At 55.5% G+C, this 57,671-nt stretch carries 45 protein-coding genes and 2 tRNA genes (2 of these 47 cut by a window edge); 14 read left to right on the plus strand and 33 right to left on the minus strand.

What is annotated here, in order from left to right; genetic code table 11:
- On the plus strand, positions 1-1,822 hold the 3' portion of the coding sequence (gene barA / locus L579_RS12200; RefSeq protein ID WP_021184539.1) for a two-component sensor histidine kinase BarA. Its footprint begins 905 nt before the window's first position; the window shows 1,822 of its 2,727 coding nt (coding positions 906-2,727); the start codon falls outside the window, past its left edge; it ends in the stop codon at positions 1,820-1,822.
- A gap of 62 nt (positions 1,823-1,884) precedes the next feature.
- On the opposite strand, the gene L579_RS12205 is transcribed toward barA, so the two are convergent.
- The 6 genes from L579_RS12205 to L579_RS12230 all read right to left on the minus strand — a co-directional run bounded on the left by L579_RS12205 (position 1,885) and on the right by L579_RS12230 (position 8,855).
- Positions 1,885-3,024 (minus strand): glycerate kinase, encoded by a 1,140-nt coding sequence (locus L579_RS12205; RefSeq protein ID WP_021184540.1) that lies wholly within the window; start codon positions 3,022-3,024, stop codon positions 1,885-1,887.
- An 85-nt stretch (positions 3,025-3,109) separates the two neighbouring features.
- Positions 3,110-3,994, minus strand: a complete 885-nt coding sequence (garR, locus tag L579_RS12210) for a 2-hydroxy-3-oxopropionate reductase (RefSeq protein WP_021184541.1) — start codon at positions 3,992-3,994, stop codon at positions 3,110-3,112.
- Positions 3,995-4,013: 19 nt separating this feature from the next.
- Positions 4,014-4,784: a 2-dehydro-3-deoxyglucarate aldolase gene (gene garL / locus L579_RS12215; RefSeq protein WP_021184542.1), complete on the minus strand. Its 771-nt coding sequence runs from the start codon at positions 4,782-4,784 to the stop codon at positions 4,014-4,016.
- 26 nt (positions 4,785-4,810) lie between these two features.
- Positions 4,811-6,142 carry a glucarate dehydratase gene (gene gudD / locus L579_RS12220; protein ID WP_021184543.1) on the minus strand — a complete coding sequence of 444 codons (1,332 nt, stop codon included), beginning with the start codon at positions 6,140-6,142 and terminating at the stop codon, positions 4,811-4,813.
- A gap of 10 nt (positions 6,143-6,152) precedes the next feature.
- Positions 6,153-7,499 (minus strand): enolase C-terminal domain-like protein, encoded by a 1,347-nt coding sequence (locus tag L579_RS12225; RefSeq protein ID WP_021184544.1) that lies wholly within the window; start codon positions 7,497-7,499, stop codon positions 6,153-6,155.
- 9 nt (positions 7,500-7,508) lie between these two features.
- The gene (locus L579_RS12230) at positions 7,509-8,855 is read right to left on the minus strand and encodes an MFS transporter (RefSeq protein ID WP_021184545.1); all 1,347 of its coding nucleotides are present in this window, start codon (positions 8,853-8,855) and stop codon (positions 7,509-7,511) included.
- Between the two features lie 511 nt (positions 8,856-9,366).
- Between L579_RS12230 and garD the strand changes: the two genes are divergently transcribed.
- Entirely contained in the window at positions 9,367-10,926 is a 1,560-nt protein-coding gene (garD, locus tag L579_RS12235; protein ID WP_021184547.1) for a galactarate dehydratase, read from the plus strand.
- Between the two features lie 78 nt (positions 10,927-11,004).
- On the opposite strand, the gene L579_RS12240 is transcribed toward garD, so the two are convergent.
- The 4 genes from L579_RS12240 to syd form a co-directional block, all read right to left on the minus strand.
- Complete coding sequence (locus L579_RS12240) at positions 11,005-11,451, minus strand: flavodoxin (RefSeq protein ID WP_021184548.1); 447 nt, start codon at positions 11,449-11,451, stop codon at positions 11,005-11,007.
- Between the two features lie 11 nt (positions 11,452-11,462).
- The gene (gene truC, locus L579_RS12245) at positions 11,463-12,242 is read right to left on the minus strand and encodes a tRNA pseudouridine(65) synthase TruC (protein ID WP_021184549.1); all 780 of its coding nucleotides are present in this window, start codon (positions 12,240-12,242) and stop codon (positions 11,463-11,465) included.
- Positions 12,242-12,571 carry a YqcC family protein gene (locus L579_RS12250; protein WP_021184550.1) on the minus strand — a complete coding sequence of 110 codons (330 nt, stop codon included), beginning with the start codon at positions 12,569-12,571 and terminating at the stop codon, positions 12,242-12,244. Before L579_RS12250 ends, truC begins: the two co-directional genes overlap by 1 nt.
- Positions 12,572-13,160: 589 nt before the next feature.
- Entirely contained in the window at positions 13,161-13,709 is a 549-nt protein-coding gene (gene syd / locus L579_RS12255) for a SecY-interacting protein (RefSeq protein WP_036626560.1), read from the minus strand.
- 62 nt (positions 13,710-13,771) lie between these two features.
- On the opposite strand from syd, the gene queF reads away from it, so the two are divergent.
- The 3 genes from queF (at position 13,772) to xni (ending at position 16,980) form a co-directional block, all read left to right on the plus strand.
- Entirely contained in the window at positions 13,772-14,617 is an 846-nt protein-coding gene (gene queF, locus L579_RS12260) for an NADPH-dependent 7-cyano-7-deazaguanine reductase QueF (protein ID WP_021184551.1), read from the plus strand.
- Positions 14,618-14,803: 186 nt separating this feature from the next.
- Positions 14,804-16,168 (plus strand): nucleotide 5'-monophosphate nucleosidase PpnN, encoded by a 1,365-nt coding sequence (gene ppnN / locus L579_RS12265; RefSeq protein ID WP_021184552.1) that lies wholly within the window; start codon positions 14,804-14,806, stop codon positions 16,166-16,168.
- Between the two features lie 35 nt (positions 16,169-16,203).
- Positions 16,204-16,980 carry a flap endonuclease Xni gene (gene xni / locus L579_RS12270; RefSeq protein ID WP_021184553.1) on the plus strand — a complete coding sequence of 259 codons (777 nt, stop codon included), beginning with the start codon at positions 16,204-16,206 and terminating at the stop codon, positions 16,978-16,980.
- A gap of 75 nt (positions 16,981-17,055) precedes the next feature.
- Here the strand turns inward: xni and rlmM are convergent, their stop codons facing one another.
- The 4 genes from rlmM to L579_RS12290 form a co-directional block, all read right to left on the minus strand.
- Entirely contained in the window at positions 17,056-18,156 is a 1,101-nt protein-coding gene (gene rlmM, locus L579_RS12275) for a 23S rRNA (cytidine(2498)-2'-O)-methyltransferase RlmM (protein ID WP_021184554.1), read from the minus strand.
- Positions 18,149-18,544, minus strand: coding sequence for a DUF423 domain-containing protein (locus tag L579_RS12280; protein WP_021184555.1), 396 nt, complete (start codon positions 18,542-18,544; stop codon positions 18,149-18,151). The genes rlmM and L579_RS12280 overlap by 8 nt, the downstream gene beginning before the upstream one ends.
- 50 nt (positions 18,545-18,594) lie before the next feature.
- On the minus strand, positions 18,595-19,512 hold the full coding sequence (locus L579_RS12285; RefSeq protein ID WP_013510265.1) for a transcriptional regulator GcvA: 918 nt from the start codon (positions 19,510-19,512) through the stop codon (positions 18,595-18,597).
- Positions 19,513-19,847: 335 nt separating this feature from the next.
- The gene (locus tag L579_RS12290) at positions 19,848-20,072 is read right to left on the minus strand and encodes a YgdI/YgdR family lipoprotein (protein WP_013510266.1); all 225 of its coding nucleotides are present in this window, start codon (positions 20,070-20,072) and stop codon (positions 19,848-19,850) included.
- 212 nt (positions 20,073-20,284) lie between these two features.
- Between L579_RS12290 and csdA the strand changes: the two genes are divergently transcribed.
- Positions 20,285-21,490, plus strand: coding sequence for a cysteine desulfurase CsdA (gene csdA / locus L579_RS12295; RefSeq protein ID WP_021184556.1), 1,206 nt, complete (start codon positions 20,285-20,287; stop codon positions 21,488-21,490).
- Between the two features lie 4 nt (positions 21,491-21,494).
- Positions 21,495-21,941: a cysteine desulfurase sulfur acceptor subunit CsdE gene (gene csdE, locus L579_RS12300; RefSeq protein WP_021184557.1), complete on the plus strand. Its 447-nt coding sequence runs from the start codon at positions 21,495-21,497 to the stop codon at positions 21,939-21,941.
- Here the strand turns inward: csdE and tcdA are convergent.
- Positions 21,938-22,741: a tRNA cyclic N6-threonylcarbamoyladenosine(37) synthase TcdA gene (gene tcdA, locus L579_RS12305; RefSeq protein WP_021184558.1), complete on the minus strand. Its 804-nt coding sequence runs from the start codon at positions 22,739-22,741 to the stop codon at positions 21,938-21,940. The genes csdE and tcdA overlap by 4 nt on opposite strands.
- A gap of 47 nt (positions 22,742-22,788) precedes the next feature.
- Positions 22,789-23,937, minus strand: coding sequence for a murein transglycosylase A (gene mltA, locus L579_RS12310; protein WP_021184559.1), 1,149 nt, complete (start codon positions 23,935-23,937; stop codon positions 22,789-22,791).
- Between the two features lie 204 nt (positions 23,938-24,141).
- Between mltA and L579_RS12315 the strand changes: the two genes are divergently transcribed.
- Positions 24,142-24,218, plus strand: a tRNA-Met gene (locus L579_RS12315).
- A gap of 53 nt (positions 24,219-24,271) precedes the next feature.
- Positions 24,272-24,348 (plus strand) — tRNA-Met (locus L579_RS12320).
- Between the two features lie 74 nt (positions 24,349-24,422).
- Here the strand turns inward: L579_RS12320 and amiC are convergent.
- The gene (amiC, locus tag L579_RS12325; RefSeq protein WP_021184560.1) at positions 24,423-25,667 is read right to left on the minus strand and encodes an N-acetylmuramoyl-L-alanine amidase AmiC; all 1,245 of its coding nucleotides are present in this window, start codon (positions 25,665-25,667) and stop codon (positions 24,423-24,425) included.
- A 232-nt stretch (positions 25,668-25,899) separates the two neighbouring features.
- Between amiC and argA the strand changes: the two genes are divergently transcribed.
- Entirely contained in the window at positions 25,900-27,228 is a 1,329-nt protein-coding gene (gene argA, locus L579_RS12330; protein WP_021184562.1) for an amino-acid N-acetyltransferase, read from the plus strand.
- 71 nt (positions 27,229-27,299) lie between these two features.
- Here the strand turns inward: argA and recD are convergent, their stop codons facing one another.
- The 12 genes from recD to rppH form a co-directional block, all read right to left on the minus strand.
- On the minus strand, positions 27,300-29,135 hold the full coding sequence (gene recD, locus L579_RS12335; protein WP_021184563.1) for an exodeoxyribonuclease V subunit alpha: 1,836 nt from the start codon (positions 29,133-29,135) through the stop codon (positions 27,300-27,302).
- Positions 29,132-32,671 carry an exodeoxyribonuclease V subunit beta gene (gene recB / locus L579_RS12340; protein WP_021184564.1) on the minus strand — a complete coding sequence of 1,180 codons (3,540 nt, stop codon included), beginning with the start codon at positions 32,669-32,671 and terminating at the stop codon, positions 29,132-29,134. Before recB ends, recD begins: the two co-directional genes overlap by 4 nt.
- On the minus strand, positions 32,668-35,565 hold the full coding sequence (gene ptrA, locus L579_RS12345) for a pitrilysin (protein ID WP_021184565.1): 2,898 nt from the start codon (positions 35,563-35,565) through the stop codon (positions 32,668-32,670). The genes recB and ptrA overlap by 4 nt, the downstream gene beginning before the upstream one ends.
- Positions 35,566-35,671: 106 nt before the next feature.
- The gene (gene recC, locus L579_RS12350; protein ID WP_021184566.1) at positions 35,672-39,052 is read right to left on the minus strand and encodes an exodeoxyribonuclease V subunit gamma; all 3,381 of its coding nucleotides are present in this window, start codon (positions 39,050-39,052) and stop codon (positions 35,672-35,674) included.
- 81 nt (positions 39,053-39,133) lie between these two features.
- On the minus strand, positions 39,134-39,469 hold the full coding sequence (locus L579_RS23600) for a prepilin-type N-terminal cleavage/methylation domain-containing protein (protein ID WP_235056592.1): 336 nt from the start codon (positions 39,467-39,469) through the stop codon (positions 39,134-39,136).
- Positions 39,414-39,833, minus strand: coding sequence for a DUF2509 family protein (locus L579_RS12360; protein ID WP_021184568.1), 420 nt, complete (start codon positions 39,831-39,833; stop codon positions 39,414-39,416). The genes L579_RS23600 and L579_RS12360 overlap by 56 nt, the downstream gene beginning before the upstream one ends.
- Positions 39,830-40,369 (minus strand): prepilin peptidase-dependent protein, encoded by a 540-nt coding sequence (locus L579_RS12365; RefSeq protein WP_021184569.1) that lies wholly within the window; start codon positions 40,367-40,369, stop codon positions 39,830-39,832. Before L579_RS12365 ends, L579_RS12360 begins: the two co-directional genes overlap by 4 nt.
- The gene (locus L579_RS12370; RefSeq protein WP_036626563.1) at positions 40,360-40,830 is read right to left on the minus strand and encodes a prepilin-type N-terminal cleavage/methylation domain-containing protein; all 471 of its coding nucleotides are present in this window, start codon (positions 40,828-40,830) and stop codon (positions 40,360-40,362) included. The genes L579_RS12365 and L579_RS12370 overlap by 10 nt, the downstream gene beginning before the upstream one ends.
- Before the next feature lie 174 nt (positions 40,831-41,004).
- Entirely contained in the window at positions 41,005-41,799 is a 795-nt protein-coding gene (thyA, locus tag L579_RS12375) for a thymidylate synthase (RefSeq protein ID WP_021184571.1), read from the minus strand.
- On the minus strand, positions 41,796-42,677 hold the full coding sequence (gene lgt / locus L579_RS12380) for a prolipoprotein diacylglyceryl transferase (RefSeq protein WP_021184572.1): 882 nt from the start codon (positions 42,675-42,677) through the stop codon (positions 41,796-41,798). Before lgt ends, thyA begins: the two co-directional genes overlap by 4 nt.
- A gap of 113 nt (positions 42,678-42,790) precedes the next feature.
- The gene (gene ptsP / locus L579_RS12385) at positions 42,791-45,037 is read right to left on the minus strand and encodes a phosphoenolpyruvate--protein phosphotransferase (protein WP_021184573.1); all 2,247 of its coding nucleotides are present in this window, start codon (positions 45,035-45,037) and stop codon (positions 42,791-42,793) included.
- A 12-nt stretch (positions 45,038-45,049) separates the two neighbouring features.
- Positions 45,050-45,580, minus strand: a complete 531-nt coding sequence (gene rppH / locus L579_RS12390) for an RNA pyrophosphohydrolase (RefSeq protein WP_021184574.1) — start codon at positions 45,578-45,580, stop codon at positions 45,050-45,052.
- 684 nt (positions 45,581-46,264) lie between these two features.
- Between rppH and mutH the strand changes: the two genes are divergently transcribed.
- The 4 genes from mutH to L579_RS12410 all read left to right on the plus strand — a co-directional run bounded on the left by mutH (position 46,265) and on the right by L579_RS12410 (position 49,247).
- Positions 46,265-46,954, plus strand: a complete 690-nt coding sequence (gene mutH / locus L579_RS12395; protein ID WP_021184576.1) for a DNA mismatch repair endonuclease MutH — start codon at positions 46,265-46,267, stop codon at positions 46,952-46,954.
- Positions 46,955-47,017: 63 nt separating this feature from the next.
- Positions 47,018-47,728, plus strand: a complete 711-nt coding sequence (locus L579_RS12400; protein WP_021184577.1) for a TerC family protein — start codon at positions 47,018-47,020, stop codon at positions 47,726-47,728.
- Between the two features lie 116 nt (positions 47,729-47,844).
- Positions 47,845-48,063, plus strand: a complete 219-nt coding sequence (locus L579_RS12405; protein ID WP_021184578.1) for a YgdI/YgdR family lipoprotein — start codon at positions 47,845-47,847, stop codon at positions 48,061-48,063.
- Between the two features lie 143 nt (positions 48,064-48,206).
- Positions 48,207-49,247, plus strand: a complete 1,041-nt coding sequence (locus tag L579_RS12410) for an NADP(H)-dependent aldo-keto reductase (RefSeq protein WP_021184579.1) — start codon at positions 48,207-48,209, stop codon at positions 49,245-49,247.
- An 80-nt stretch (positions 49,248-49,327) separates the two neighbouring features.
- On the opposite strand, the gene lplT is transcribed toward L579_RS12410, so the two are convergent.
- The 4 genes from lplT to L579_RS12430 all read right to left on the minus strand — a co-directional run.
- Positions 49,328-50,518, minus strand: a complete 1,191-nt coding sequence (gene lplT, locus L579_RS12415) for a lysophospholipid transporter LplT (RefSeq protein ID WP_021184580.1) — start codon at positions 50,516-50,518, stop codon at positions 49,328-49,330.
- Complete coding sequence (gene aas / locus L579_RS12420; RefSeq protein WP_021184581.1) at positions 50,515-52,665, minus strand: bifunctional acyl-ACP--phospholipid O-acyltransferase/long-chain-fatty-acid--ACP ligase; 2,151 nt, start codon at positions 52,663-52,665, stop codon at positions 50,515-50,517. Before aas ends, lplT begins: the two co-directional genes overlap by 4 nt.
- A 585-nt stretch (positions 52,666-53,250) precedes the next feature.
- Positions 53,251-54,657, minus strand: a complete 1,407-nt coding sequence (locus L579_RS12425) for an efflux transporter outer membrane subunit (protein WP_021184583.1) — start codon at positions 54,655-54,657, stop codon at positions 53,251-53,253.
- A 3-nt stretch (positions 54,658-54,660) separates the two neighbouring features.
- A protein-coding gene (locus tag L579_RS12430) for an efflux RND transporter permease subunit (protein ID WP_021184584.1) crosses the window boundary here: on the minus strand, positions 54,661-57,671 show its 3' portion. It continues 91 nt past the right edge of the window; 3,011 of the gene's 3,102 nt are visible here — the last part of the coding sequence; its start codon lies off the right edge, out of view; its stop codon occupies positions 54,661-54,663.

Below are 57,671 nucleotides of genomic sequence, written 5' to 3' on the forward strand. Positions count from 1 at the left end.
TGAACTCCGCACGCCGTTGAACGGGGTGATTGGCTTCACCCGCCAGATGCTGAAAACCGGCCTTAGCACCAACCAGCGCGATTATATGAGCACCATTGAGCGCTCCGCCGCCAACCTGTTGAGCATCATCAATGACGTTCTTGATTTCTCCAAGCTGGAAGCGGGCAAACTGGTGCTGGAGTCGATCCCCTTCCCCCTGCGCGCCACGCTGGATGAAACCCTGGTGTTGCTGGCGCCTTCTGCCCATGAGAAAGGGCTGGAAATCACCGTTTGCCTGGAACAACAGGTGCCGGACAATGTCATTGGCGATCCCCTGCGCCTGCAACAGATTCTGATTAACCTGATCGGCAACGCCATCAAGTTTACCGAACAAGGGCATATCGATCTGCGCGTTGAACTGCGCAATACCAACACCACGCGTGTCGCGCTGGAAATTCAGGTGCACGACACCGGCATTGGTATTTCCGATCAACAACAAACGCAGCTATTCCAGGCATTCCGTCAGGCGGATGCCAGCATCTCGCGCCGTCATGGCGGCACCGGACTGGGTCTGGTGATCACCCAGAAGTTGGTACATGAAATGGGTGGCGAAATCGCTTTCCACAGCCGCCAGGGCGAAGGGTCGACCTTTTGGGTTCATATCCAACTGGATCTCAATCCGAATGCGCCCCCGCATCCGCGTGCGCTGGAGGATTTGCGTCCCTCCCTGTTGGCCTACATCGAGCCACATCCGGCGGTGGCAAAAGCGGTGCTGGAGATGCTGAGCGGCACCCCGTTGCAGGTACATCATGCCGCCACGCTGGAAGAATTGGGCGATGCCCACTTCCCGCTCTTGTTGATGGGGCTTCCGGTTGACGGCAAAACCACATCGGCCTTACCGGATGACCTGATCACGCATCTGTTAAACCGCGCCGATTCGGTGTTGCTGGCGCTCCCCAGTGAAATGATGTTGCATGCCGATGAACTGCGTGCCCGCGGCATTGCCGGTTGCCTGACCAAACCGGTATCGCTGACACGCCTGTTACCGATGCTGCTCGACTTCCACAGCCGACAACGCGAAGCCCTGCCGCGTGGGGCACGCCAACCGTTGACGGTGATGGCGGTAGATGACAATCCGGCCAACCTGAAGTTGATCGGTGCCCTGCTGGAGGAACAGGTCGAACACATCATTCTGTGCGACAACGCCGAACAGGCGATTCGCCAGGCACGTCTGCGCCCGCTGGATGTGATTCTGATGGACATTCAAATGCCGGAGATTGACGGTATCCGCGCCAGTGAGATTATCCGCAGCCTGCCGTTGCATGCAGCAACGCCGATTGTGGCGGTCACTGCCCATGCGCTGGATGGCGAACGCGAGCAGTTGATCAATGCCGGAATGAACGATTATCTGGCGAAGCCGATTGATGAGGATAAACTCAGCCAACTGTTGCAACGTTATGCGCCGCGTAACGTCGCTCTCAGCTCACCCGCCCCGGCGGTGGCCCCTTCACTGGATTGGGCGTTGGCATTACGCCAGGCTGCACATAAGGAGGATCTCGCACGCGATCTGTTGCAGATGCTGCTGGATTTCCTGCCAGAAGTGGCGCAGCGCGTGGAAGAGTGTATGGAAAACAACGATGTGACCGGGCTGCGCGAAATCATTCACAAGCTACATGGCAGCGCCAGCTACAGTGGCGTACCGCGTTTGAAGGAACTGTGTCGGCAACTGGAAAAGAGTCTGCATCAGGAAAGTGATATTGCTGCGCTGGAGCCGGAATTGCTGGAGTTGAGCGACGAAATGGAAAACGTGGCACGCGAAGCGCGCACGTTGTTGCAGGTATAATTCCCCCGTATCACGCAATTTCATGCGCGATACGGGAAAAACCGGCGCGATAAATCGCGCCGCTACAGGCTGTTGCCAACCTTAATCGTTGCCGCCACGTTACGAGCCGTCAGACGCACATTCTGCGCGGCATTCGCCAGCGCTTCTTCCAGCGAGCAGATACCAAACAACACGCTGAATACGGCATCCAGCCCATGTTCATGTACTACGCCCACATCGGCCGTCAAACTGCCCGCAATGCCGATGACCGGCTTATTAAATCGTTTTGCCACCTGCGCCACACCAATCGGCACTTTGCCGTTGATGGTCTGGCTGTCGATGCGACCTTCACCGGTAATCACCAGATCGGCATCATGCACCTGCTCGGCAAGGCCCAGCGCTTCGGTAACAATCTCGATACCGCGACGCAGGTCAGCCTGGCAAAACGCATGCAGCGCCGCACCCATGCCGCCTGCCGCACCGCCACCCGCAATATGCAGCACATCAATATCCAGGTCGCGATGAATAATATCGGCGTAATGCGCCAACGCCCGATCCAATTGCTGTACCAGCTCAGGTGTCGCCCCCTTCTGCGGGCCAAACACCGCCGAAGCCCCTTGTTCTCCGGTGAGCGGATTGGTCACATCACATGCGACTTCGAAACGACACTGCCGAATGCGCGCATCGAGGCCAGCGATTTCAATGCGGGCTAACTGTGGCAAGGCCCCGCCGCCGTAGGCAATCTCGTTGCCCTGCTGATCCAGCAAACGCGCGCCAAGCGCCTGCATCATGCCCGAGCCGCCATCGTTGGTGGCGCTACCGCCAATACCAATGATGATATGTCCCACCCCACGATCCAGCGCGTTCTTGATCAGTTCGCCAGTACCAAAGGAGGTGGTGATCAGTGGGTCACGACGTGAGGTTGGCACCAGCTCCAGACCGCTGGCCGCCGCCATTTCGATAAACGCGGTGCGGGCGTCACCCGACAAACCGTAAAACGCATCAACAGGCTCACCCAGCGGTCCGGTGACCGTCAGCCTGACAATGCTTCCCTGCGTTGCCGCCACCATCGCTTCTACCGTGCCTTCACCACCGTCGGCGACCGGTATTTTTACGTAGTCAGCTTCAGGGAAGATGTCGCGGAATCCCGCTTCTATCGCTGAAGCCACTTCCAGGGCGGATAAACTCTCTTTATACGAATCCGGTGCGATAACGATTTTCATAGGCAATCCGAGCGCGGTTGATGACGGAAATCCGTCCTGCTAAGGCAACCTGGCTGTCCGGTATCAGCGATACCGGACGCGCGAGCTACCGGGTAATCTCAACTTTCGCTAATTTTTCATAATAGCAGGCCAGCGCACTGTGGTCGGCGGTACCCAGACCGTCGGCCTTCAGCGCCTGCATCATCTCCATCACCGCAGCGGTCAGCGGCAATTGCGCACCCACGCCATGCGAAGTGTCCAGCGCATTAGCCAGATCCTTGATGTGCAGATCGATGCGGAAGCCCGGCTTGAAGTTGCGGTCCAGCACCATCGGCGCTTTGGCATCCAGCACCGTGCTGCCTGCCAGACCACCACGAATCGCCTGATAGACCAGTTCCGGGTTTACACCCGCTTTAGTCGCCAGCGACAGCGCTTCAGACATTGCGGCAATATTCAGCGCCACAATCACCTGGTTAGCCAGCTTGGTAACGTTGCCCGCACCGATATCACCGGTGTGGACCACCGAACCCGCCATCGCTTTCATGATGTCGTAGCACTGATCAAACACCGCTTTATCGCCGCCAACCATCACCGACAGCGTGCCTTCAATTGCTTTCGGCTCACCGCCGCTGACCGGCGCATCCAGCATCTTGATGCCTTTCACTGCCAGTGCGTCATGGACTTCACGGCTGGCCAGTGGCGCAATGGAGCTCATATCAATCACGATCAGGCCGGGTTTCGCACCATCAATGATGCCGTTCTCGCCCAGACACACTTCTTTCACCTGCGGTGAGTTTGGCACCATGGTGATCACCACATCTACCAGCTGCGCCACCTCTTTCGCGCTTTTCGCGACTGTAGCCCCCAGCTCAACCAGCTCGGCTTCACTTGCTGCGTTGTTATCACGTACCACCAGCGAATAGCCCGCTTTCAGCAGGTTTTTACTCATCGGTTTGCCCATGATGCCCAGGCCGATAAATCCAATTTTCATTACGTTGCCCCTTGGTCAGTTACTTCTTAAATTTGTCGCACAGCGCCTGTGTGGCGTTGCGGAAAACACCCAGATCGCTGCCAACGGCAACAAAACTGGCTCCCCATTCCAGATAACGACGGGCGTCGGCTTCTACCGGAGCCAGAATGCCGCTCGGCTTACCCGCCGCTTTGGCGCGTTCAAAAATGTATTTAATGACTTTCAGTACTTCCGGATGAGCAGGCTGGCCGAGATAACCCAGCGCAGCAGAGAGATCGCCCGGTCCCACGAAAATGCCATCCACACCTTCCACCGCAGCAATGGCGTCAATGTTGTCCACCGCCAGTTGGGATTCGATCTGCACCAGCACCGTGATGTTGTCGTTGATGGTGGCGTTGTAATCCGGCAGCGTGCCGTACATGTTGCTACGGTGCGATACCGACACACCGCGAATACCGGCTCCCGGATAGCGGGTGGAAGCCACGGCGCGCGTTGCTTCTTCCGCCGTCTCAACAAACGGAATCAGGAAGTTATAGAAACCGATATCCAACAGACGCTTGATGATGATCGGTTCGTTGCAGGGTGGACGTACCACCGGTGCGCTGTGGCTGCCTTTCAGCGCCATCAGTTGCGGAATAAAGGTGGTGATGTCATTCGGCGCGTGTTCGCCATCCAGCACCAGCCAGTCAAAACCCGCCAGCCCCAGGACTTCGGTGGTGATCGGGTTGGCCAGCGCACACCAGCTACCAATCAGGGTTTCTCCTGCCAGCAAACGGCGACGAAACGCATTCGGCCAGGCTGTATTGCTCATTATCTTGACTCCTGTAACGGAAAAAATTAGCGCACCAGGCACGGACGTTTGTTATCAAAAGTCCAGTTGGGCACAAGGAATTGCATCGCCTGAGCGTCATCGCGCGCGCCCAGCCCGTGTTTCTGATACAGCGCATTGGCCTGCATCACCTGATCCATATCCAGCTCAACACCCAGACCTGGTTTCTGCGGCACCTGAACCATGCCGCCTTTGATCTGGAACGGTTCTTTGGTCAGGCGTTGGTTACCTTCCTGCCAAATCCAATGGGTATCGATGGCGGTAATCGCGCCCGGCGCCGCCGCCGCGACATGCGTAAACATCGCCAGCGACACATCGAAATGGTTGTTGGAGTGCGAGCCCCAGGTCAGGCCAAAGTCGTGGCACATTTGCGCCACGCGCACCGAGCCTTGCATGGTCCAGAAGTGAGGATCGGCCAGCGGGATATCGACGGATTGCAGTGACAGGGTGTGGCCCATCTGACGCCAGTCGGTGGCGATCATATTGGTAGCGGTAGGCAGCCCGGTGGCACGACGGAATTCCGCCATCACCTCGCGTCCGGAATAGCCTTGTTCAGCCCCACACGGGTCTTCAGCATAGGCCAACACGCCCTTCAGCTGTTTCCCCAGCAGGATCGCTTCATTCAGCGACCAGGCACCGTTCGGATCGAGGGTGACGCGCGCCTGTGGGAAACGCTTCGCCAGTGCGGTGACCGCCTCGGCCTCTTCACCACCACGCAGCACCCCCCCTTTCAGTTTGAAATCATTGAAGCCGTATTTTTCATACGCCGCTTCCGCGAGACGCACCACGGTATCCGGCGTCAGCGCTTCTTCATGGCGCAGGCGATACCAGTCGCATTTGTCATTTTCCTGGCTCTGGTACGGCAGCGAGGTTTTCTTGCGATCGCCGACGTAGAACAGATAACCCAGCATTTCTACCCGGTCGCGTTGCTGACCATCACCCAGCAACGACGCCACATTGACGCCCAGATGCTGGCCGAGCAGATCGAGCAGTGCCGCCTCAATCCCGGTCACCACATGGATGGTGGTGCGCAGGTCAAACGTCTGGGTGCCACGCCCGCCAGCATCACGGTCGGCAAAGGTACTGCGCACCAGGTTAAGAATGTTTTTGTACTCGCCAACGGTTTTATGTACTACCAGCGCTGCCGCATCTTCCAACGTCTGACGAATCTTCTCGCCGCCCGGAATCTCCCCAACTCCGGTATGGCCCGCATTGTCTTTAATGATGACGATGTTACGGGTGAAGAAAGGGGCATGTGCGCCGCTCAGGTTAAGCAACATGCTGTCATAACCGGCCACCGGAATGACCTGCATGGATGTAATTTTCGGTGTCTGACTCATTTCCTGCTCCTTACACTTTGCTGCGACCGAAGGCCGGACGCTTACGGTCGAACGACCAACCGGGAACCAGATATTGCATCGCCGTGGCGTCGTTGCGCGCGCCTGCCGGCAGAGATTTGTACAGCGCATTGGCTTGTTGCAGACGATCCCAGTCCAGTTCGATGCCGAGGCCGGGTTTGTCCGGTACGGCGATTTTGCCGTTGCGGATTTGCAGCGGCTCTTTGGTCAGACGCTGGTCGCCTTCCTGCCAGATCCAGTGGGTATCAATGGCGGTGGGTTTACCGGGTACGGCCGCGCCAACATGGGTGAACATCGCCAGCGAAATGTCGAAATGGTTGTTGGAGTGGCAACCCCAGGTCAGGCCCCAATCGTCACACAACTGCGCCACGCGCACCGCGCCACTCAGCGTCCAGAAATGCGGGTCAGCCAACGGGATATCGACAGCATTCAACATCACCGCATGGTTCATTTCACGCCAGTTGGTGGCGATCATGTTGGTGGCCACCGGCAGGCCGGTGGCGCGACGGAACTCCGCCATCACCTCGCGACCAGAGTAGCCTTGCTCAGCCCCACAAGGGTCTTCCGCATAGGTCAGGACATCCCCCATGCCTTTACACAGGCTGATGGCCTCATCAAGCAACCAGGCCCCGTTGGGATCGACGGTGATACGCGCATCCGGGAAACGTTTTTTCAACGCCACCGCAGAAGCAATTTCCTGCTCACCCGGCAGCACGCCGCCTTTCAGTTTAAAATCTTTGAAACCGTATTTGTCCTGCGCGGCCTCCGCCAGACGCACTACCGCGTCCGGCGTTAATGCTTCCTGATGGCGCAGGTGATACCAGTCATGGCTGGCAGCTTCGCCGCTCAGATACGGCAGATCGGTTTTACGTCGATCGCCGATGTAGAACAGATAACCGAGGACCACGACTTCATCACGCTGTTGACCGGGGCCAAGCAGCTCCGCCACCGGAACCCCCAGGCACTGACCAAGCAAATCCAGCAGCGCGGCCTCCAGCGCAGCCACCGCGTTGACGCGCAGTTCAAACGTCCACGCACCTTTGCCGAAGGTATCGAAATCCGCCGACTGGTTGCCTTTGTGCACCTGCTGCACCAGGCGATTCATACGCGCCACCTGCTGGCCTTTCACCTGCGGAATCGCATCCACCAACGTCTGATAAATGGTTTCGCCACCCGGCGCCTCACCGACACCGGTATGCCCGGCGCTATCGGTCAGCACCACAATGTTGCGGGTAAAACAAGCGCTGTGTGCGCCGCCGATGTTGAGCAGCATGCTGTCGTAACCGGCAACCGGAATCACCTGCATATCGGTGATAACCGGGGTACTTTGCGTATTCATGCTCTGTCCTTATGCCCGATGTTTCAATTCGACACGTTTGATGTCCCCGGCAATCACCAGGAAGCTGAACGCTGCGACGAAGGCGTGGATACCGACATAAATCAGTGCACCTTCAAAAGAACCGCTGGTGGCAATGATGTAGCCAATAGCGATCGGGGTGACAATGCCGGAGAAGTTACCGAACATGTTGAACAGACCGCCGCTCAGGCCGCTGATCTCTTTCGGCGCGGTATCCGCCATCACTGCCCAGCCCAGCGCCCCGATGCCTTTACCAAAGAACGCCAGTGCCATAAAGAACACCACCACCCACTCAGTTTGGGTGTAGTTACACATCACCATACTGATGGACATCAGCATGCCGACCACAATCGGGGTTTTACGCGCAATGTTCAAAGAACCGGTTTTACGCATCAGGTAATCGGAGATCACCCCGCCCAATACGCCACCAAGGAAGCCGCATATCGCTGGAACGGAGGCGATAAACCCGGCTTTAAGAATCGACATACCACGCGCCTGCACCAGATAGACCGGGAACCAGGTGATAAAGAAGTAGGTCAAGGCGTTGATACAGTACTGGCCGAGATAGATACCCAACATCATGCGAGAGGAGAGCAGCTGTTTGATTTGATAGAACTTCTCTCCCCAGCTGACTTTGTGCTCGGACTTCTTGCTGTCCATATTGATCAGCGCACCGCCCTGCTCCATATACTCCAGCTCAGCCTTGTTGACGCCAGGATGATCGTTAGGATCATGAATCACTTTCAGCCAGATAAAGCTGATGATGATGCCCAGTCCCCCCATAAACCAGAACACATGCGCCCAGCCCACTTCCGAGGTCAGCCAGCCCATAATCGGCGCGAAAATTACCGTGGCAAAGTATTGGGCGGAGTTAAAGATAGCCACGGCAGTGCCGCGCTCTTGCGCAGGGAACCAGGCAGCAACGATACGGCTGTTACCAGGGAACGACGGTGCTTCAGCCAGCCCCACGAGGAAGCGCAACATAAACAACGAAGCCACAATGCCGAAGCCGCTGAACAGGTCGACGAATCCTTGCAGGAAGGTAAACAGCGACCAGGTGAAGATGCTCCAGAAGTAAACGCGTTTGGAGCCGAAGCGGTCGAGCAGCCAACCGCCGGGTATTTGGCCGATAACATAAGCCCATGAGAATGCTGAGAAAATATATCCTAAACCGACCGAGTCAAGGCCGATATCCTTGGACATAGCAGAACCGGCAATCGAAATCGTTGCACGGTCCCCGTAGTTGAAAGAGGTGACGATAAACAACATCACCACAATCCAGTAACGGGCGTTGGTGCGCTTTTGCACCGCTTCCGCTGTCTGGCTAAAACTATTCATGATGCACTCCTGAAATATAGCGGTAGCTACATTCACTCTGACTGCATACACATCGCGTTGGGTATCAGAATGATGTTCGGTTAAACACGGCGATTTTTATATTGGCAATACGATGATGCGTCGTGACGAATAACCTAACGTTGGATAACGAGAGCCAGTATAGGAACAGGCGGAGAGCGAAACACTGGAAGAAAGCCCGATGATTTCATCACCTGGATACATATTTTATGGCGTTTGCACATAACGCTGCGGCATGGCTCACGGAACCATCAAAATCAACCCAACAATGGTTAATTAACGTACAGTCTTATGACGCTTTGTGAGTCCCTTCACTTGTGTTTGGTGAAACGTCTCAAACTGACGCAATAAAAGCGCTAAAAGCCAGTCAGTTGCACAATGTATTGGGTAATACCCCTGCATATACTAAGGCTGGCAAAAAAAAGATGGCGTGACGGAAGCAATCAATGACACCGCGTTGCCATGTACAGCGCGGCAGAATGGAAGGTGAGCAATGAACCGACCTCTAAGCGAGAAACCGCTTTATATTAAAGTGCACGATAGCGATAACGTCGCCATCGTGGTGAATAACCAGGGGCTGCCTGCGGGCACCCGCTTTGACGATGGGCTGCAACTGACTGAGCATGTGCCGCAGGGCCACAAAGTCGCGCTGGCTGATATTCCTGAGCAGGGCGCGATTGTGCGCTACGGTGAAGTGATCGGCTATGCGCTACGTCCGATTGCTCAGGGCAGCTGGATTGAAGAGTCGCTGGTGGCGCTGCCCGAAGCGCCCCCTCTCGCCAGCCTGCCGCTGGCGAATAATGTCCCACCGGATTTACCGCCACTTGAGGGTTATACCTTCGAAGGCTACCGCAATGCCGATGGCAGCGTGGGAACCCGTAATCTTCTCGGCATCACCACCAGCGTGCATTGTGTCGCGGGCGTGGTGGATTACGTGGTGAAAATTATCGAGCGGGATCTGTTGCCGCGTTATCCCAATGTTGATGGCGTAGTGGCGCTGAATCATCTGTATGGTTGTGGTGTGGCGATCAACGCGCCGGCGGCAGTGGTACCGATTCGCACCATTCATAACCTGGCGCTGAACCCCAATTTTGGCGGCGAAGTGATGGTGGTTAGCCTCGGTTGCGAGAAATTACAGCCGGAACGCCTGCTCACCGGCACGCCCGATGTACAGGCCATTTCGCTGGACGATAACGACATTGTGCGTTTGCAGGATGAGCGTTTGGTCGGCTTCGGCGCGATGGTGGATGAGATTTTGCAGGTCGCTGAGCGCCACCTGAAGCGACTGAATCAACGCAAGCGCGAAACCTGCCCGGCTTCTGAGTTGGTCATCGGCATGCAATGTGGCGGCAGCGATGCGTTTTCCGGGGTCACCGCTAACCCGGCGGTGGGTTTTGCTTCTGATTTGCTGGTACGTTGCGGCGCGACAGTGATGTTTTCTGAAGTGACTGAAGTGCGCGATGCAATCCATCTGCTGACGCCGCGTGTGGTCGATGAGGCGACCGGCAAACGTCTGCTGGAAGAGATGGCATGGTATGACGACTACCTCAGCCTCGGTCAAACCGACCGGAGCGCCAACCCCTCGCCCGGCAACAAAAAAGGCGGCCTGGCAAATGTGGTAGAAAAAGCGCTGGGATCGATTGCCAAATCAGGCCGCAGCCCGATCGTTGAAGTGCTGTCTCCAGGACAGCGACCCACCAGGCGCGGTTTGATCTATGCGGCGACCCCCGCCAGCGATTTTGTCTGCGGTACACAGCAGATGGCATCCGGCATTACGTTGCAGGTATTTACCACCGGTCGCGGTACGCCGTATGGTCTGGCGGCAATTCCGGTGATCAAGATGGCTACGCGCAGCGCACTGGCTGAACGCTGGCATGATCTGATGGACATCAATGCGGGCACCATCGCCACCGGCGAGGAGAGTATCGAGCAGGTGGGTTGGCGGTTGTTTGAACTGATTCTGGATATTGCCAGCGCACGTAAGCAGACATGGTCAGATCGCTGGGGCATTCGCAATCAGTTGGCGGTGTTCAATCCGGCACCCGTGACCTGATAAAATCTGGTACGCATTAACACGTAGCGGCGCGATTTATCGCGCGGATTTTTGGCGATAAATCGCGCCGCTACGGAATTACAACAATTTACCCCAGTTTTCCACCCAGGGTGTCGTCACGGATTCCGGCTCCGGATCTTCTGTCGCATCTACCGTTAACAGGTCACCGACACGTTTGGCGCTCTGCTCCTGCAACAGCGCATCAAAGGTTTTACCCGCGCCGCAAAAGTTATCGTAGCTGCTGTCGCCCAGCGCAATCACGCCGTAACGCAAGTCAGGTTGATAGCCCAGTTGATCTTTCACCGCATGGTACAGCCCGGCGATACTATCGGGAAAATCGCCTTGTCCGGTGGTGGAGGTGATAATCAACACCACATCATGCTGATAATCCTGCCACTGCGCCAGCGATGGGTCTTCAAAGACTTTCACTTCATGACCCTGCGCCTGCAACACCGGCTCCGCCTCTTCCGCTACCAACAACGCATTGCCGTAAACCGTACCTACAAAAATGCCAATCTTTGCCATCAAGCCGCTCCTTATTCTGTTGGCTTATCCTGGACTGCCTCATCGGCAAACTCAACCCTGGGAACATCAGGGATCTGATCCTGCCAGCCAAACTGATGCAGCATCTGCTGCCAGACGGCATCCAACCCGGCACGAATCACCAACGGCTCCCCTGTCACCGGATGATTCAGACTCAGCGCACTGGCATGCAACATCAGGCGATCAAGACCAAAATTTGCTGCCGCACCACGGTTCTGGCGCAGATCGCCGTGCGTGGTATCACCAATAATGGGATGGCGCAGATGCGCCATATGGCGTCGCAACTGATGCTTACGCCCGGTGCGCGGTTGCATCTCCACCAGACTGTAACGCGCGCTGGCATAGCGGCCAATCGCCACAGGCATCTCGGTGTGGGCCAGCATCTGAAAGTCGGTGACGGCCGGTTGCGGGCCACGCGGTTCGGTGGCGAATTTATCGGCGATTTTGTCGAGTTCCTCGACCAACGGATAATCCAGCGTGCCGCTTTCCGTCAGCCAGCCACGCAGCACGGCATGGTAGGTTTTGCGGATTTGATGTTGCTCAAATTGTTGAGCCAGCAACCGGCCAACCTCGCTCGACAGTCCCATCAGCAATACGCCGGAAGTGGGGCGATCGAGCCGGTGTGCGGTAAAGACGTGCTGACCGATCTGATCGCGCACCGTCTGCATCACCACCACTTTTTCTTTGCGGTCGAGCCAGCTTCGGTGCACCAGCCAACCCGCAGGTTTATTGACCGCGACCAGCCACTCGTCCTGATAAATAATTTCCAACATCAAGCTGCGGGTTCCGAAAATAAGGCATCAAGCTGGCGTAAGGTCAGCAACAGCATGGGATGGCCCGGCGTGCCGGGAGGAAGCGCCATTTCATAATAATGCGCTACGGCGAAGTTTTGCGGCAAGGGTGCACCGGCGTCAATCAGCGCCTGCATACGCGGGATCAACACCCACTGTAACCACTCAAGAGGTGCCAGCGTATCAAGGCAAAAGGGTTGGGTACTGGCAAACGCTGCCGCATCGGGGGATTGCATCTGCCAGTGGTCGTGCTCGCGCATCACCGCTTCGACCTGCTGTAGCCGCTGCAAAATAAGTTGTTGCGACGACATGCGCCACCTCCAGAGAAAAATCGGGCGGCAAGCATATCACTTGTCGGGCGATGCTCAAAAAACGCATAAAAAAAGGGGAGCACTGTAATTACAGTGCTCCCGGTTCGTTTGCAGCAATCCCGCCACCGCTGTGCTCCCTGCTCATCCGTGACAACTTTTCCTGTGCTGTCCTTCGCTTGTCATCCTGACATTGGTCCTTAGCATCCTGGCCCGCCACATCCCGCGTGGCTCTCATTCTCCGTCCTGGAGGTGTCCCTGACTCACTCCTGAGTGTCCTGCTTCATCATGAAGCCTTCCGTGTGCCGTAAACTCCGTTACGCTCCAGCCCCCTGGCTGACATTCTCCTGAACATCGCTTAATCCGTGGCTTCCTGCCAGTGGTGACTATTCTGGCAGAAACTATCGCGTATACAAGGTACTAAAAGCCGTTACATCAGTCAGTTATCGAATTATTTTCGGACTGCTGCCATAAACTCATGATTCACAATATTTTTACAAGCCTGGCTTCCTGAATTCTTCAGTACAATTTGCCGATCTCTCACACGCTATGTGAGAGATCTCTTACACCAATACAGGCTAATGTCTGCAATTTACTCGCTAACTGGTTGTAAGTTATTAAGAAACATCTTAATTTCTGGGGATAATACTTCGCGCTTTTTGCTACCAGGATGCTCAAGAATAACTTCACCGGTAAGATTGCACAGGGAGATGACATCCTGTTCGGAATCAGTGGTGGCGATAAATAAAGTGGGGCTTTGCTTCAGGCGACGCTTCATGACCAGATGACCAATCAAATTCTCCTGTAGCCGCGTGAAGTCGTCCTCACTCCATACCTGTAGCAAGGTCATATCCTGCTGCTGAAAACGGGCGGTCATATCACCGGCAAACTGCGTGGTGTAAAACGCGGTGATTTCGGGCCGAAGCTCAATCTCCAGTGCGCGCTCAACCGCAGCCAGCGTGGCAGGCAAGGTAAAAGGCTGTGGCTGCCACAACACACGATCATTCACCGTGCTCTGTATACAAGGGGAAGGTACGCCAAACAGTTCACTGCTTGCAGGTAAATGCCCGGTGCGCTGCTGCCATTCGTCACAATATCGGGCGGTAAAATCGCGCAGAGCATCCACGGTTTGCTGCATCATTCATCTTCTCGCTTCTGATAGGTTACACTTAGCCACTTTGATGGATTTTAGTGGTAACCGTTATGTCTACTGAACAACAGGATCAGGTATTAAGCGGCCTGACCTTGGGTAAACCCACGGCGTATGTCGATCATTACGACCGTTCGCTGTTACAGGCTGTGCCACGCAGTCTCAATCGCGAACCGTTGGGGCTGTTTCCCGACAACCTGCCTTTTCACGGCGCAGATATCTGGACGCTGTACGAACTCTCCTGGCTTAACAGCAAAGGCGTACCACAGGTGGCGGTAGGCGAAGTGGTACTCAACGCTGCGAGCCGCAATCTTATCGAGTCCAAGAGTTTCAAGCTCTATCTTAACAGTTTTAATCAGACGATTTTCGCCGACTGGGGGGAAGTTCGCCAAACGCTGGAGCGTGATCTCAGCGCCTGTGCTGAAGGTGAAGTTAGCGTGGCGCTGTTCCGCCTCGGTGAAATCGAAGGCCAACCGATCGGTCATTTTACCGGTGAACTGATCGATGAACAGGACATTGAGATTCACGACTATGCGTTTAATGCCGATCACCTGGCGCAGGCCGCTGGCCACGACATTATTGAAGAAACGCTGGTCAGCCATGTTCTGAAATCTAACTGTCTTATCACCCACCAGCCTGACTGGGGTTCGGTGATGATTCGCTATAAAGGCCCGCGTATCGATCGTGAAGCGCTGCTGCGTTATCTGGTGTCTTTCCGTCAGCACAATGAGTTTCATGAACAGTGCGTTGAGCGCATTTTCAACGACATTCAACGCTTTTGCCAACCGGAAGCGCTGACGGTCTATGCCCGTTACACCCGCCGTGGTGGGCTGGATATCAATCCGTGGCGGAGCAATGTGCCCTTCTCACCGGGATTTTCCCGCCTGGTTCGCCAGTAACAGATTGCGAGATACCTCGCAGGCCGCGGCACGGATGCGCGGTTCCACTTGAGCATTGACCGCAGACAAGGCTACTCTGTCCAAGGCGCGGGCGGCTAACCGTGCGCGACCAGGGATATTCGTCACTGTGCTCAGGAAGTTAAGCACAGCGTCATCAGTCACGCGCTTGCGTGTAAAGGAGTTCTCTTGATTACTCATATTAGCCCTCTTGGCTCGATGGATCTGCTCTCCCAGTTGGAAGTCGATATGCTGAAACGCACCGCCAGCAGCGACCTGTACCAACTGTTTCGCAACTGTTCACTCGCGGTGCTCAATTCTGGTAGTCAGACCGACAGTAGTCATGAACTGCTTTCCCGCTTTGAAAGCTTTGATATCAACGTATTACGCCGTGAGCGTGGCGTTAAACTTGAACTGATCAACCCACCGGAAGAAGCCTTTGTCGATGGCCGGATTATCCGCTCATTACAGGCGAACCTGTTTGCCGTACTGCGCGACATTCTGTTTGTGAATGGCCAACTTTCCGCTGCCGAACGCTTTCAGAATCTGGATGCTGAAGACTCGGCACATATCACCAACCTGGTCTTTTCTATCCTGCGTAACGCCCGTGCGCTGCACGTCGGTGAGTACCCCAATACCGTGGTGTGCTGGGGTGGTCACTCGATTAACGCTGTGGAATATCAGTATTGTCGTAACGTCGGCACACAACTTGGCCTGCGCGAACTCAATATCTGTACCGGCTGTGGTCCGGGGGTGATGGAAGCGCCGATGAAAGGTGCCGCAGTGGGTCATGCACAGCAACGCTATCGCGACAGTCGTTTTATTGGCCTGACTGAGCCTTCAATCATTGCCGCTGAACCACCGAACCCGCTGGTCAATGAATTGATTATCATGCCGGATATCGAAAAACGTCTCGAAGCCTTCGTGCGTATTGCCCACGGCATCGTGATCTTCCCTGGTGGCGTTGGCACCGCGGAAGAGTTGCTGTATCTGCTTGGCATTTTGATGAACCCGCAGAATAGCGATCAGGTACTGCCGTTGATTCTGACCGGCCCGCAGGAGAGCGCTGATTACTTCCGTGTTCTGGATGATTTTATTGTCAGCACGCTGGGCGAAAGTGCGCGCAAACATTACAAAATCATTATTGATGATGCTGCCGAAGTGGCCCGCCTGATGAAGCACGCAATGCCGCAGGTGAAAGAGTATCGTCGTGAAACCGGTGATGCATACAGCTTTAACTGGTCAATTCGTATCGTGCCGGACCTGCAACTGCCGTTCCTGCCTACCCACGAAAATATGGCTAACCTGAACCTGTATACCAATCAACCCGCAGAAAAACTGGCGGCAGACCTGCGTCGAGCCTTCTCTGGCATTGTCGCCGGTAACGTGAAAGAAGTGGGTATTCGCGAGATCCGCGAAAAAGGTCCGTACAAACTTCATGGCGATCAGGACATCATGCACCGCATGGATGAACTGCTACAGGGCTTCGTCGCCCAACACCGCATGAAACTGCCGGGCACCGCGTATATCCCCTGCTACGAAATCATCAAATAACTCAGGAAGGCAGCCTGCGGGCTGCCGCTATCATCATGTCTTTCCATCTTCTTATTGTTGATGCCCTGAACCTGATCCGTCGTTTACATGCCGTTCAGGGCTCACCATGCCGCGATGCCTGCGTGGCAGCATTACATCAGTTGTTGGGCCATACCCGCCCGACACATGTGGTTGCGGTGTTTGATAGTGCCACACGCCAGCCTGGCTGGCGTCATACGTTATTGCCGGATTACAAGGCGGGCCGTCCACCGATGCCGGATGATTTGCAGTCGGAAATGCCTGCCATCCAACAAGCGTTTCAGGCGGCAGGGGTCAGTTGCTGGATCGCCGATTTGGACGAAGCCGATGATCTGGCCGCCACGCTGGCGGTCAAAATGGCTGATGCCGGACATCAGGCTACCATCGTTTCGACAGACAAAGGTTATTGCCAACTGCTGGCCCCGAATATCCGCATTCGCGATTACTTCCAGAAACGCTGGCTGGACGTCCCCTTTATCGAACAAGAGTTCGGCGTCACACCCGGTCAATTGGCGGATTACTGGGGATTGTGTGGCATCAACAGCAGCAAGATTCCCGGTGTGGCGGGCATCGGCCCGAAAAGTGCGCGGGAACTGATTGCGCAATTTGGTTCGCTGGAAGCGATTTACCAGCAGTGGGATCAAGTGCCAACAAAGTGGCAGGGGAAATTGCAGGCACAGCGTGATATGGCGGAGATTTGCCGCCAGGTCTCAACATTGAAGCGGGACCTGGTATTGCAGGGCAATCTGAATACGCTGCGATACAACCACCAATCAGGTGGCTCATCGACATAAATTTGTAGCGGCGCGATTTATCGCGCGCCTTTCAACACCAGCGCGATAAATCGCGCCGCTACGTGCATCGAAAAATTAGCGTTCGTCGCGGCGACCACCGACGGCGGCCCAGATACGGCGCACATGCACCGTCACTTCTTCGCGATCGTGATAGAGCTGACGCGCCTGAATCTGCGCATTAATACCGTGCTCTTTCAGGGTAGCATCAATCATTGCCAGATTTTGCGTCACCTCTTCGTAGCGCTTTTTCATCGGCAGCTTGAGGTTAAAGATCGCCTCGCGGCACCAGCCATTGACCAGCCATTCGCTCATCAGGCTGGCAACGCGCACCGGTTTTTCCACCATGTCGCACACCAGCCAACTGATGTTGTTACGCGGTGGGCGGAAACGGAAACCATCTTCACGGCAATGCGTAACCTGCCCGGTATCCATCAGGCTCGGAGCCATCGGGCCATTATCAACCGCATACACCATCATGCTGCGTTTCACCAACTGATAAGTCCAGCCGCCGGGGCATGCGCCCAGGTCAACCGCCCACATCCCACTGCCCAAACGTTCATCCCATTCGTCAGCCGGGATAAAGACGTGAAACGCCTCTTCCAGTTTTAAAGTGGAACGGCTCGGCGCATCAGCCGGGAACTTCAGACGCGGAATGCCCATATAGAACGGCGAGTTATTCTGCGGCAATGAGTAGCCGACATAACAGGTGCCGGGGGCAATAAAGAACACATGCACCACTGGACGCTTCGGGCTTTCGTAGTTGAGCAGAATTTTATTTTCACGCAGGCTGGCACGCAGCGGCACGGTAAATTTGCGGCAGAATTTGGTCAGCTCTTTGGCTTCATTCGTGTCCGGCACTTCAACACGCAATTCACCGCCCTTCTCCACCACGCCCGTCAGCATACCGACAATCGGTGAAATACGATCTTCTGGCGGCAAATCACGCAGCAACTCACCCACCACCACCATCTGGCGGGCAAAAATCAGTTCAGCAAACGGCAACTGGCTGATCAGTTTTTCTGCATCTTCCTGTTGGTAGCACTCAAATAACACATAACCGGCATCATCTTTTACGCGCGGGAAACCATAGATCTCACGCTCAGCCGCTTTCGCACTGATCTCTGCCGCACACTCTTTCTCAAAGCCGGGACGGCAATAGAGTAAAACTTTATTCATGGCGTTCTGCCTTTCGTTTCAGACGCAGTGCGCCAATCAACATCAAAAACCAGCCAATCAGGAAGCCAAAGCCACCGACTGGCGTTACAAATACCCAAAACTTCAGATGCGACAGCGCCAGGCAATAGAGGCTGCCGCTGAACAACACGGTGCCCAAGGCTAACGCCGCGCTGCTCCAGTAAAACCAGATATTGGCACGGCGCAACATCGCCGATGCAAGACCGATAATCGCCAGCGTATGATAGGCCTGATACTCAAGGCCGGTATGAATCCACGCCATCTCAGCTGGGCCAAGGGATTTACTCAACACATGGGCACCAAAAGCACCAAAAGCCACCAGCGTGAAACCGCTAATGGCTGCAAAAATAAACATCGCACGACTGGACATCAAACAATCCTCAGAGTGAATACGCACGTCACTGTGCAACAATCAACGCGTTAGTGATCGTAACGAAAACGAAATTTCTCTTGTTCGGTTGCGGCTTTGGCCAGGATCCACTGTCGAAAGGCGGCTATTTTACCCAGTTCTGCCTGACTGTCATGACAAACCAGATAAAAAGCATTTTTACTGACCAATACGTCATTAAAAGGACAGACCAGACGACCCGCTTCAATTTCGCTCTGCGCCATCACATTATTCGCCAGCGCCACGCCCTGACCGTGAATCGCCGCCTGCAACACCATCGCGCTGTGACTGAAAATCGGTCCCTGCTGCACGTTAATGTGCTGCAAGCCTAGCTGGCGGATATAGGATTGCCAGTCACGGCGTGAGGCATCGTGCAGCAGTGTGAAGTGCGCCAGATCAGCCGGTGACTTCAGAGGATGGTCCCCGGTCAGCAATAACGGTGAACAAACCGGCAACAGATATTCCGCGTAGAGTTTCTCCACGCGTAACCCCGGCCAGTTGCCACGACCATAGAAAATCGCCACATCCACATCATCCGCCAGTTTCTCTTCATCGCGGTCAACGGCCTGGATGCGAACATCAATACCCGGATAAGCTGTATTAAAGCTGGAAAGACGTGGCACCAGCCACTGAATGGCAAAGCTCGGCAGCAGGCTAACCGTCAGCGCCCCTTTGGCGCTGCGTGCCTGTAGTTTACGCGTCGCATCGTTCAGCGCGGAGAAAATTTCCTTGATATCCAGATAGTAGCTTTGCCCTTCTTCCGTCAGCAAAAGCGAACGATTCCTCCGGCGAAATAGCTTAAGACCGAGAAAATCTTCCAGAGATTTAATCTGATGGCTGACAGCTGCCTGGGTAACAAACAGCTCCTCAGCAGCTTTGGTAAAGCTTAAATGGCGTGCCGCAGCATCAAAGACGCGTAAAGCATTCAGCGGGGGAAGGCGTTTTGACATGGTTTTCCGTATCCGGATCAACAGAGTAATACTGCAACTTATAACAAGTCATACGGTATTAGTTTTTTTAATCCGAGACATTATAAATTGTCCGTTGAGGAAGCTCCAGCAAATACCTATAGTTGCCGCACTTCCTAAGCCGGAACGAAAAGATTTCTGGAAATGTGCGTTAGTTCGCAGACTTTTGGAGAGCTTTTGGCTTGTGGTCGTGATGTTGTGTTTGCATTTTGATCTGACGATTGCAGATCAAGCTTTTAATTCCTGTAGATTTACCCTGTCTGTCCAAAGTGATTTACATAGCACCGCAAATTGCGGTGCTTTTTTTTATCTGTCGATTACTGCCCCATCTCAACCATCTCTTTGACATCTGAGCGGTTAATCTGCTGCTGGTTGCCATTGGCATCTTTATAGCTGATCATACCGGTATCATCGTCTACTTTAGGTTTGCCAGAAGCAACAATGGTGCGGCCATCATTGGTATGCATCACGTAGTTGCTGGAACAGGCAGCCAGGGTAAAGGCCATGGTACACACGGCCAGCACTGCGGCGAGTTTTTTCATTTTCTATCTCCTTGCAGATTGATTGCATCAAACCACCCGCGAGACGCTGACCAGAGGCAGCTGAAAAAGTGAAATCGACTGGTAAAGGTCGATTTCTAATGCGGGTTTTGGTTTAAACCTTGAAATAATTAGCATAACGCGCTTTCCCAGCTTTGCCAGGTTACAGACCGACTTTCAGTCTGGTCCTAAAAACTCATCACAACAGGCCGGATATGACCATTTTTACGCCCACCGCTTTTCGCCAGCAATTCCCCGCGCTGGCTGATGCTGGTGTCTATCTCGACAGCGCCGCCACCGCCCTGAAACCGCTGGCGGTGATTGAGGCCACGCAACAATTCTATTCCCTGAGCGCCGGGACGGTGCATCGCAGCCAGTTTGCCGCCGCGCGTGCCTTGACAGAACAATATGAACAGGCACGCGGCCTGGTCGCACGCTGGCTGAATGCTGCCGATGACCGACAAATTATCTGGACGCGTGGGACCACTGAAGCCATCAACCTGGTGGCAAACAGCTGGCTGGCTCCGCGTCTGCAACCTGGCGATGAAATTGTGGTGAGTGAGGCGGAACACCACGCCAATCTGGTGCCCTGGTTGATGGTGGCGCAAGCAAAAGGCGCAAAAGTGGTGAAATGGCCGCTGGGGGCCAATCGCCTGCCCGATATTCAGCAGTTGCCTCACTTACTGAACTCACGTACCCGACTGCTGGCTATCGGTCAGATGTCGAATGTCACCGGTGGTTGCCCGGACCTGGCGCAGGCGATTCAGCTGGCACATGCCGTGGGTGCCAAAGTGATGGTCGATGGTGCGCAAGGTGTGGTGCATTGCGCGCCGGATGTGCAGGCTGAAGATATCGATTTTTATGCGTTCTCCGGCCATAAGTTGTACGGGCCGATGGGTATTGGCGTGCTGTATGGCAAGGCGGAATTACTCGAAGCCATGTCCCCCTGGCAAGGTGGCGGCAAAATGTTGACGCAGGTGGATTTCAGCGGTTTCACCCCACAACCGGTGCCGTGGCGTTTTGAGGCAGGTACACCGAATGTGGCAGGAGTGATTGGCTTAAGCGCTGCGCTGCGGTGGCTCAGCCAGCACAACGCGGAAAAGATGGAGATGTGGAGCCAGCAACTGGCAAGCCTCGCCGAAGAACAGCTGAGCGCCCTGCCCGGTTTCCGCAGTTTCCGCTGCGGCAGCAGCAGCCTGCTGGCGTTCGATATCGCGGGTATCCATCATAGCGATATCATCACGCTGCTGGCAGAACATGGCATCGCGTTGCGCGCCGGTCAACATTGCGCCCAGCCCCTGATGGCGGCACTGGGTGTCAGCGGCACGCTGCGTGTCTCGTTCGCCCCCTATAATAATTTGCAGGACGTGGACGCGCTGGTGCGCGCCATGCATAGCGCCGTGGATTTACTGAGTGAATAATACAATGAGCACAGCCCTTCTCGCCCCGCACCCGTTTGGTGATCTGATTACCGAGGCCAGCCTGACGGAGAAATTCAGCCATTTTCATCAGTGGGAAGACCGCTATCGTCAGTTGATTCAGTTGAGTCGTCAGTTGCCTGCTTTACCGGAGGATTTAAAATCCGCTGAAATCGAACTGACTGGCTGTGAGAATCGCGTCTGGCTGAGTAGCCAACTACAAAGCAATGGCACCTTGCATTTCTATGGCGACAGTGAAGGTCGCATCGTGCGTGGCTTGCTGGCGGTGCTACTCACCGCGGTGGAAGGGAAAACGCCAGCCGCCCTGCTGCAACGGGACCCACTGGCGCTGTTTGATACGCTTGGCCTGCGCGCTCAGCTCAGCGCCTCTCGCAGCAGCGGATTGCAGGCGCTGGCCGACGCAGTGCAACGTGCCGCACGCCAGCATATTTAATGTTGCCGCGCTGCTCGCGCGAGGAATTTCTTCAACGCGTGTGAAACCGCGATAAAACCAAAGGTCGCGGTCACCATCGTCGCTGCGCCAAATCCGGCGGCGCAATCCATCCGCTTCGGACCTTCTGCGGTGCTGCGGGATGCACAGACGCTGCCGTCTGGTTGCGGATAGACCAGTGCCTCAGTCGAAAACACGCAATCGATGCCCAGCTTACCTTTGCTGTTCTTCTTCACACCAAAATCGTTTTTCAAACGCTCACGGAGTTTCGCCGCCAGCGGATCCTGAATGGTCTTCGCCAGATCGCTTACCTGGATCTGCGTCGGATCAATCTGTCCACCGGCACCACCGGTGGTGATCAACGGAATCTTGTTGCGCCGACACCAGGCAATCAGCGCCGCTTTGGGGCGTACGCTATCGATCGCATCGATCACATAATCGAAGCCGACCGGCAGCAGTTCTGCGGTGTTTTCCGGTGTGATGAAATCATCGATACAGATGACCTCGCATTCCGGGTTAATCGCGCGGATACGCTCCGCCATCACCTCAGTTTTTGCCTGGCCCACTTTGCCCTGCAACGCATGAATCTGCCGGTTAGTATTGGTGATACAGACATCGTCCATATCAATCAGGGTGATTTTACCGATTCCGGTACGCGCCAGTGCCTCTGCCGCCCAGGAGCCCACACCGCCAATGCCAATCACGCAAAAATGGGCGTCGGCAAAACGCTGCAACGCATCCTGCCCATACAGACGCGCCGTGCCGCCAAAGCGTTGTCGCCAGGCGTCGCTAACCACTGTCATAACAAACCTTACTGATCGTGCGGGCGATAGCGCCCGCAGAGGAAAATTTAATTGGAACCTAACAACAACGAACCATTATTGCCGCTTTGTGCGGTGCTGAACAGCGGTTGACCGGCTCCCGGTGCCGCTTTCAGCACCCAGACACGACCATAATGGTTGTAGAAACCAGCCAGATGAGCGGCATCCGGGCCGACGCCCTGATAGATGTCAAAATGCTGGCCTTTAATCGCACCACCGACATCCAGCGCCACCATCAGACGCATTTCATACTTACCGTTAAACTTGCCCTTCTCGTTTAACTGCGGCACTTCCGCCAGCAGCGCCGTCCCGGCTGGGATCAGCGAACGGTCAGAGGCTACCGAAGCCTTGGCTATCAGCGGCACGGCGCTGGCACCACGTACCGGTACATACTCTTCCGGTTTGAAGAACACGAAAGATTGGTTGGTTTCCAGTAGCGCACGCACCTCTTCTGGTGAATGAGTCTGCGCCCACTGACGAATCGCCTGCATCGACATATCTTCGCGTTTCACTTCACCGCGATCGATCAGCTCCTTCCCAATGCTATGGTAAGCCCAGCCGTTTTTACCGCCGTAACCAAAGAAGCGCAGTGGCCGCCCATCGCCGAAGTCGACATAGCCGCTGCCCTGAACATCCATCATAAAGTTGTCGATCAGCGAGTTGCTGTAAGCAATAACATAACGGTCATCGAGGCCGCCGCTATAGATAGAAGCGCGGCTGGGTAATTTTTGCCCACTGCGGCGAGGCGGCATACGATAAATTGGGTACTGGAATTCGCCCTGACGGGTATAACGCGCTTCGACCACCGGGGTGTAGTAACCGGTGAACTGCACGTTGCCGTAGTTATCCGTCCCTTCCATCTGATAGGCGTTAAGGCCGAATTGACGCAACTGGCGGGTATCACCACCTGACATCAGCCAGTTTTCAATCGCGCTGTAGGTACCGGTGTTGCGGCCATACAACCCGGAGGACGCAGACTGAATCTGACGAACCTGATCGCCAAAGTCCCGGCCATTGACCGGACGCCCTTTCGCATTCGGCTGGTTCACCAGGCCCAGCGGCTGATCCAACTTGCCATCTATATATTGCTGGCCACGATCCGTAGGTTTGGAGCTACAACCCGCCAACAGCGCGAGAAATGCGCCAGTAAGTGCATACTTCACACGATTTGCTTTCATGACCTTCTCTTTTTATCGATAGTTTGCATGGCGACGATAGCAAAGGGGCCGACAGAATGAAATCCGCCACCCAGTGCGACCTTGATATACGTACAATAAATAACCTATTGGGGGTTTTATTCACCAACTGGCTGTAAATTTTGTGCTTTCTGTCAAAAAGGGGTTGCATCGCGGCGCGTGCGGAGTATAGTGCGCATCCACGGACGCGGGGTGGAGCAGCCTGGTAGCTCGTCGGGCTCATAACCCGAAGGTCGTCGGTTCAAATCCGGCCCCCGCAACCAACTCTTCTTAGATGAAGAGAGACAATGTGAAAAGTCGCACAGCGACAGACGGACGCGGGGTGGAGCAGCCTGGTAGCTCGTCGGGCTCATAACCCGAAGGTCGTCGGTTCAAATCCGGCCCCCGCAACCAATACAAATAAGCACCTTAACGGGTGTTTTTTTGTTTTTATCGTCTGGAGAATCGCGGCGTCCTTGCCACAACCATCAGCGATGCGCCAGCACCGCCCCTTTCTCGAAATACGCTTTGATGCCATGCAGAATGGCTTCCGCTACCTGATGCTGGTAACGCGCCGTACGTAGCTTCCTTTCTTCTTCCACATTACTGATAAACGCCGTCTCCACCAGAATCGACGGGATATCCGGCGCTTTTAGCACCGCAAAACCGGCCTGATCCACCGTGCGTTTATGCAGATGGTTGATGTGCCCCATGCGCGACAACACCTCTTTACCAAACTTCAGGCTGTCATGAATGGTCTGACGCTGCACCATATCGAACATGGTGTGGTCGAGATAACGGTCGCCGCTCATGCTGACGCCACCAATCAAGTCTGATTCATTCTGGGTTTGTGCCAGAAAGCGTGCCGCAGCAGAGGTTGCGCCGCTGGTGGAAAGCGCAAACACTGACGAACCGCGCGCCGCGCGGCTGGTAAAGGCATCGGCGTGAATTGACACAAACAAATCCGCACGCTGCTTGCGCGCTTTTGCCACCCGGACACGCAACGGGATAAATACGTCTTCATTGCGCGTCATATAGGCTTTCATATTGGGTTGTTTGTCGATCAGCGCCTTCAGATAGCGCCCCATCTTCAACACAATATCTTTTTCACGCGTTTTATATTTGCCATGCGCGCCCGGATCTTCCCCGCCATGCCCTGGATCGATCATGATGATAATCGGGCGGTCCCGTCCGGCTTTACCCGGTAACGGGGCCTGCGCAGGTTGATCGCGATCCAGATCGCCCTGATTGTAATCCTGGAGTAACGCCAGTAAGGGATCCTCTTCCGGCTGACGCTGGCTGGGATAAAGATCGACCACCAACCGATGCTTAATCCCCGCGACCGGATCGAGGGTGAAGCTGCGTGGTGCCACGCTGCGCTTCAGTTCCAGTACAATACGCACCGTATTGGGATCGAACTGCCCCACGCGGGCCGTTTTGATATAGGGATCATCAACGCGCACCAGTTTATCGACGCCTTTCAGCACCGGATTGATATGCAGATTGTTGATGTCGATAACCAGACGGTCGGGATGACTCAGCGTGAATTGTTTGTATTGCAGGGGAACATTGGATTCCAGCGTAACGCGCGAGTACGTCGACGAAGGCCAGATGCGCACGGCCACAATATGCTGGCTGGCCGCCAGCCCGCTGCGCGTCACGCTCAGCAACCATAGCGCGCCCGCTCCCTGCAATAATCGTCGGCGTGAAAAAAAAGGATTTACGTCAAACATGCCTCTCCAGCTACTGCGTAATGTCTAAAATATCGCCAGTTGAGTAAAAGAAGATGAAAACTTTAGCCAGTCCCTGGTGCCTTCCCACTCAGGAAAAGCCAGATAATGCAGGCTGTTAGCACAGGTTGCATCAGAAAATTCGTAAAGTAACGTCAGGCTGGCCGCTTGCATTACGGCGCAATAAAGCATAAAAATACAAAAATTTCGAATAACCATTCACAGAGGGTTTGCCGTGAAGGAACGTAGTACTGAACTGGTTCAGGGTTTTCGCCATACCGTTCCCTATATAAATGCCCACCGTGGCAAGACCTTTGTCATTATGCTGGGTGGCGAGGCCATCGAGCATGATAACTTCTCCAGCATCGTTAACGACATCGGTCTGTTGCATAGCCTTGGCATCCGCCTGGTGGTGGTTTACGGCGCCCGTCCGCAGATTGATGCCAGCATGGCACAGCATCAACTGGAGCCGACTTATCATAAACATACGCGTGTTACCGATGCGCAATCGCTGGAGCTGGTGAAACAGGCGGCAGGTCGTTTACAGCTGGATATCACCGCGCGTCTGTCGATGAGCCTGAACAACACCCCTTTGCAGGGCGCGCATATTAACGTGGTCAGCGGCAACTTCATCATCGCCCAACCTCTTGGCGTCGATGATGGCGTGGATTACTGCCACAGTGGACGCATTCGTCGTATCGACGAAGAGGCAATCCATCGTCAGCTGGATAACGGGGCGATTGTGTTGCTTGGTCCGGTTGCTGTTTCCGTTACCGGTGAGAGTTTTAACCTGACTTCAGAAGAAGTCGCTACCCAACTGGCGATCAAACTGAAAGCGGAAAAAATGATCGGCTTCTGTTCTGAACAGGGCGTGACCAACCGCGATGGCAATATCATTTCCGAACTGTTCCCGAACGACGCCCAGGCGCGTATTGATGAAATGGAAAACGAAGGTGATTTCCTTTCTGGCACGGTGCGTTTTCTGCGTGGCGCAGTCAAAGCCTGCCGCAGCGGCGTGCGTCGCAGCCATTTAATCAGCTATCAGGAAGATGGCGCGCTGTTGCAGGAGTTGTTCTCGCGTGACGGTATCGGCACACAGATTGTCATGGAGTCTGCCGAACAGATTCGTCGTGCCACCATCAATGATATTGGTGGCATTCTGGAGCTGATTCGCCCGCTGGAACAACAAGGGATTCTGGTACGTCGTTCTCGCGAGCAACTGGAAATGGAGATCGACAAGTTCACCATCATCGAACGCGATAACCTGACCATTGCCTGCGCGGCACTCTACCCGTTCCCGGACGAACAGATTGGCGAGATGGCCTGTGTGGCCGTTCATCCGGATTATCGTAGCTCGTCACGCGGCGAAGCACTGCTGCAACGTGTGGCATTGCAGGCACGGCAGATGGGTCTGAAAAAGCTGTTCGTGCTCACCACCCGCAGCATTCATTGGTTCCAGGAACGCGGCTTCACACCGGTGGACATTGAATCGCTGCCGGAGAGCAAGAAAAAAATGTACAACTATCAGCGCCGCTCTAAAGTGTTGATGGCAGATTTGCGCTAACTGTTCCGCCTGCCGTAGCGGCACGATTTCGTGCGCGATGCCAATAAAAACCCGCGCGATAAATCGCGCCGCTACGAAACCAATCTCTCCAGCAATCCACTTCTGCGCTGCGTGCGCAGTTGTACCGCACGGCGGAATACCCCTTCATCGCTGTACAACGTCAATTGATGGCGTGCACGGGTAATGGCGGTATAAATCAGTTCACGGGTCAGCACCGGCAGAAACTGCGCCGGCATGACCAGCGCGGTATGATCAAACTCCGATCCCTGGGATTTATGCACCGTCATCACCCAAGCCGTATCATGTGTCGGTAATCGGCTGGGCTGAACGGCTTTGATGGTGCCATCCGGTAACGGGAAGAAGACTTTCAGCAGTCCCTCTTCGTCCAGTAAGGTAATGCCAATGTCGCCATTGAACAGCCCCAATGCACTGTCGTTGCGCGTCACCATCACCGGTCGCCCCTGATACCAGCGACTGCCCCCAGCCGGACGACGCAACAGTTGCAACTGAATCAGTTTCTGTTCAATACGCTGATTAAGCCCCTGAACACCAAAAGGCCCTTCACGTAACGCACACAACAGCTGATAACGGCCAAAAGCATGAATAATCGTGGCGGGGTCGGCTCGTTCGGCAACCAGGTTCAGGTAGGGTCGATATCCCTCTGCGACCTGTGTCAGCATCGTCTGATACGCCTCAGTATCGCTCAACGGCTGGCGAGAGATATCGCTGAAGCCCGCACCAAACACCCGTTCGACCGCAACCACATCACCCTGATTAACGGCGGCTGCTAACTGACCGATACCGGATTGTGCGTCGAAGCGATAACTTTTACGCAGCAGGCAAATGGCATCACGTACCTGTGGAGCCTGGGGATCTTCCCTGCCCGTCAGATGACATCCGGTCAGTTGACTCAGCAGTGCTGCACGGGCCGGACTATAACCCGCCTCCGCACAGCGACAGATATCCCCCAACACCGCCCCGGCCTCTACCGATGCAAGCTGATCGCGATCGCCGAGGAAGATGACGCGAGCCTGTGGCGGCAACGCGGCAATCAGGTTCGCCATCATGCCAAGGTCAACCATTGAGGCCTCATCCACGACCAGCACGTCCAGATGCAGAGGATTACCGGCATGATAGCGCAGGCGTTGTGTCTCCGGCTGCGCCCCCAATAAACGATGTAACGTGGTGGCTTCTGCCGGGAAGCAGAGGCGTTCTTCCTCGCTGACGTCAAGTTGCCGTAACGCCTTACCGAGCGATTCCGTCAGGCGCGCCGCCGCTTTGCCGGTCGGTGCGGCCAGTTGAATGCGCAGTGGGTCCTTACTCAGCCGGATTAATGCCGCCAACAATTTTGCCACCGTGGTGGTTTTCCCGGTGCCTGGCCCACCAGAAATCACCGCGGTTTTCTGCGTTAACGCCACCGCAGCGGCAATTTTCTGCCAGTCTTCTGCCTGGGTACCAAACAACACATCCAGCACCGGGCGCACCACTTCTGGCGCGAATTGCTGTGGTGCGGCATCCACACGGAAAAAGCGTGCGACCTGACCTTCGTTCTGCCATAAGCGATGCAGGTAGAGCCGCTGTTGCGTCAGTACCATCGGGGTAGCCTGTGAGCCATCACTCAGCGCGGGCCAATCGTGAAACGCCGTTTGCCAGTCTTGCGGGGCACCCGCAGCCTGCCACATCGCCTGGGCCAGCTCAGGATGTCGGCCATTAAATAATTGCTCCGCCGTCAATTGTGTCAAAGGCAGGCAAACGTGCCCCTCACCGGCCTCCGCGCTCAGACAGGCCGCCGCCAGCAAACGTGCCGGTTGAGTGTCATCTGCCAACAGGCAGGCAAACTGGATATCGAGCGGGCGCAGCAAACGCAACGCCATCGCCTGAGTCAGCAGCGCGGTCATGCTACTCATGATGTCGCTCCTTCGCCGCGAAACAGGTTATTCAGTTGGGTAATGAATGCGTGGGAGGGGCGGGTATGGAACACCCCATTGGCAGGCGAGCTGCCATCCATGCCGCGCAAAAACAGATAGAATACGCCACCGAAATGCTGTTCATAGTCGTAATCCACCAGGCGATGCTCAAGATAACGGTGTAGTGCCAGGCTGTAGAGTTGGTACTGCAAATCGTAACGGTGGTCGATCATCGCCTGGGCCATCGCCTGCGGCGTGTAAGCGTCATGACTGTCACCCAACCAGTTAGATTTGTAATCCAGCAAATAATATTTCCCCTGCCAGCGAAACACTAAATCGATAAAGCCTTTCAGCATGCCCTGCACCTGACGAAAATCGAGAGCTGGCGCCTGGCGGGATAATTCGTCATGGCTTTTGACCAACTTATCCATTTTTTCGGCCAGCAACATGCCCTCAATCGGCAGATAAAACGCCATCTCTACCAGACGATCTTTTGTCTGCACTCCTGCCAGTTGAATACCCTGCGCATCAAGCGGTGTACTGACGACCCTGGCAATCCATGCGCTCAACATCGGCTGCCAGTGCAGCGGATAACCATTCTGTTGCAGATGTTGCTCCAGCACCGCATCCGTTGGCGGTTGAGTGAAATCCAGCGACTCAAACAATTCATGCAGAAAGGTTCCGGGGGCGGCACCACGCGGGAAATGGTGGGGCGTCAACGCTGATGGTTGAGGTTCACCCGACTCATCGCCAGATGCTTCCACATCAAACCCAGGCATGACCTCCAGCAAACGACTGCTGCCATGCTGCTGCAAGCCTGAATAGCTGGTAACGCGCCAGGGTTCGGCCAGCACACGCGTGACCTCCCGTGCGCTTAATGTCTCTTCACTGACGGTCTGCGCTTGCCAGCGCGTGGCATCGGACTCCCCGGCCAGCACCACTTCGGTACCGTCAGCGTTCATCTCCGCCAGCAACGCCGCCAACTGCTCCGCTGTTGCCGCCTCACCGCGTTGCAGCAGATAACCCAACGCGCTTTTATGCAGATCGCTGGCTCCCTCTTTCTTTCGCGTGCCACGGAACAGGGGGGCCACGCCAACGCTACAGTGATACACCGAACGCGTCAGCGCCACATATAACAGGCGCAAATCCTCCGCCAGACGCTCCTGTTCTGCCAGCTCAAGGCTGGCCTCATCATTTTGCAGATCGAGCACCGCCCCGAAGTTTTCCCGGTCGTGATACAACGCGCTATCGGCCTCGCGATAACCGGCGGCAAATGGCAGCCAAACAAGGGGATACTGCAACCCTTTCGATTTGTGGATGGTGACGATCTGCACCAGATGGCGATCGCTTTCCAGACGCAATTGCTGACTGGCCGCCTGACTGTCCGGGCGGGCAATCTGCTGCGCCAGATGACGCACCAGGGCATGAGGACTGTCAAGCTGGCTGGCCGACTCCTGCAACAGCTCGCCAAGATGCAGCAAGTCAGTCAGACGACGCTCACCGTTTTCGGAAGCCAGCAGATTTTCCGCCAGTTGACGCTCCAGCATCATCTCCCGCAGCATGGGCAATACACCACGTTGCTGCCACACCAACTGCCAGCGGGCAAAAGTATCCACCAGTTGATCCCAGCCGCGCGCATCCTGGTCAAGCGCATCCAGTTGCGCCGCATCAAAGGCAAACAATGAGGTTGCCAGAGCGGTACGCAGCATACGCTCCTGTTCCGGTGCCAAAACCGCCTGTAGCAGCCACAACAGTTCACGCGCTTCCGGCGTGGTATACACGCTATCGCGGTTCGACAGGTATACCGACGGGATCGCCAGCTGATTCAATGCCTCACGAATAAGATTGGCTTCGTTGCGGCTACGGACCAGCACGGTGATGTCGGATGCCTGTACCGGTCGCAAAGCCGGGGCTTTTCCTAACAACGCACGTTGCTGCTGACCAGCCTGCAACCAGCGGCTGATATCCGCCGCACACTGCTGCGCCATCAACTGTTGATAATCCCCCACGCTGCATCCTTCGCCGGGTTGTAACCAAAAACGCAATGCCGCCTGGGGTTGTTGGTCAAGACTCAGGGTCAACGTCTGGTTCGGTACGGCAAAGTTCACTGGCAGAAAAGGAATATCGGCAAACAGAAACGGGGCTTTGAGCCTGGAGAATAGCTGGTTGACGCTTGTCACCATTGATGGTGAGGAGCGCCAGTTGGTATCGAGCGTATAGTGAGCGCTCACATCATTACGGGCGCGGATATAGGTAAAAATATCAGCCCCACGGAAGGCATAAATTGCCTGCTTGGGATCGCCGATCAACAGCAAAGCATGCTCTGGTTGATTAACATACAGCGTGCTGAAAATACGGTATTGCAGCGGATCGGTATCCTGAAATTCATCAATCAGCGCCACCGGGAAACGCTGGCGGATGGCCTGTGCCAACTGTGCCCCGCCGGGTTGTTGCAGCGCTTCATCCAAACGACTCAACAGGTCATCAAAGCCAAGCAGCGCACGCAGACGTTTCTCTTTACGCACCGCCTCACGAACTTCGCTCAGCGCCCGGGCAATCACCAAATCACGCAGAGAAATCGGCTGCGCCAGGAACTGGTCAATCGCGACAAACAATGCGTGACGCGGGGCCTCCCCTTTTTTGGTTTTCTCGTCCAGCACCTGCTGACCAAAACGGGCCAGTTCCGGGGGCACCTGATAGTCCAGCGTCTCGCTGTGCGCCCACAGCGACACTTTGTTAACCCATACCGGCAGATTTTTACTGCTGTAGCTGCGCTTATCGACCCCGGAATCGCTAATCAGGCTAACAATGTCTTCGCCCACCGCAGCCCAGCGCGCTTTAATATCTGCAATACGTGCCAGATTCTGCGCATGTCGCGTAGCCAAAGTTTCATCAGCCGCCGGGGGAGATTGCAGGGTAGGCGTTTCTCCCTGTAACCAGGGACGCAGGGTTGCCAGCAACTGCTCCGGGCCACTCCACTCCGCCACGATGGCTCGCGCCACGTCCAGCGTCAGCGGATAACAGTGACGTCGCCAGAAATCGGCAGAGGCCTGCTTCAGCAGCTGTTGTTCATCTTCAATCAACTGCTGCTCAAACAACATGCCGGATTCAAAGGCATTAAGGTTGAGCATACGCTGACAGAAGCCGTGGATAGTAAAGATTGCCGCTTCGTCCATCTGCCGTTCCGCTGCCAGCAGCAGGGACGCTGCATCCGCTGGTTGCGGCATCTCCGTCAGCAGTTGAGCCAACATCGGGTTGTTGCTGTGACCACGAATACAAGCCAGCCGCAGTTCGTGGATATTTGCGCGAATGCGCCCACGCAATTCTGCGGTCGCGGCTTCCGTGAAAGTCACCACCAGAATCTCTTCCACCGAGAGTGGGCGGGTATAGGCTCGTTCGCCTCCCAACCCTAACAACAACCGCAGGTAAAGCAGACCGATGGTGAAGGTTTTCCCCGTGCCTGCGGATGCCTCAATTAACCGTTCGCCACGCAACGGCAGCGTTAACGGATTGAGCGATTCTGGCTGCAAACTCATTGGGCGTCACTCTTAACCGGCAGCGACTGTTGCAACTGGGAAAGCTCCTGCCAGGTGGTCCAGCCGGGCAACTGAGCATAATCGTCTTTCACCGTGCCATCGTGGCTGCCGCCGATTTGCGAAATCATTGCCATACCTTGCTGAGCCAGCACCGCCCGATGGAAGAAATCCGCCAGTCCGACGGGGGTCAGTTGCTGAATCTGAGCAATCACTTTTTCACGCGTATCAAAGGCAAAATTCTGCCGGTTGAAATCACGATTGTAGCGATTTGCTTCCTCATCGAGCGTTTGCGGGCGTTGTTGTAGATCGTTGATCATCGCCTGTTGATACTGGGCAAACTCTTCCGGTTTCATGCTGCGCAAACGCTGCTCCGCCTGTGGATAGAACGCCTGGAAACGTTGCAGCAGGAAAGCGGGTTGTTTGCTGTTGCTTTGCAACAGGAAGCCGATACCCCACTGACGGCCTACCGGCATCTGGAAAGCAAACACCGCATAACCCAATTGCTCTACGGTGCGCAGTTGGTTGTAGAACCAGGGCTGCACGATTTGGCTCAGCATTGAGCTGTTTGCCATGCTTTGATATTCGCTGTAACCCAGCGGGACATAGAGCGCCGCCAGTGCCGAATCGGTGCTGCTGCCCGCTTTTTGCAGATTGGCTTTAATCGGTTTCTCAATCGACACATAGTCGCTATGCCAGTAACGATGGCCATCGCTTTGCAACTGCTGTTTCAGGTCCTCCCCCAACTGTTTAACCCGGTCAGCAGGAAGATTCCCGACCACGATCATTTCTGGCGTGGCGTGGTGGATCAGTGCATCACGGTAGTCCGTTACCTGCTTCAGGGTGATCTCTTTCACCAGCTTACGGCGCACCTCGCGTTGGGTATAAGGCAACTGCGACAGCATCTGCATTGGCTGAATCGCCAGCTCAAAGGCTTTGCCTTTGTCGGCGGATTCCAGCTGATCAAGGTACCAGGATTTCGCCTGTTCCAGTTGCTGCTCAGTCGGCATGAAAGTGGCATAGCCTTCCACCAGCTTTTTCAGCAACTCAGGCAAACGCTGAGTGAAGCCACTGGCGTTGAACTCTAGCCCATCGTTTTCTCCGGTGGAGAAACTGATACCGCCAACCGAGGCCTGAGAATTCAGCTGATCCAATGCGAGGCTGGAGAGATAGTCATTGAGGCCAAACAACACTTGTTGTTGAGCATCACTGATCGCCGCTTTGTTACGCAGCGCCAGGGTGATGGCAGCTTTAGGTTCACTGGCGTAGAACTGGCTTGGCATCCAGAAAATACGCATGCTGTCGCCCGTAGTCAGCGCCACCGGATGGGTATAGGTTTTGCCATCAGACGGCATAATCGAGAAATCTGACGGGATATAAGGGTTAAGCGTCGGCATTGACAGTTGGATGGCAGCCGCGCGCTGTTGCCAGTCACTGAACTGGGCATCGCTGATTTTATCCACCTGATAGGGCGCATTCACAAAGTAGGCTTCTTTGTTGTGCGGCTCCTGCGGGCTGATATACCAGATACGCGCATTCTGCGGTGTCATCTCCGCCAGACGCGCTTTGATGGCGGCAGGATCATAATCATCCGCCAGGTATGGGGCATCCAGCGCATGCTCAATTGGCACGCGCAGCATGGTATCAACCAGCCATTCGATGTAATCCATATTGCGGGTGATGGAGGGATAACGGAAATCCAGCGCCAGCACATGAGAAACTTCATCGAAATAGGCTTTATCGATGCCTTTATTCCGCAGCATATCGAGGTAACTGAAGATCGCCGCGACCACTTCATCACGCTGCGCCAGACCTTTATCAGTCAGGGACACGGTAATGGCAAACACGCCGCTGGTGCGTTCGGTCATTGGATCGGCTCCGGCGTTAACACCGTCCGCCAGCCCCTGACGTTGTAGCCAGTCATTCAGGGTGTTTTTGCTGCGATTACCAAGTAAATAGCTGATCAATGTATCTGTTTTGCTACGGAAACGGTCACTGTTGTTGGCAATGCGGAACTCAATTTTCAGCTGTTTGCGCGGCTGAGCAGGCACATAATGAATAATGATGCCTTTCTGTGCATCAGTCACCACCGGCACACTGATATCCGGCACTTTCGCCTGATGATTGGTCACGCGGCCAAACGTTTTCGCGGCGATATCCGCCATTTCCGGCAACGGTTTGTTGCTGTAAATCACCGCTTTCATCAGGTTAGCCGAGTAGTGGCTGTGATAGAAATCGAGCAATGCCTGATGCAGTTTGCTATCAGGTTTATCCTTCAGCGTATCGAGGTTGCCGCCCGAAAAACGCGCACCGGGATGTGCCGGGTTGAGAGTTTCCGCGCCCACTTGCGCCATGCGCAAACCATCGCGCGATCGCGCCATCGTCAATTCCGCATTAACCGCATGACGCTCACGATCGGCATTGACCGGATCCAGCAACGGCTCAGCAATAGCATCGGCCAGACGATCCACCGCCGGTTGCAGTGCATCATTTTCCACTTCCAGATAGAACGCCGTGCGATAAGACGCGGTGCTGGCATTGTGGCTGCCGCCATGTTTTTTCAGGAATTCTGCGAGGTTATCCGGCTGCGGATACAGCTTCGACCCCATCAGCACCATGTGTTCCAGATAGTGCGCCAGCCCCAGCTGTTGATTGGGATCATCGAGGGATCCTATCGGTAAGGTCAGTGCTGCCAGCGACTTCGGTGCGGCGGGATCGGAGACTAACAATACGGTCATACCGTTTGTCAGCGTAATGGCCTGGTAGGCGCGTGGATCATGATCGCTCTTACGAATGGTTTCATTGACTGGCTGCCAGCCACGTTGCTCATCAGCCACAGCAACCAATGCCGTGACGCTCAGCAGCAGCGCCGCTATCCAGCGTGCGTAAATCCGCATTTAAACCCCTTACGTTACCCTTTACCGCTGGCTGTGCACCCGGCGGTCAAAAAATGACTTTTTTATTGTGGTGGGGACGACATCCTGTCACACCGTCACCCGATTGCTATTCATCATCCTGATGCGCCAGACGTACTGGCAAATACCAGCGTCGTGCCGCCTCAGTGATTGCCTGTAATGCCGTGTCATCAAGCACACGGCTCAGACGCTGGAGGTAAGGATCACTGCCCTCACCTTCCAGTTGAAAACCACCCTGCCAGGCCTGTAACAGCCGACTGCGCGCTTTTTTCTGCGTCGCCTCGTCATCCAGTAACTGGCGGGTTTTGGCATCAAAACTCGCTTCCAGCCAGGCTCCGCCGGATTTATTCAACAGCATCAGTGGCTGTGCTAATCCTGCCTGATACCCGGCCACATACTCCTGCAACAAACTCAGCGCCTGGTCACAAGGAAGTGCGTTAAAACGCCAGTGGCTCTGTTTACGCCCATACATCCGGCTTTCGCCACTGCCTCCCAGCGCGCAATACACCAGATGCTCCAGCCACAACAGTAAACCATCATTCATATTGAGTACGCCGGGACGCCAGCGCAGCAGTCCATCAGCTTGCACCTGCGTAAGCCAGCCGGTCAACTGCACATCACCAAGCCGTAGATTCACTTCCCAGCTTTCCGATGTCTGACGTTGTCCACTGACCTCAGCAGCCACTTCCTGCATCTCTTCGGTCTGGCTTTGCCAGAAAAGTTCCCCAAAAGCGCCATAAGGCAGGTTACCCGCCGCGCGATGACGGGCATATAACTGCGCAGGATCCTCTCCGGCAACCAGGGTATTCAGCAACTGCGCGTTGATCTGATAACGTTCGAGGCTGTCAGGGGCGAAAGGTTCGCTGTCAGGCAACTCACTCTCTTCCATCCAGAAAGCCACCCCCAGCCGTTGCTGAAACCAGGCTCGTACCGGATGACGCCAGAAACGCAGCAGTTGCTCCAGCGACAATGTGGTGATTGGCAGTGCATCCAATGGCTGGACAAAATCAGGCTGCGCCTCACCCTGCCCTGCGGCGGCAGGTAACCACTCAGCGGCAAAACTTTGCCCATTACGCCCCGGCAAATAGTTTTCAGGGGCAAATGGCATACGGCTGTGCAGCGTCTGCAAATGTTCGCGCACGCGCTGCTCGCTGACATCCGGTTCACAGGCTTCATCCCCCGGCAGACAGAAGCTCTGACCGAGATAGTCAACCAACTCCGTGACCAATACCGACGGATAGCGCTCGGTATTATCCTGAATGGCACGGCCGATGTAGCTGATATACAGCTGCTGCTGCGCGGAAATTAACGCTTCAAGGAACAGATAGCGGTCATCATCACGGCGGCTACGATCGCCTTTGCGCATCTGCTGTTGCATCAGATCAAAGCCAAGCGGCGCCAGAGTGCGGGGGTAAACACCATCGTTCATCCCTAACAAACACACCACCTTAAACGGGATCGAACGCATCGGCATCAGCGTACAGAAATTAACCGGCCCTGCAAGGAAACGTTGACTGATGCGTTGCTGATCGAGTCGTGAACGTAACTCATCGCGCAGTAACGTCACAGGAATCGCCTGTTGATAAGAGGCCTGCATGCCCTGCTCAATGATCTGTTTCCACTGGGTTTCCACCAGCATTAGCGCCGCTTCGCTTTCACTATCACCGCTGAAGAAACTCTCGATCATTTCACGGCATAGCGGCAACCAGTCATTAAGGGTACGCTCCTGCGCCAGTCGCGTACGCCAGTCATCGAGTTTTGCCAGCAACTCCGCCAGATGCCCCGCCAGTTCGGCGATTAATCCGGTGGATTCGTCATAAGGCAGGATGCCTTGCCAGTCGCCGTTGCGACTTTCCAGCGCATAGCCCAGTAGCATACGCTGCAAACCAAAACGCCAGGTGTGCTGCCCGGTGACCGGGAGTGCCAGTGCTTCCACGCTGGCATCATCCAGCCCCCAACGAATCCCGGATTCCATCACCCAACGGCGCAGCAGGCGTAATCCGCTTTCATCCACCGAGAAGCGCTGCGCCAGTGCCGGAACCTCCAACAGCGCCAGCACTTCTTCCGAAGCGAAGCGACTCTCCGGCAGTGCGAGTAAACTCAGCAACGCCAGGATCGCCGGATGTGCCTGGCTGGCACGGCGGTCAGAGATGGCAAACGGCAAATAACGCGATGATGGTGCGCTGGCGAACACCGCCTGGATAAAGGGGGCGTAGCTGTCGATATCTGCCACCATCACGATGATATCGCGCGGCTTCAGGTTTGGATCGGCTTCCATCAGCGCCAATAAATGGTCCTGCAAAATTTCCACTTCACGCTGGGCGCTATGGCACACCTGAATGGTCAGCGAATGATCCTGCGGATCCAGCAAACGCTTCCCCTGGCTGTTTGCCAGTTCCCCGGCGTTGACACCAATTACCGCATTATCTTCCAGGTCAAGTAAATCCGCCTGCAACGCATGCAGCAAAGTATCTGCGGGCATGTCGACAAAAGCATCAATATCGTTTGCAGCCGCATCCATCTGACTGAGCAGGAAAAGATTATCGCGTCCTAACTTACCCCACGATGCGAGGAGCGGATTCGTTAATTGTTGTTCACCCGCGTCATTAAACAGCGACGAGGCCAACGCAGGATCGCGAAACAGCGATTGCTGTTCATTGGAATGAAGTCGGCGGCGCTGACGGCTCTGGAGCTTAGCCAGAAATGCGTAATCCTGAATATCCCCCCAGTAATGACGACAGGGATTGGTGAACAGCAGATGAATATCGATGTGGCGCCCCAGCGCCTCCAGCGCCTGCAAATAAACCGGCGGCAGTGCGGAAATCCCGCAAATAAATACGCGCTGCGGCAAGCCTGGCGGCGGGCTGTCTGCCTGCTCCAGTGTCCGGATAAAGCGCGCATATAAATTGGCACGGTGCCAGAGCGGCTGACCAAGGCTTTCGGTGAAGCTGACCAGGTCGCGCCATAATGCTGCCTGCCACTGTTGCGAATCACCCAACCCGTCAATCAGCTCGCCGCGCTCCCAGCTATTGAGCCAGTCCGATCGGTAGACCAGATACTGGTCAAACAGGTCTGCAACGCGAGCACTGAGCTGATACAGCTTACGCTTATCATCGTCGTCGTTCAGGTAGTGACGCAGCGGCAGAAATGCTTCCTGCTCCAACAGGGCGGGCAGGCGATGCATCAGTTTCCAGCTCATGCTGGCTTTCGTGAAGGCGCTTTCCTGCGGAATATCTGGCAGCACCTGCACAAACATGTTCCAGATAAAGCTGGCGGGGAGCGGAAAATCAATGTTGGCCGCAATACCAAAGCTGCTCGCCAGTTCCATCTGTAGCCATTGCGCCATACCGGGGCTTTGTACCAGAACCTGTTCAGCCGCCAGCGGGTCTGTAAGAGGTTCTGATTTAATCAACGTGACCGCCAGATCTTTTAACAGGTCAAGCTGATTGGAGTGGTAAACCCGGAACATGAAGACTCCTGATAAATTAAAAACGACGCAGCCCGGTCACTCTACCCTGTATCGTTGGGGATGCCTACCGCAAGGACATAATCAGGGAGATGAGCAATCCAACCTTGCCAGTGACGCTGTGCGCTGCTGTGGACCACGGACGGTTGCTCGTTCCAGTACACAGCCTCCCGGCTGAAGTTGCTGCTGACGCTGAATCTGCCAGCCAGGTACATCGTGCCCAAGCAACGCCTGCCCCGCCACCCGCCATGCCTGACGTTGTTGCCATTGTTGGCTAAAGCTCAACGTTAATGCCCGATGATAATGCAGCAACGCGCTGATGCTCATCGCCAGCAACAGCATCGCGACCAGCGTTTCCGCCAGACTAAATCCCTGTTGCTGCCTGGCATAATGCGGCGTCGGCCAGCGGGCAGAAGTCAATCCAGCCCTGCGCCCGTGGTTTGAGCTGGTTCCCCTGAATTGACACCCAATGCCACAGTGCCAGCTCCCGTTCCGTTCCATGTCCCTGCAATAAACCATTGTCACCCTCCATCCGTAGCAGACAACTGCGCCACTTTTCAGCTGCCCAATCCTGACATTGCCAGCCCTGGCTGTGCGGCCAGTGTTGCACTGTCCCCCATTGCAATGCGCCCGCTGCCTGCCAGAAATCCTGATGAAAGTGCTGTTCATCCGCAACCAGCACCATGTCCTGTGCCAGCCGGGTACGCGTAGCCTGTAAGGTCAGGCCCCCCATTAGCAACACCATCAGCACCATTCCCAGCGTACTGTTTCCAGCCTGATTCACAGGTTCTCCCCCGTTACCCAGCTCTCCTGCGTAAGTGATTGTTCAGCCACCTTGCCCGTCAGCTGCACCATCAGTCGCCTTGCCTCCCGCTCAACTCTGAACTGTTCCACCGCAAGAAACTCAGGGTCGGTCAAACGTTCCCAGCCATTGCCATTGCAGTCATCCACGCCACGCTGCATTTCAAGCTGATCACTGCGCAATCGGTAACCATAAAAATCACTGTCGCTGTGGCCAACGCCTTCCCAGCGGCCATTGCTGTTTTCATCCCAGCGCAACAAGACACAACTGCCGTTTTCCCGGATGGTCAGTGGTGGGCCACTGCATTCCCCATTGCAATAACCCGCTCGCCGCAACGCTTTTTGTAGCGTTTGCGTGATTTGCTGTAGTTCCTGTTGCAGTTGTACACGCTGTTGTAAACGCAGGTTTTCTGCCAGCAACAGCGGTAAAAAACGCCCGGCACTTACCATCAACACCGCCCCCACCGCCATTGCCATCAACATTTCCAACAAGCTAAAACCGGCCTGGTTTATTCGCATCCCTTCTCTCCCGGCTGGCAGGCGCGAATACGTGCTCGCGCTGAAATGATCACCCGCCAGCGGCCGGCGCTGCTTTCAACATCAATACTGCCAGCCCGCGCTACATCGCGGCGGCCATAGAATCCTGGCTCACCGATGATGTTGACCAGCTTCACACCGGCATGTGGTGGGACAAAAATCCAACGAGATGTTGACTGACAACCATCCAACGGACGCGGACCGCTGCCGATACAGCCCGGATTCCCTGGTTGCAGCCACAGGCTGGCCTCGGCATTTTGCCAACTGGCCCAGGCACGCAGCCGTAATAAAAAACCCTGGAGTTGCAGCACGCTTTCCCGGAGTTGTTGCTGTTGTTGCCAGCGTTGCCATCCCTGCATTGCGCCCAGACTCAGCACGCCCGCAATCACCATCACCACCAACAGTTCCGGCAAGGTAAAGCCGTTTTCATCGTTTCTGTTCATGGTCGTCAGAGTGCGTGCCTGGCGTGTTTCGCTCAAGGCGAGAAAATGTACTCTGGAAAAGAGTACGCAGGAAATACCAGATGAATACAGTGGGTTACAGAATTTTGCGAGGGAGATCTGAAAAGGCACGCGCGGCGCGATAAATCGCGCCGCGACGGGACACACTACGCGGTATTAGATCGCGACCGGCGCTTTGATGGCCGGATGGGGATCGTAACCTTCAATCTCGAAATCTTCGAACTGATAGTCAAAGATAGAGGCAGGTTTACGTTTGATGGTCAGCTTCGGCAGAGGGCGCGGTTCACGGGTCAGTTGCAAGCGCGCCTGCTCCAGATGGTTGCTGTACAAATGGGTATCGCCACCGGTCCAGACAAAATCACCCACTTCCAGGTCACACTGCTGCGCCACCATATGCACCAGCAACGCGTAGCTGGCGATGTTGAATGGCAGACCAAGGAAGATATCGCACGAACGCTGATAAAGCTGGCAAGAGAGTTTGCCGTTCGCTACGTAGAACTGGAAAAATGCGTGGCAAGGTGCCAGCGCCATCTGGTCCAGTTCACCGACGTTCCACGCCGAAACAATGATTCGGCGCGAATCCGGGTCACGTTTCAACTGCTCAATCACCCGGCTAATCTGGTCGATTTGTTCGCCATTGGCGCTGCCCCAACTGCGCCACTGCTTACCATACACCGGGCCAAGATCGCCGTTCTCATCCGCCCACTCATCCCAGATGGTGACCTTGTTATCTTTCAGATAACCAATGTTGGTATCACCTTGCAGGAACCACAGCAGCTCATGAATGATCGAGCGCAGATGACACTTCTTGGTGGTGACCAGCGGGAAACCATCCTGCAAATTGAAACGCATCTGGTGGCCAAAAATGGAAAGCGTGCCGGTACCGGTACGGTCGGCCTTTTCTGCGCCTTCATTCAGCACATGTTGCATCAAATCCAGATACTGTTTCATTTTACCTCGCGGGGTTGTTGCTGCGGGCGACGACGATACGCCCAAACCATCATAATCACACCGGCCAGAATCATCGGAGTAGAGAGAATCTGCCCCATGCTGATACCACCGTCGAACAGACCCAACTGGGCATCCGGCTGGCGGAAGAATTCAACGATAATACGGAACGCACCGTAACCAATCAGGAACAGGCCGGAGACGCTACCCATCGGGCGCGGCTTGCGAATAAACAGATTGAGGATGATAAACAGCACCACACCTTCCAGCATCAATTCATACAGCTGCGACGGATGACGCGGCAACACGCCGTAGGTGTTCAGCAATGACTGATACTGCGGGTTAGTGGCAGCCAATGCCACATCCTCGCTGCGCGAACCGGGGAACAGCATGGCGAATTTAAAATCAGGTGCCACACGGCCCCACAGCTCACCGTTGATAAAGTTGCCGAGACGGCCCGCCCCCAGACCAAACGGGATCAGCGGCGCAATAAAATCAGAAACCTGGAAGAAGGTACGTTTGGTACGACGGGCAAACACCAGCATCACCACGATCACACCAATCAAGCCACCGTGGAATGACATGCCGCCATCCCAGACTTTAAACAGATAGAGCGGATTCTCAAGGAACAGCGGCAGGTTATAGAACAGCACATAACCAATTCGCCCGCCGAGGAAAACGCCAAGGAAACCGGCGTACAGCAGGTTCTCCACTTCCTCTTTCTTCCAGCCGCTACCTGGCTTGTTAGCGCGACGCACCGCCAGCCACATAGCGAACACAAAACCCACAAGATACATCAAACCGTACCAGTGGAGCGAAATCGGACCGACGGAGAAAATCACCGGGTCAAATTGGGGAAAAGCGATATAGCCGTTAGTCATCTTTCACCATGAAATTTTCTGCCCTGAAAACGGGTGTGGCCAAGGGCAATACAATCAAAGCTGCGCATCATAGCACAGCGGGTTTTCATACATATGCCGCAGAAATGTAAACCTTAACGACCACCACGGATCAATCCGCCCAGACCGCGCCGTTCCATAAACGCCGAAACCTGATGACGCACTTCCGACACCGTATTTGCCGCCACGCCCAGCTCGCTGAGCTTCTGCGCGTCCTCTTTATCGAGGTGGCGCAGCAGGTATTTGACGCGCGGAATGTTTTTTCCGTTCATGCTGAGGTGGTAATAACCCAGCCCCACCAGCAGCGCAACACACATCGGATCGCCGGCCATTTCACCACACAGACAGAGCTCAAGCTTGGCCTTGTGGGCTTCCTGAGCAATCAATTGCAACGCACGCAGCATCGCCGGATGCAGCGGATCGTAGAGGTTGGCGACACGGGTATTGTTACGATCCACCGCCAGCAGATACTGGGTAAGATCGTTAGTACCGACAGAGACAAAATCGATACGATCCGCCAGATGCGGGATCAGAAATAGCATCGACGGCACTTCGATCATCACACCAATGCGTGGCTTAGGAATCACGTAGCCCAGCATCTCTTCCACTTCCCGCCCGGCGCGGTCGATCAGGCGACGTGCTTCTTCGATCTCGTCGATATGGCTGATCATCGGCAACAGAATGCTGAGATTGCCAGACGCCGCATTGGCGCGCAGCATGGCGCGGACCTGCACCAGAAAAATCTCTGGCTGATCAAGTGTTAAACGGATACCACGCCAGCCCAGGCTGGGGTTCTCTTCGCTGATTGGCATATACGGCAGCTGCTTATCTGCGCCGATATCCAGGGTACGTAACGTCACCGGTTTGTTGTGGAACAGCTGCAACATGCCCTGATATTGCGCCACCTGCTCCTCTTCTGACGGGAAGCCGTTTTGCAACATAAAGGGAATTTCGGTGCGATACAGGCCAATCCCATCAACCCAACTGTCGAGCGCCTGTTCATGTTCCGGGCTAAGACCGGCGTTCAGCATGACCTGCACCCGTTCGCCGCTTTTCAGTTCGCCCGGCTGCTCCACCACATCTTCGGCCATTTTACTCAGCGCGTTTTCTTCGCTGATCAGCCTTTGGTACTCCTGCACCAGCACCGGTTCAGGATCGATCAACAATTCGCCGCGATAACCGTCAACGATCAGTAAGCGTTTGTTGAGCTGGGCTGGCAGGATATCTGCCCCCATCACCGTCGGGATACCCATTGCTCGCGTCAGGATCGCCGCATGGGAGTTCGCAGCGCCGTCACGCACCACCACACCCGCCAGGCGTTCATGAGGCAACTCGGCCAGGGTGGTCGCGGTCAATTCATCGGCCACCAGAACAAAACGTTCTGGCCAGGCATTGGTGCCGACCAGGGTATCATCGAGGTGGAATAACAGGCGCTGACCCAATACCCGCAAATCTCCGGCGCGCTCGCGCAGATATTGATCCTGCAAGCTGGCAAATTGCGCGGCAAACTTCTCGATCACCGTTTTGACTGCCCATTCGGCCACCGATCCTCGTTCGATCTCGGCGAACAGATCTTTTTTCAGTCGGGCATCCGTCAGCAGGTGCGAATAGAGATCGAAGATCGCCGCACTCTCTTTCTGCACGCTGGCGGTAAAACGTTTACTGAAGCGACGAAATTCATTGGCGGCCTCGCTCATGGCGACCGCCAGACGATCGCGTTCGCGCTGCACATCCAGCGTAGAAGCGGCGGAAACCTGATCGAGCAACGGTTGGGTTTCATCCACCCAACCCGGCGCCACCGCCACACCGGGCGCTGCGGCAATGGCTTTTACCCGTGACTGGCGAAATTGGCCGAACAGCTGGCCAAGCTGCGACTGCGACAGCAAAGCCGCCATTTGCGTTGCCAGCGTAACCAGAAAGGATTCTTCGCTTTCGTCAAACTGACGATGTTCACGCTGCTGCACCACCAGCACACCCAGCAGCTGGCGGCGGCTGATAATAGGCACGCCGAGGAAGGAGCGATAACGCTCCTCTTTCACTGAGGGGATGTATTTGAAGCTGGGATGGCTCTGCGCATCGGCGAGGTTGATCGGCTCGGCGAGACGACCAACCAACCCGACAATACCTTCGTCAAACGCCAGCGTGACCGTGCGGCCACGCGGTTTTTTCAGCCCGCGCGTTGCCATCAGGTAGTAGCAACGCCGATCGTGATCGGCAAGATAGACCGAGCAAACCTCGGTCTCCATCGCAAGGCAAATCTCGTTTACCAGCAGGTCGAGTGCTTCATTCAGACGCGGCGCACTCGCCACTTTTTCAACTATTTCGCGCAACTGAGTGAGCATAAAGGGCGTGGCCTATCCTCTTTTACGTCGATGGGCTGCGGCATTGCGCTGCTGCCCCGCACTCTCCTGCATAGACATCACCACGCCAGCGAATTCCTTCATTACGCGACGGTAGACATCACGTTTGAAGGAGACAACCTGACGCACCGGATACCAGAAGCTGACCCAGCGCCAGCCGTCGAACTCTGGCGTGCTGCTGTGTTGCACATTGATATCCGCGTCACTACACATCAACTGCAGAAGAAACCACTTTTGTTTCTGGCCGATACATACCGGCTTTGTGTCCCAACGCACCAAACGTTTTGGCAATTTGTAACGTAACCAGTTACGGGTTGAAGCAAGTATTCGAACATCTTTACGGTGCAAACCCACTTCTTCAAACAGTTCGCGATACATCGCCTGTTCTGCGGTTTCACCGGGATTGATGCCTCCCTGAGGAAATTGCCAGGAGTGCTGTCCAAAGCGCCTGGCCCATAACACTTGTCCCTGCCTGTTACAGATTACGATACCAACATTCGGGCGGTAGCCATCATCATCGATCACTGGACTACCTCAAAGCTAAATTTGAATAGTCTGATTGTTTCACACTCCTTACAGGCGGTAAACCACTGGATATCAGGGGAGATGACGGAACAATTACAGGATAACTCACAGAGTTTAGCCAAGTTATAAACAGCGATGGGGTTTTCCAGGCGATCTTATGCACCTTTTCTGTGGATAGCTTTGTGCAGAACACGGGAATTAAATGAATAACCGGTTAGGAAAAGTCTTATCAACACAGGACCAGACAATATTAAAAATCATTATAATCATAATGATAAAATAAAAAACACGAAATTCATATCCAGAAACCGGGGCTTTGTAAAACCGCCCCTTAGCGAACTGGTCAAAGATCGACCTCCGTCGTTTTTATCCACAGAGAATGACCTAAACCTGGTCAGAAATGGGAAAAAAAGCCAACAAATCACTAAAGTCAAGGCTGGAAATCGAAACAGGGGTACAGGAAAGTGGGGGTTATCCCATCTTTCTGTGGATAACTGGGTTTAAGATCCTGTTTATTGTCGATAACAAACCGGGATAACCTGCCGCCGCTGCGGTAAAGGCTGGGTGAGGGTGAATAAAAAAGTATGCCGAATCATGCTATTATCTTCAGGCCCGGCGGTTATGAAATGTGGACAACCTTTCCGGCAGCCTGCTGTTTATCATTTAACCAACACGAGCAAAACCATGAGTTCCCCAGCTTTTCCTCCCGCAACGCCGCAAAACGAAGCGGAGTTACTGCAACGTGCACAACAACTGGCAGGCCAGACTTTCGCCGCGCTGGCGGCCCAGCTTAACCTGCCGATGCCCGCCAATCTGAAACGGGATAAGGGCTGGGTGGGGATGCTGCTGGAATTGCATCTCGGTGCCAGCGCGGGCAGTAAAGCGGAGCAGGATTTCGCCCATCTCGGCATTGAGTTGAAAACCATTCCGGTCGATGCCCTGGGAAAACCGCTGGAGACCACCTTCGTATGTGTTGCACCGCTCACCGGGAACAGCGGCGTTACCTGGGAAACCAGCCATGTGCGCCATAAGCTGGCACGGGTGTTGTGGATCCCGGTTGAAGGCGATCGCGCCTTGCCGCTGGCGGAACGTCGCGTCGGCTCACCGCTGTTATGGCAGCCAAATGCCGAAGAAGAGCAACAACTGCGCGAAGATTGGGAAGAGTTGATGGATATGATCGTGTTGGGCCAGGTGGAACGCATCACCGCGCGTCACGGTGCCTGGCTACAAATCCGCCCCAAAGCGGCAAACAGTAAAGCACTGACCGAAGCCATCGGTGCTCACGGCGAGCCTATCATGACGCTCCCGCGCGGCTTTTATCTGAAGAAAAGTTTTACCGGACCACTGCTGGCGCGCCATTTTTTGCTGCCGTAACCGGGGCGTCAACGATATCGTGTATAATCGCCGTTTAACTTTCGTTTAGGATTAAATCTACACATGTTTGACTGGATTGCAGATCCGAATGCCTGGCTGGCGTTGGGAACGTTAACCATACTGGAAGTGGTGCTGGGCATTGATAACATCATCTTCCTTTCTCTGGTGGTCGCTAAACTCCCCAAACATCAACAAAATCGCGCTCGCCGTCTGGGGCTGATGGGTGCCATGCTGATGCGTATCGGGTTGCTGGCCTCGATTGCCTGGGTGGCCCGCCTGACCAATCCCCTGTTTTCACTGATGGACCACGCCTTCTCGGCGCGTGATTTGATTCTGCTGTTCGGTGGCCTGTTTTTGTTGTGGAAATCGAGCATGGAGATCCATGAGACGATCGAAGGTGGAGAAGAGGAACATAAAACCAACGTCCATTCATTCTTCGGGGCCATCGTGCAGATTATGCTGCTGGACATTATTTTCAGCCTCGATTCTGTCATTACCGCTGTCGGTCTGTCGGACCATCTGATCATTATGATGATGGCGGTGGTGATTGCCGTGCTGATGATGATGTTTGCCGCGCGAACCATTGGCGAGTTTGTTGACCGCCATCCATCGGTGAAAATGCTGGCGCTGGCGTTTCTGATTTTGGTGGGCTTTACCCTGATTCTGGAGAGTTTTGGCGTCCATGTACCAAAAGGTTACATTTATTTTGCCATGTTCTTCTCGATGGCGGTGGAGTGCCTCAACCTGATGCGCGGCAAGAAAGGCGCGGCCTGACAAAGTCAAGGGCGAGTTATTCTCGCCCACTGATTTTAAGAATCATGCGATTACCTCAAACGCCCAAAACATTTATTACTACACTTTTGCTGTTGAAGCTGTGTAGGGAGTGGCGAATGAAAGGGTTGGTAAGTGTAGTGGGGTTAGTGCTGGCGGCGTTGGTGTTAAGCGGTTGCAGCAGTGATTACGTGATGGCGACCAAAGATGGTCGCATGATTATGACGGAAGGCAAGCCGTCGATTGATAAAGACACCGGCCTGGTGCAGTACACCGACGAAAAAGGCCATGAGATGCAGATCAATGGTGACGAGGTCTCCACCATCATTGAGCGTTAAGTGCCAAATTTCATCGCCTGCGGTATTTTTCCAGTTGTGCAGGCGATTTCCCGAACTTTCCCCCCTTCCTTCCGCGCCGATCAACGCGCTATAGTCCCACAGGACACAACATTCCATTCCATAATGAAAAAAGGAAGCCGGCAATGCACTATCACCGTATCCCCCATAGCACGCTGGAAGTGAGTCAGCTGGGGTTGGGAACCATGACGTTTGGTGAGCAGAACAGCGAAGCCGATGCTCATGCGCAACTGGATTATGCAGTCAGCCAGGGGATCAACCTGATTGATACCGCAGAAATGTATCCGGTGCCGCCGCGCCCGGAAACTCAGGGATTAACTGAACAATATATTGGCAGCTGGCTGAAAAAGCGTGGCAGCCGTGACAAGATCATCCTCGCCAGCAAAGTGGCGGGTCCGGTACGTGGCGCGGATGCCTCCATTCGCCCTAACCAGGCGCTGGACCGTAAAAATATCCGTGAAGCGCTGGAAGCCAGCCTGAAGCGCCTGAATACCGACTATCTCGATCTCTATCAGCTCCACTGGCCGCAGCGCCAGACCAATTTCTTTGGCAAGCTGGGTTATCAATATACGGAATCGACCGTACCGGTGACGTTGCTGGAAACGCTGGAAGCGCTGACCGAGCAGGTCCGTGCCGGCAAGATTCGCTATATCGGCGTCTCGAACGAAACCGCCTGGGGCGTGATGCGTTATCTGCAACTGGCGGAAAAACATGAACTGCCGCGCATCGTCACCATTCAGAATCCCTACAGCCTGCTGAACCGCAGCTTCGAAGTGGGTCTGGCGGAGATCAGCCAGCATGAAGGCGTAGAGCTGCTGGCTTACTCCAGCCTGGCATTTGGTACGCTGAGTGGTAAGTATCTGAACGGTGCCAAACCTGCTGGTGCGCGTAACACCCTGTTCAGTCGCTTTACCCGCTATAGCGGCGAGCAGTCGCAACAAGCGGTAGCGGCCTATGTGGCGCTGGCGAAGCAGCACAATCTCGATCCTTCGCAGATGGCACTGGCTTATGTCCGTCAACAACCCTTCGTTGCCAGCACCCTGTTAGGGGCGACCACGCTGGAACAGCTGAAGACCGATGTTGAGAGTTTTAATCTGACGTTAAATGCAGACGTGCTGGAAGGCATTGAAGCGATTCACCGCCAGTTTACTTACCCGGCGCCTTGAGACTCACACTCAACATCGCGCAATAAATTGCGCCGCTACCAAGCGTACCATCATCCGTAGCGGCGCGATTTATCGCGCGGCTAGCGCCGCCCTTTCCACCATAAAACTGCGATAGCCACAGCGAATATCGCGCCGAAACCAACCCCGGTCGCCACTGCCGGTGCCCTCAGCTTAATCGCCAGCGTATACAGCCCCAGCATCAGCAACATCGCGGTGTTTTCACCGAGGTTCTGCACGGCAATTGCATTGCCCGCCCCGACAGTGGCTTTACCGCGCTCCTGCAACAGCGCGTTGAGCGGCACCACGAAGAACCCGCCCAGCGCACCAATCAGCATCAGAATCAGGTACGCATGCAACAAGCTGTGCTGCAAGGAAAACACCACCACCATCACGCCAATCAGCACCCCGGCAGGCATGCAGCGGCGTACGGTTTGCAGCGTCACCAGCTTTGCTGCCGCAGCCGCGCCAATCACGATACCTATCGCCACCATCGCATTCAGCGTGGTCGGCGTTTTGTTATCGCTGATACCCAGCGCCACGGGCACCCACAGCACCAGCAGAAAACGCAGTGTCACCCCTGCGCCCCAGAACAGGCTGGTACCCATCAATGAAAAACGGGTTTCGCCATTACGCCACAGCAACAACGTTGCCTGAGTAAAATTGCGCAGCATCATGCCAAAGTGCCAGCTCTGGCCGGGACGTGCTGCCAGCAAACGCGGGATAAACAGGTTTGCGACGACAGCCAGGCCGTAAGTAAGTGCACACACCGCCAGCGCTGCCAGCAGATGCCAGTCCGCCAGAATGCCACCCGCAACCGACCCCAGCAGGATCGCCGCAATGGTCGAGCCCTCCATCAGTCCGTTGGCTTTGACCAACTTATCCCCCTGCGTGATTTCACCCAGGATGCCATATTTGGCCGGAGAATAGGCCGCCGCGCCCACCCCTACCAGGGTGTATCCAAGGAACGGATTGAAGCCAAAACAGATAATCAGCGCCCCTAACAGCTTCAGGCTGTTAGCAAACATCATCACGCGACCTTTGGCGAAGCTGTCGGCCATCTGCCCGACAAAAGGCGCGAGCAGAATGTAAGTGGCTACAAACAACATTTGCAGAATCGGCTGACTCCAGTCGGGGTAGAACTGGTTTTTCAGCACCGCGAGGGTGGCAAATAACAACGCATTATCGCCAAACGCCGAGAGAAACTGCGCCACAATCACCGCCATCATGCCACGCGACAACAGCGGCGTATCCGGATTTACCGCCTGGCTCATGCCTGCTCCTCTTCGGCCAGTTTTTTCAGGCTGACATAGTCAGGTTTACCGCTGCCGAGTATCGGCAAATGTTTCAGCACACGGATATCACGCGGCAACGCCAGTTCTGGCGCCCCCAACTCACGCGCCGCATGTTTGAGCATCTCGCGATCCAGCTCGCTGTCAGTGGTGAACAGCACCAGCGCCTCTCCACGGTTGCCATCGGGTCGCAACGATGCGGCATGTTGTTTTTCTGGTGAGGCTTTCAACGCAATCTGCTCGACAATTTCCAGCGAAACCATCTCTCCGGCAATTTTCGCGAAGCGTTTGGCGCGGCCCTGAATCTGGCAGAATCCTCCCTCATCAAAGCTGACGATGTCGCCGGTATCATACCAACCCGGCTCCATCTCACCTTCACCGTTATCGGCTACTGGCGGCTCCAGCACACCGGGATTTTCCACGCGCAGATAACCGTTCATCACGTTTGGCCCACGCAGTTGCAGGCGACCGCCCTGCTCAATACCCGGCACCGAAATCAGACGCGAGTCCATCCCCGGCAGAATTCGGCCTACAGTGTGCGATTTTGCCGCCATCGGCACGTTAATCGCCACCACCGGTGCGCACTCGGTCACACCATAGCCTTCGAGAATACGGATGCCGTATTTCTCCATATAAATCTGACGCGTGCCTTCCTGCAATTTTTCCGCCCCCGCCACTACGTAGCGCAGACGGGCAAAATCGTACGGGCTGGCAAAGCGTGCATAGTTGCCGAGGAAGGTGGAGGTGCCGAACAGCACGGTACAGTTGCGGTCATATACCAGCTCCGGCACCACGCGATAATGCAGCGGGCTGGGGTAAAGGAACACCTGCGCACCGGTCAGCAGCGGCGTGAAGAGTCCTACAGTCAGACCAAAGGCGTGGAACAGTGGCAACGCTGACATAAAACGGTCACGCGGGGTGAAATCGGCAACGGTACGAATCTGCTCAACATTCGCCAGCAGGCTTTTATGCGAATGCACCACTCCTTTGGGATTGCCTTCCGAGCCGGAGGTAAACAGCACCATCGCGGCATCTTCTGGCTTCTGCGCCACCAACGCCCGACGCGGCATCAACAGATGGCTGAGGATCCACAGTTTATCTTTGGTGGTGACGGTCGATCGCAGATCTTCGAGGAAGATCCACTGCACGTCCGTCAAACCTTCGGGCAGATGCCACAGGTTGCCTTTATCAAGGAACTGACGCGAGGTGAAGACCGTTTTCACCTGTGAGGCGGTCAACGCTGCGCGCATCCCGTTAACCCCGGCGGTGTAGTTGAGCATGGCCGGGATACGTCCACGCAGCGAAGCCCCCAGAATGGCCGCTGCGGTCACGGTGGCATTCGGCAGCAGCAGGCCGACATATTCGCCCTGACGACTGTAGCGCTCGAGGATACGGCCCACGCCGAGCGCTTTTTTCAGCAATCCGGTGTAGTTGTCGGTTTTGAAATTGATGTCCTCGATGCACGGCTTAAACAGACCGTAGCGGGTACGCGCATTGAGGAACGCCTCAAACAGCGTTTCCCGTGGCCGCACCGCCATACGCGCTTCCATCATCACATGATGTAAATGCTCGCCAGCCAGGATACGCCGCTCACGCGCGCGTTTGGCTTCCGGCATCGGGATAACCGTCGCAGGTAACACACTCAGGGTAATACGCGGAAACAGACGGCGCTTAAATACGCCGGCAAGGCGACCAAACGGGGTATATTCCGCGCCTTCGATGCGCATTGGCACCACGGTGGCACCCGATTTCGCTGCCACAAAGCCAGCGCCACTGTAGATTTTCATCAGCGAAGCAGTGACGGTAATACGCCCTTCCGGAAATATCACCACCGGGCGGCCTTCGTTGATCAGACGCACCAGATGTTTAATCGACATCGGTTTGGTGGGGTCAAGCGGCACGAAGTCGATGAGCGGCTTGAGGATACGCATAAACCATTGATCGCTGATCGATGAATAGACGGCGAACACCGGTTTGATCGGCAGAAAAAGTGCCACCAGCACGCCATCGAGAAATGACATGTGGTTAGGGGTGATCAACACCTTGGGTTTGTTCAGTACCGTCAGATCACCGCGCAGCTCGACGCGCCATAACAGGCGGCAGAGGAAACGCAGACAGGTGAATAACATGCCAGCTCCTTAGCAGTCGTTAAAAATGGCCCCTACGATGCAGGATTCAGGGATTTTCGACAAGTAGCGGCGCGATTTATCGCGCGGGGCTGCACGATAAATCGTGTTACGTGTCAGGCAGCGGTTTGGCACTGAGAGGGTTCCGCCCGCCAGGTAACAGTGGTTTGGCTCTGAGAAGGTTCCGCCCGCCAAGCAGCAGCGGTCTGGCCCTGAGAAGGTTCCGCCCGCCCCACCGCCTGAAAGCCGGGTGATCTCTTGATTGCGCGATAAATCGCGCCGCTACAAATGCCAACACGTCACCCGTAATTGCGCGATAAATGCCAGCACGTTACCCCCTAATTGCGCGATAAATCGTGCCGCTACAGATACCAACACGTTACCCGTAATTTCGCGATAAATGCCAGCACGTTACCCGTAATTGCGCGATAAATCGCAGCACCTTACCCGTAGCGGCGCGATTTATCGCGCAAAAACAGAGGCTGGCGCGAAACCCTTTGCTCGGTCGCCGCACCGGCGAGCTGCAACTACATCAGCCCGAGGCGAACGAAACCGCCTCGGTGCAAAATAACCTATAGCGAACGCACGTTATTGCGATTTATCCGCCTGCCAGCCACCACCCAGCGCGGCAATCAACTCTACGCTGGTCACCCATTGGGTGCTTTGCGTTGACAGCAGGGTCTGCTGCTCACTCAGGCTGCTGTTTTCAGTGGTAGCAACGTCGAGATAATCGATCATCCCCGCCTCATACTGATTCCGCGTCACGCGTGCCGATTCCTGCGCAGCAGCAGTAGACAATTGCAGTGAAACCAGTTCGCCTTTCAGCGTGTTCAGCTCCACCAGGTAATCCTCCACTTCCTGCATCCCTTCCAGCACCGCCTGGCGATAGCTGGCGACACTGGCGTCGTAAGAAGCCCTCGCCTGTTCCACTTTCGCCGAGGTGGCACCAAAGTCCAGCAGCGTGCCGCTCAGTTCCGGGCCAAGCGACCAGACACGGTTCGGCAGCGAGAACAGATTACTGAAGGTTAATGAACTGACGCCGCCACTGGCGCTCAGGGTCAGGTCCGGGTAGTAACCGGCAATCGCTACCCCCACCGCCGCATTGGCTGCCGCCACGTTACGTTCGGCATAGGCGATATCCGGGCGGCGTTGCAACAACTGCGACGGAATGCTGTTGGGGATCTCCGGTAAGGTCGCTTCCAGCTTCGCTACCGGCAGTGAGAAATCCGCCGGGGCACGGCCAATCAGCAACGCAATGGCGTGCTCCAGTTGGGCGCGCTGCCACTGGTAATCCTGCGCCGAGGCACGGGCGCTCTCCAGTTGCATCTGAGCCTGCGCCAGGGTGGCGCGTGATTCGCTGCCTGCCTGATATTTGTTCTGAATCACCGTCAGGTAACGCTGATAGGCATCAACACTGCGCTGATACAGGGCGATCTTTTCGTCCATGATGCGCAACTGGAAATAGTCCTGCGCCAGTTCGGACTGGGCGCTGAGGGTGATATTTGCCAGTTCCGCCGCGCTCGCCTGAGCGCTGGCTTTGTTCTCTTCCAGCGTGCGGCGCAGTTTGCCCCACAGATCCAGTTCCCAACTGGCGCTCAGCTCAGCCTGATGGCTGTTGCTGACGCTGCGCTGCCCGGTGGTGCTGGCACGGCTGCCACTGCGGGTGCTGCTGGCGTCATAGCTGACCGATGGGAACAACTCGGCGCGTGACTGCCCCGCCAGTGCCTGGGCTTCACGATATTGCGCCGCATAGTTGGCAACGTTCTGGTTGGAGATGCTGACCTGACGCAGCAAGCTGTCGAGCGTGGCATCGTGGTAGACCGACCACCATTCACCTTTGCGCTTATCATCCTGCGGCATGGCCTGGGTCCAGCCTTTGGCCTCTTTAAAATGGGTCGGCATCGCCATCGTTGGACGCTGATAATCAGGGCCAACGGTACAGCCTGCCAGCAACAGCGCCATAACGATCGGGGTAACAGATAACGACATTTTCATGGATCAGGATTCCGCATGACGCAACCGCCGCCACTGACGTTTCGTGGCGCGGCTCAGACTATCGAGCCAGAGATAAACAACCGGCGTGGTAAACAGGGTAAGAAGTTGGCTGAGCGCCAGACCACCGGCAATCGCCATACCAAGCGGGCTACGCAGATCGGCGTCACCACCGCTGCCCAGCGCCAGTGGCAAGGCACCAAAGAACGCCGCCAACGTGGTCATCATGATTGGACGGAAGCGCATCAGACAGGCCTGCGTAATCGCCTGTTGTGGCGTCAGACCAAGGCGGCGCTCCGCATCGATGGCGAAGTCGATCATCATAATGGCGTTCTTTTTCACGATACCGATCAACAAGATGATGCCAATGAGCGCAATCACCGTCAGTTGCGTATTGGTCAGCAACAGCAGCAACAGCGCCCCCACCCCCGCCGAGGGCAGCGTCGACAGGATGGTGATCGGGTGGATATAGCTTTCATACAACACGCCCAGCACGATATACACCGCCGCCAGCGCTGCCAGAATCAACCACGGCATGGTGGCCGTCAGTTGGGCAAAGGCCGCCGCCGTCCCGGCAAAGCCCGCCTGGATCGTCGAAGGCAGGCCCAGTTTCGCCATCGCCTGCTTAATCAGCGCCTGCGCCTGTTCCAGCGAGACGCCGTCATTGAGGTTAAAGGCGATGGTGCTGGTGGCTGACTGACCCTGATGCGCCACCGACAACGGCGCGTTGCCGCCCTTAAAGGTGGCGAATGCCGAAAGCGGCACGCGATTGCCGCTGTCATTCACCACAAACAACTGTTGCAAAATGTCCGGGTCACGGGTGTAGCTATCCTGCAACGACATCACCACATGGTATTGGTTGAGCGTGTGGTACAGCGTGGCAATTTGTCGCTGGCTGAAGGAATTATTCAGCATGGTGTCGATCATCTGCACGTTCACGCCCAGCATCTTCGCCCGATCGCGATCGATGTTGATCACCACTTCCTGACCGCCGGTTTGCGAGTCGGAATCGACGCTGTTTAGCTGCGGGATCGCTGCCAGCGCCGCCTGCACTTTGGGTGTCCAGGTACGCAGCAGGTCAAGATCGTCGGCTTGTAAGCTGTATTGATAGGTGGCGTTGGCGCTACGGCCACCAATATGCAGATCCTGCGCCGCCATCAGGAACATCTGCCCACCGGCAATATGGCTGGTTTTCATGCTCAGGCGGTTAGCCACTTCGGTCGCGGTCGCGCTGCGCTGATCAAAATCCTTCAGACGCACAAAGAAGTTGGCGCTGTTACGCGAACCAAACATGCCGCTCCCCATCGATGACATCACGCTCTCCACCGCCGGGTCGGACTGGATGATTTTGGTGAACTCCAGCATCTTCGGCTTCATTGCCTGGAACGAGATGTTCTGGTCGGCGCGCAACGCGCCCATCAGCAGGCCGGTATCCTGGTTGGGGAAGAAGCCCTTCTGTACCACCGAATAGAGAAACAGGTTGAGCAGCACGGTCAGCACCAGGCTAAACATGGTGATTTTCTGGTGTGCCATCACCCACGCCAGACCGCGCGAGTAGGCGGCCAGCAGCGCATTGAGCTGGTTTTCAATGAACTGATACACCGGGTGCGGGCGTTGGGTGACTTTCGGTTTGGCCTTCAGCAGGCGCGCGCACAACATCGGCGTCAGGCTGAGCGAGACAAACATCGAGATCAGCAGCGAGATGGTCAGGGTTACCGCAAATTCACGGAACAGACGCCCGACAATGCTGCCCATCAACAAGATAGGAATAAACACCGCAATCAACGACATGGTCATCGACAGCACGGTGAAACTCACCTCCTGCGCACCCCGTAAGGCGGCACGCAGCGGGCTCAGCCCTTCTTCGATATGGCGGGTGATATTTTCCAGCACCACAATCGCATCATCGACCACAAAACCGGTGGAGATGATCAGCGCCATCAGTGACAGGTTATCGAGGCTATAGCCAAGTAAATACATCACCGCACAGGTGCCAATCAGCGACACCGGCAACGCCAGCGCCGGGATTACTACCGCCTGCACGTTACGCAGGAAGATAAACACCACCGCAATCACCAGCATCACGGCAATCAACAGCGTCTCTTCGGTGTCGTACAGAGATTCGCGCACCGTCGGAGAACGGTCTACCACCACCTTCAACTGGGTATCGGCGGGCAGATCTTTTTCCAGCTCCGGCAACTGGGCTTTGATGGCGTCGATGGTATCGAGCATGTTAGCCCCCGCCTGGCGCTTAATCCCCACCATCACCGACGGGGTAGCGTTAAGGAAACCGGCCTGGTACTTGTCTTCTATCGAGTCATAGACGGTGGCGACATCATGCAGGCGTACCGCTTTGCCGTCTTTATAAGTGATGATCAGATTGCGGTACTGCGCCGCTTTATCCAGTTGGCCGTTGCTGTCCACCACCCAGGATTGGCTGTTGCCTTGCAGGATACCTTTCGGCAGGTTGGTGGTGCTGTCGGCAATGGCGGTACGCACCGTGTCCAGCGAGATTCCGTACTGCGTCAGTTTCTGCGGTTGCAGGTCGATACGCACCGCAGGCAGCGCACTGCCCATCAGCGACACTTCACCCACCCCTTGCACCTGGCTTACCGCCTGCTCAATCTTGCTCTCCGCCAGATCGTAGAGTTCACCAGGGGTACGGGTCGCCGATACCAGCGCCAGCATCACAATCGGCGCATCCGACGGGTTGGCTTTGCGATAGGTCGGTAGCGATTCCATTGAACTGGGCAGCAAACTGCGTGCCGCGTTAATCGCCGCCTGCACATCACGCGCTGCGCCGTTGATATCGCGGTCCAGTTCAAACTGCAAAATAATGGTACTGGAACCCTGCGAGCTGCTGGAGGTCATCTCGGTGATACCGGCGATTTGGCCGAGCGAGCGCTCCAGCGGTGTCGCCACCGTGGCGGCCATGGTTTCCGGGCTGGCGCCAGACAGACTGGCGCTGACCATAATGGTCGGGAAATCCACCTGCGGCAGCGGCGCTACCGGCAACA

It is taken from the genome of Pantoea sp. AS-PWVM4 (genome assembly GCF_000468095.1).
In the GTDB taxonomy this organism is placed as follows: domain Bacteria; phylum Pseudomonadota; class Gammaproteobacteria; order Enterobacterales; family Enterobacteriaceae; genus Pantoea; species Pantoea phytobeneficialis.

Bases quoted from the DNA above. Each gene is read 5' to 3' on its own strand.
- csdE (WP_021184557.1), top strand. From the start codon at position 21,495: ATGAGCACAGCCCTTCTCGCCCCGCACCCGTTTGGTGATCTGATTACC.
- aas (WP_021184581.1), bottom strand. From the start codon at position 52,665: ATGTTATTCACCTGTCTGCGTTTCCTCTGCCGCCTGTTATGGCGCGTC.
- lgt (WP_021184572.1), bottom strand. From the start codon at position 42,677: ATGACTAACGGCTATATCGCTTTTCCCCAATTTGACCCGGTGATTTTC.
- mutH (WP_021184576.1), top strand. From the start codon at position 46,265: ATGAGTTCCCCAGCTTTTCCTCCCGCAACGCCGCAAAACGAAGCGGAG.
- L579_RS12410 (WP_021184579.1), top strand. From the start codon at position 48,207: ATGCACTATCACCGTATCCCCCATAGCACGCTGGAAGTGAGTCAGCTG.
- gudD (WP_021184543.1), bottom strand. From the start codon at position 6,142: ATGAGTCAGACACCGAAAATTACATCCATGCAGGTCATTCCGGTGGCC.
- L579_RS12225 (WP_021184544.1), bottom strand. From the start codon at position 7,499: ATGAATACGCAAAGTACCCCGGTTATCACCGATATGCAGGTGATTCCG.
- garD (WP_021184547.1), top strand. From the start codon at position 9,367: ATGAACCGACCTCTAAGCGAGAAACCGCTTTATATTAAAGTGCACGAT.
- ptrA (WP_021184565.1), bottom strand. From the start codon at position 35,565: ATGCGGATTTACGCACGCTGGATAGCGGCGCTGCTGCTGAGCGTCACG.
- L579_RS12290 (WP_013510266.1), bottom strand. From the start codon at position 20,072: ATGAAAAAACTCGCCGCAGTGCTGGCCGTGTGTACCATGGCCTTTACC.
- ptsP (WP_021184573.1), bottom strand. From the start codon at position 45,037: ATGCTCACTCAGTTGCGCGAAATAGTTGAAAAAGTGGCGAGTGCGCCG.
- xni (WP_021184553.1), top strand. From the start codon at position 16,204: ATGTCTTTCCATCTTCTTATTGTTGATGCCCTGAACCTGATCCGTCGT.
- L579_RS12205 (WP_021184540.1), bottom strand. From the start codon at position 3,024: ATGAAAATCGTTATCGCACCGGATTCGTATAAAGAGAGTTTATCCGCC.
- recC (WP_021184566.1), bottom strand. From the start codon at position 39,052: ATGTTCCGGGTTTACCACTCCAATCAGCTTGACCTGTTAAAAGATCTG.
- queF (WP_021184551.1), top strand. From the start codon at position 13,772: ATGTCTACTGAACAACAGGATCAGGTATTAAGCGGCCTGACCTTGGGT.
- recB (WP_021184564.1), bottom strand. From the start codon at position 32,671: ATGAGTTTGCAGCCAGAATCGCTCAATCCGTTAACGCTGCCGTTGCGT.
- rlmM (WP_021184554.1), bottom strand. From the start codon at position 18,156: ATGAATAAAGTTTTACTCTATTGCCGTCCCGGCTTTGAGAAAGAGTGT.
- L579_RS12425 (WP_021184583.1), bottom strand. From the start codon at position 54,657: ATGAAAATGTCGTTATCTGTTACCCCGATCGTTATGGCGCTGTTGCTG.
- garL (WP_021184542.1), bottom strand. From the start codon at position 4,784: ATGAGCAATACAGCCTGGCCGAATGCGTTTCGTCGCCGTTTGCTGGCA.
- csdA (WP_021184556.1), top strand. From the start codon at position 20,285: ATGACCATTTTTACGCCCACCGCTTTTCGCCAGCAATTCCCCGCGCTG.
- truC (WP_021184549.1), bottom strand. From the start codon at position 12,242: ATGTTGGAAATTATTTATCAGGACGAGTGGCTGGTCGCGGTCAATAAA.
- L579_RS12240 (WP_021184548.1), bottom strand. From the start codon at position 11,451: ATGGCAAAGATTGGCATTTTTGTAGGTACGGTTTACGGCAATGCGTTG.
- mltA (WP_021184559.1), bottom strand. From the start codon at position 23,937: ATGAAAGCAAATCGTGTGAAGTATGCACTTACTGGCGCATTTCTCGCG.
- garR (WP_021184541.1), bottom strand. From the start codon at position 3,994: ATGAAAATTGGATTTATCGGCCTGGGCATCATGGGCAAACCGATGAGT.
- L579_RS12405 (WP_021184578.1), top strand. From the start codon at position 47,845: ATGAAAGGGTTGGTAAGTGTAGTGGGGTTAGTGCTGGCGGCGTTGGTG.
- thyA (WP_021184571.1), bottom strand. From the start codon at position 41,799: ATGAAACAGTATCTGGATTTGATGCAACATGTGCTGAATGAAGGCGCA.
- L579_RS12370 (WP_036626563.1), bottom strand. From the start codon at position 40,830: ATGAACAGAAACGATGAAAACGGCTTTACCTTGCCGGAACTGTTGGTG.
- L579_RS12285 (WP_013510265.1), bottom strand. From the start codon at position 19,512: ATGTCAAAACGCCTTCCCCCGCTGAATGCTTTACGCGTCTTTGATGCT.
- lplT (WP_021184580.1), bottom strand. From the start codon at position 50,518: ATGAGCCAGGCGGTAAATCCGGATACGCCGCTGTTGTCGCGTGGCATG.
- L579_RS12400 (WP_021184577.1), top strand. From the start codon at position 47,018: ATGTTTGACTGGATTGCAGATCCGAATGCCTGGCTGGCGTTGGGAACG.
- recD (WP_021184563.1), bottom strand. From the start codon at position 29,135: ATGAGTAGCATGACCGCGCTGCTGACTCAGGCGATGGCGTTGCGTTTG.
- L579_RS12230 (WP_021184545.1), bottom strand. From the start codon at position 8,855: ATGAATAGTTTTAGCCAGACAGCGGAAGCGGTGCAAAAGCGCACCAAC.
- L579_RS12250 (WP_021184550.1), bottom strand. From the start codon at position 12,571: ATGTCGTCGCAACAACTTATTTTGCAGCGGCTACAGCAGGTCGAAGCG.
- L579_RS12365 (WP_021184569.1), bottom strand. From the start codon at position 40,369: ATGCGAATAAACCAGGCCGGTTTTAGCTTGTTGGAAATGTTGATGGCA.
- tcdA (WP_021184558.1), bottom strand. From the start codon at position 22,741: ATGACAGTGGTTAGCGACGCCTGGCGACAACGCTTTGGCGGCACGGCG.
- L579_RS12280 (WP_021184555.1), bottom strand. From the start codon at position 18,544: ATGTCCAGTCGTGCGATGTTTATTTTTGCAGCCATTAGCGGTTTCACG.
- syd (WP_036626560.1), bottom strand. From the start codon at position 13,709: ATGATGCAGCAAACCGTGGATGCTCTGCGCGATTTTACCGCCCGATAT.
- amiC (WP_021184560.1), bottom strand. From the start codon at position 25,667: ATGTTTGACGTAAATCCTTTTTTTTCACGCCGACGATTATTGCAGGGA.